We start from the raw sequence: 56423 nt of genomic DNA, 5'->3' as shown, positions 1-56423 counted from the left end.
ATTCCAGCTGTGGCGAGCAGACCCAGACAAGCGGAAAGGACGGCATCTCGATATTCTCGATGCTGTATTCCAGGACAGGGCCCATCAGCACCGCGAGATCGAGCCGGTGTGACATCAGTTCGTTGCGAAGGGTCGTCGTTGCATCGACGACGATATCGGTATCGACAAGCGGAAAGTTTGCCTTCAGCGCCGTGAGGAAATCCGGCAGCCAGGTGTGCACGATCGTTTCGGCGACCCCAAGCCGTAGCACCCTCGTCGTCTCTGAAGTCTCTGAAAGAGAGCTGGCCATCAGCTGCAGCCGCTCCGCTACGCGCAGAACCCGTTGGGCAGGCGGCAGCAGCCGTTGTCCCTCGGCGGTCAGCCTGACCGTGCTGCTCTGCCGCTCGAACAGCTTGGCGCCAAGCGCTTCCTCCAGCCCGGCAATCCGGGTGGACACCGCCGGCTGCGTGGTGTTCAGGCGTTCCGCCGCCCTGCGAAAGCTTCCGAACGTCGCCACCAGGAGAAAGGTTTCGAGCTGCTTGATGTTGAAAGGTATCACGACTGGGAATCACTCATTTGCGGCTTTCGGGAACGGCCATCAATGCCGCACAATGATCTGGCTGCCGATCTTCACGCGGTCATAAAGATCGATGACGTCGTCATTGGTCATGCGAATGCAACCGGAGGAGTTGGCCTGTCCGACGGTCCATGGCTGGTTGGTGCCGTGGACGCGATAAAGCGTGTTGCCGATATACAATGCGCGCGCGCCCAGTGGATTGTCCGGTCCTCCCTCGACATGCACAGGCAGGAAGCGGCCTTTTGATGCTTCTCTGGATCGCATTTCGGCCGGCGGCCGCCAATCTGGCCAGCTCTTCTTGCTCGATATCGTGTCGAGGCCGGACCACTCCAATCCCTCCTTTCCAACCCCCACCGCGTATCGCAGCGCCCTGCCGTTGCCCAGGATGTAGTAAAGCCGCCGCTCCGTGGTGCTGATCACGATCGATCCCTTCGGTTGAGCCTCACTGAAATGCACGATCTGCCTCGGGATTGCTGACCACTCGCGCTGGATTTCTCCATGGGAAGTCTGGTCGGGAGCGGAAGGGGAGACCAGCACATTTCTTGCCGGATCGTAAGTCCAGCTTCGTGGGTCATAACCGCTATTCGATTGGGCCTGCGCCGGCGCCACGGCGGCAATCGACGCGGCAGCTACCAGAACTGAAGCACGAAACCTCCGGATAAGGCGCGGCGCGATCAGGACTTTGCGTCCCGAAACGTTGACGGGAACAGGCAAGTTCGCAAGCAGGATCATGATTGCCGCCAAGACCGGTCTCTCCTGTATCCAGGCGTTCAGCTGGCGATCACCTGATTCCAGCGCGCACCATATCGCTTTGCAGGCGGTTCGCAACATTTGGCACCAAATGCTCGTGCGCAATCCAATTGGACTTCCAATTTTGCGATGTGCACGATAGAGTGAATTGGCGGGCAAACCATGAAACAAGCGACGCGGGCCATCGCTCGTGCGTCCCTTTGCGATAGGACCAATGTTGACGGGACGCGACACCTGCCATGCGGATCGGTTCTTGGGAGCCAAGGCTGCTTTTGCCGCCTGCGGTCTTGCGATGATCCTGGCATTCGGCCTTGCCTCGTCGCCGGCCGACGCCGCCGAGCCGCGCTGGCCTGCCGGCCCGTACAAATACATCACCGTCGATCAGTCGGTGGCCGACGCGCTGGTCGAGCTCGGCCGCAACATGCGAGTGCCCATGCGTGTCAGCAAGCTCGTAAAGGGACGTTTAAGCGCCGGCATGCCGGTGGGAACCGCCCGCGAGTTCCTGCAAGAGATCTGCGATCGATACGGGCTGGTCTGGCATTTCGATGGCATCGTCATGAACGTCGCGACCGAAGCTGAGGTCCGGACGGAAATGATCGCGCTTGATGCCAACACGGCTGCCGGTGCGGAAGATCGGCTTTCGCGGCTGGGGGTCATCGACCCGAAGTTTCCGATAAAGGTGTCCACGCAGGACGATGTTGTCTCGGTATCGGGGCCGCCGTCCTATGTTGAACTTGTCAGGAAAACACTGGGAGTTCCTGCAGCGCCGAGCACCAAGCAGGATGTTGGCAAAGTTGTTCCGGTCCGCGTTTTCCGCGGCAGGCAGGCGGAGGCGCAGAATGTTCCCTCCGGCAAACCGAACTAAGTAAGCAGGAGGGCAGGTTCATGCAAATCGCGCCGATTGGAGCCCTGGAAGCCACACTGGCAAACTTGACCACCAGCATAGCTTCGCAGCAGCAGATCACCGCCGGAACGGCAGCGCAGCCGGGTAACCGAATGGTGGGTGCCAATCAGGAAAAGGCCGCGAAGCTTGGCATGCCTGAACGCGGTGATGTCGCCATGCGGGCAGGCCAGCAGGTGGCGCAGGCGTCTTCGGGAGCCAATCCGGCAATGGCCGGCCAATCCTCCAATCTGGAAAAGACCGAGCCGGTCGCCGAACACAAGCTTTTCGACTATCTGGCCGAGGTGGAGAAGGCTGGCGGCGGGGCGCTCACCGATCCGTCTGCATTGTTCGGTTCTGCGGTCCAGTCGCTGGAAGGGACCATGCAGCAGGTCCAGAAGGCGCTTGGCCAGGCAAATGCCCCCCAGGCAAATGCCCCCGAGGCAAATGCCCCTGCGAATGCTGAAACGGCCACCATGCAGGATGGCGCCGGCAAGGCCGCCCCGTCAGGCAAGGAAGGCGAAAACGCCACCGCGAAAAATGCCGAGCAACTGCTCGAACGATCCATTTCGGTGATGTGGGCAGCCGCCAATCTCGAAGTGGTCACCAGCAGCGTGACGGCCGTTACGTCGTCCACCAGCACGCTGATCAAGCAACAGTAAGCCTACGGAGTGTTCGTGCACACGATATCCTTGCCGCGGCGGTCAACACTATTGAATCGATGCGGCGTCCGGTGCCGCGTCGCGCTCGTCGTGGCGAGCATGCTTGTGCTCCAGGCGTGCTCGGTTGAGCTGTATTCCAACCTCAACCAGCGGCAGGCCAACGAGATCGTGGCCACGCTGATGCGTCACGGCATCCCGGCTCAACGCGAGGCGGGCAAGGACGGCAAAATGACGGTTTCCGTACAGAGGGACCGTTTCGCCGAAGCCATGGCGATTCTCGACGAAAGCGGGTTGCCCAAACAGGAATTCCAGACGCTCGGCGACGTGTTCAAGCGAGACGGGTTTGTATCCTCGCCGGTCGAAGAGCGGGCGACGATGATTTATGGCCTGAGCCAGGAGCTGTCGCAGACGATTTCGGACATCGACGGCGTGCTTTCCGCGCGCGTTCATCTCGTCCTGCCCGAAAACGATCCGCTGAGACAGCGGCTGGTGCCATCGTCGGCCTCGGTTTTCATCCGGCATCGCGCATCCGTCCCGATGAATGAGCTGATCCCGCAGGTCAAGATGCTGGTGGCCAAAGGCATCGCCGGGCTGACTTATGACAATGTATCCGTCACCCTCATTCCGGTGACCGCGGCAGTTCCCGAGAACGCAAACGGCGAGCCAGGTTTCACGACGTTCCTCGGCCTCTGGTTGCATCCCGACAGCGTCGTCGCCGCGATGTGGCTGTTTTACGGCATGACGGCGGCACTACTCGCCCTGGCTGCCCGCTTGGCTTACGTCCAGTGGTATCGACGACCCGGCGTTTATGCGCTCGACGCTTCGACAATGCCGGTGAAGAAGACATGATCCAGACCGGCTCGACGCAAACCGCCAGCCGGGAATGGCAGACATTCATGGCCAATCCCGCATTCTATGCGGATGCGGCTCGGCTGGCGCAATGCTTTGACGGCACGATCGGCGAGGCTGCCTGCGAGCGAATGTTGCGGTCGCAGCGCCTGCAGGAGCGATTGTCGGAGCTTCTGCTCGACCGTTACGGCCTCAGCGGCGCCGTTTCCAACGAACCAGCCGATGAGATAGACCGGGCGATTGCCTTGTCGTCGGCAGAGGAGTTGGAGGAACTTGCGCTTCGCGCCGGCGCGATCTACTGGGCCGGCAGTCTGGCCGCCGTCATCGATGGACGCCAAGCCGCCGCGCTACAGGCAGCGCTCGGCGCGGAAATCTGCGCTTTCGCAGTCGCCAACCGCGATCTGGCCGGTCCGATGCAGCCATTGGAGCCCCTTGAAGACATTCATCGTCGTGTCCATGCCGACGGCCTGCGTTGCCTTGGCGGCTGGTGTCAGGCGACGCCGGGCGAAATCAGCATGCGGGTCCGCCTCAAGCTGATGCCGCATGAACTTGTTGACCAGCCGACAGCCGAACCATTTGCCGAAGCTGGTCCGGCGATTGTTCGACGGGCGATGGGTTAGGCGAGATGGTCGATCCGGGCAAAGCGACCACTGCGGTGCCGAGGCGCCCCGTCGCCCGCATCCTGCGCGCTGCCGAGGCTCGCGCCTGGCAGGATGGGCACGCCTTTCTCGACGAGGCCAGGCGTGATGCGCAGCAGTTGCGTGACGCCGCTCGGCGAGCCTATGCGGCCGAATATGCGCAGGGTTATGAAGATGGTAAGGCGCAAGGCGACGCGGATGCCGCGCGTCTGGTCAGCGAGACCGCGGTCAAGGTAGATCGCTATCTCGGTGGGCTGGAGGCCGAAATCATCAATCTAGCTCTCGATGTGGTCAGGCGCGTGCTGGGAGAATTCGACGCGAGCATGCTGGTCGCCAAGGCGGCCGCGCAGGCCATAACTGAAGTTCGCCGTGCCAAATATCTGAAGGTCCGACTTCATCCTGCTTCCGTTAACAGGGTTCGCGACGAACTGAACACGGTCCTGCGCGAGAGTGACTTGGGCATGACGGTCGAGATCGACGCGGACGATACGCTGGCGACGGGCGCTTGCATCCTCTCGACCGACATTGCCGTCGTCGACGCCAGCATCGAGGCACAGCTCGACGCCATTGCCGCTGCGATTTCATCAAAGGCCGAGGCGGCGGCATGACAAGTCCCGCCAGCAAGCTCGAGAGCCGCCTCGCATCGATCGTTCCGAACCTGCGTTCCGGCCTGCGTGACGATGCCAGCCGACCCAGGAAAGGGCGTGTGCGGCGGGTCACCGGCACGGTCATTCACGCGACGGTGGAGGAGGTTCGGATCGGCGAGATCTGCGAACTCCTCGATCCCAGGACCGGCACGGCGACCAAGGCGGAAGTCGTTGGGCTCATGGACGACATGGCGGTCCTTGTTCCGCTTGGCGACCTCACCGGCCTTTCAAGCCTCACGGAGGTCATTGCGACCGGAAAGACCCAATCGGTGCCCGTCGGGCCCGGCCTGCTTGGTCGGGTGATCAGCGCGTTCGGCGAGCCATTGGATGGCAAGCCGCTTTCGCCGGACGGCATTAACGGCAGCTATCCGGTCAACGCCTATCCGCCATCGCCGCTGGAGCGCAGTTTGATTTCCGAGCCTATCCAGCTCGGAATCCGTGCCCTCGATGGGCTTCTCACCTGCGCGCGTGGGCAGCGCGTCGGCATCTTCGGCGAGCCTGGCGTCGGCAAGTCGATCCTGCTTTCGGATATCGTCAGCGGCACCGACGCAAACGTTGCCGTGGTTGCGCTTGTCGGCGAACGCGGACGTGAAGTGCGCGAATTCATCGAGCATCAGCTCGGGCCGGAAGGGCTGGCGCGAGCGATCATCGTCGTCGCGACGTCCGATCGGCCGGCGATCGAGCGCGTCAAGGCCGCTTATGTGGCGACCAGCATCGCCGAATATTTTCGCGACCAGGGCAAGCATGTGCTGCTGGCAATGGACAACATCACGCGCTTTGCCCGTGCGCAGCGCGAGATTGGCCTCGCTTCAGGCGAGCCGCCGACGCGTCGCGGTTTTCCGTCTTCGCTTTTTGCAGTTCTGCCCCGATTGCTCGAGCGCTCAGGGCCTGGCCGCGTCGGCTCCATTACAAGCCTCTACAGCGTTCTTCTGGAGGGCGATGGCACGCTGGATCCGGTTGCCGAAGAAATCCAGGCGCTTCTCGACGGCCATGTTTTTCTGTCGAACGAGCTTGCGCAGCGCAATCATTTCCCGGCCATCGACGTGCTGCGCAGCCGCAGTCGCCTCATGGACACGGTGGTGCCGGCTGAGCATCGGTCGGACGCCGGCCGCTTACGGGAGCTGCTCGCCCGCTACGCCGACGTCGAATTGCTGCTGCGCGTCGGCGAATATGAAAAGGGCAGCGATGCAGTGGCGGACGAGGCGGTGGCGAAGATCGACGCCATCAACGCCTTCCTGCGACAGCCGTCCGCCACCCACGAGACCATCGAGAGGACGCGCGAACGCATGCGGGGGATCGTCAATGAAGGATCGTGACATAATCGCACGATTGCGCGACCTCAGGCGCCACGGTGAACAGCGCGCAAACGAAGCGGTCATAAGGAGATACGCCGCTGCGCAGCGGGCCGCCGGAGCGGTTCAGGAGGCGGCAGCCGCGGTCAGCAAACACCTGCAGCACACAGCCGACGCTGAGGATGCAGCATTCGGTTCGCTTGTTGGACAACCGGTGAAGGCCGCCAGCCTTCATCGGCTTCAGGGACAGTTCGAGCGCGCCGCCAGGCAAACCGAACAGCTTCGGGAAAACCAGAAGCTGGCCGGCGTCACCGAGCAGCGAAGCAAAGCCGAGTTATCGGCAGCCCGCAGCGATCATCGCGCCAGCATGAAGGCGGTGACGAAGCTGGACGGGCTGTTGCAGCAGCTGACCAAACGCACTGCGCGTCGCAGCCTGGCGCTTGCCGAGCTTTCCGAGGAAGACGAGCGCAGTCCACTGCGCCTGCCCACAGAACGATAGCCCAATCCGTGATCCTGAATATGGAAGTGTGATGCCTCAGGCCTTGGCGTCGGCAAAAAAGAAAGCACGCGCAGAACCGGTCAGACGCACACGCTCGAGCGTTGGCGAGCCGCTGACATTGGACTCTGTTGCGGCTGTGGAGGTTGAAGCATTGAACGCCTTCTACCGCCGCCGTGCTCCCGCGCAGATCACGATTGCCGGGAAAACCATGGCGCTCGCCGCCGTCTGGCCGGCGCCGAACCTTGTGGACCAGCCGTTGTGCACGATTGCGTTCATTCTCGGGGACATGGTGGGCAAATTGCGCTTGCCGCTATCTGTTGTCGAACGAGGTCTTGCCAGGGCTGACGAGCTAATCGATCCGAAACGACTGGCACCCGCTCACGCCGCACTGCTGCTGGAGTCCGTATTCGAAGAAGATCTCGAATGGATCGAGAGCAAGCTGGGCGAGACGATCGCCATCACGTCGATCGAACGAGAAGACAGCGTTCTGGACCAAACCGCGCTGGCTCTCGTCCTGACCGGCAAGGACGAAACCATAGGTTGCGCCTTGCACACCGCCAGCGTCGATCTGGCGGTGCGGGCCGGGCGCTTTCTCGACCAGATCGGCAAAGCGAGGCCACCGGTCCCTGCCGAATTCCCGTTGCCGGTCTGCCTCTGGCGCCACGCGCTTACCATCAGCGTTGGTGAGCTTCAAAGTCTGCAATCTGGCGACGTGGTGCTTTTCGATGGCGAAGAGGAAGAGGCGGCATTGGTCATTGCCGAGCGGCTTTATGCCCCGGCGGTGCTGACTGCCGTTGGACCGCAACTGCTTGCCGTCCCGACTGCAATCGCCGGATCGAAATGGGAGTGGACCATGAACCAAAACACGCCGCCGCATGCCGACCAGGCATTGGAAGAGGCAACTCTGGACGAGTTGCCGGTTGCGCTTGCCTTCGAGCTCGGCCGCACGGCGATGCCTCTCGGCGAGGTAAGGCAGCTTGCGCCAGGCGCGATCGTTCCGCTCGCCAATGTGACGAAGGAGACCGTCGACATCATCGCCAATGGCAAACGCGTCGGCCGTGGCGAGATCGTGCGGATTGGGGAGAGCCTGGGCGTGCGGATCGCCCGCATGTTCGACAATGCTTGACAATTCGCCCAACCTGCTTGGGATCCTGATTGCCGTCGGCTTTGTCGGTCTGCTGCCGCTGGCAGTCGTCACCATGACCGGATTCCTGAAGATCTCGGTCGTGCTGTTCCTCATCCGCAACGCGCTCGGCGTCCAGCAGATGCCGCCCAATCTGGTGCTCTACGGCATAGCGCTGGTGCTCACGGTCTATGTCACGACACCGTTGCTGAGCGAGATGTCGGGACGGCTTCAGGAAGGGCAGGTTCAGTTCCAGACGACCGACGACCTCGCCAGGGCGGCGCAACTGGTCAGGGAACCCTTGCAGCAGCACCTGATCAAGTTCACCCAGCCGGAAGAGCGGCAGTTCTTTCTCGACGGCACGAACCGCCTATGGCCGGAACAGGCACGACAAAATCTGAAGGACGACGATCTTTCGATACTTGTTCCTGCCTTTGTCGCGTCAGAGCTGACGCGGGCGTTTGAAATCGGCTTTCTGCTTTATCTTCCCTTCCTCATCATCGACATCGTCGTTGCCAACATCCTGATGACGCTCGGCATGATCATGGTCTCGCCGGTCCTCATTTCGGTCCCGCTGAAACTGTTCCTTTTCGTCGCCATAGATGGCTGGTCGCGGCTGATGCACGGCCTGATCCTGAGTTACGTCTGACGCCGCTGGGAGGTTTGCATGAGCCAAGACTTCATCCTGGCGAAAGTCCAAGGCGCGCTCCTGACGGTGCTGTTCGCATCAGGCCCAGCGATCGTCGCGGCGCTGGCCGTCGGCATCCTGGTCGGGCTGGCCCAGGCACTGACGCAAATTCAGGATCAGTCCCTACCGCAGACGATCAAGCTTGTCGTGATCCTGCTGGTTATCATCGTCTTCGGCCCGCTGCTTGGCCAGCAGATCGCCGAGCAGGCCTCAACGGCGCTGGACGAATTCCCCGTCGTAACGCGTTGAGGGGGCAGATGCCGGTCGAACCCTTCTTCGCGTCGATCAAGGAGCTTCAGTTCTATCTTTTGGCGGGAGCTTTCGCGCTCGCCCGCATGACCGGATTCATGCTGCTGATGCCACTCTTTTCGCGTGTGCCGTTGTCGGGCCTACTGCGCAACGGCGTTGCCCTGGCGCTGGCGGTTCCGGTCTTTCCGATGATCGTCGACAGGCTGACAAACACCGACATCGCGACGACGATGATCGTCGCCTACATGCTCAAGGAGGTCGTCGTCGGGGTAACGCTCGGGCTGGCGATGGGCATTCCGTTCTGGGCGGCCGAGGCCGCCGGCGACATCCTGGACCTGCAGCGCGGCTCGACGATGGGGACGCTGATTGACCCGATGATGACGCATGAGACGAGCGCCACCGGCACCTTGCTCGCCGTCATCATGGTGACGGTCTACCTGGCTGCCGGCGGCCTCGAGTTATCCTTGACCAGCCTCTACGACAGCTATGGCCTGTGGCCGATCGACCAGCTTCTGCCGGTGTTCAGCAAGGATGCGGCCGCAATCTTCCTCGATCTGCTGAACCGCATTCTGATGATGGCGTTGACCCTGGTTTTCCCGCTCATCGTCAGCATGCTGTTGTCCGACCTTGTGCTCGCCTTCCTGGCGCGCGCCTCGCCGCACCTCAACGTTTTTGCGCTTTCGCTGATCGTGAAGACGCTGGTGTTTAGCCTGGTCTTTGTCCTCTATTCTGCTTTCCTGCTCTACTACATGAACCGAGACCTTGGCTTCCTGAACGAGGCAGGCCGACAGATAGAAGCGATCGGCTGCCGCAGCTGTCAATGACAAGGGGAAGGTTGGGACAACAGCAAGGTCTGCGCAAGCGTCGGTCGTAAGATGAAGCAATCGTTGGCCGGCCAATAAATACAATTTATCGTTGAGGAAAGATTCTGACGATTTGACAAGCAGCCGAGCTGCCAACGATCTTACGCCCTCCCGACTTGTCTCTGAAACGCGCATACCCCCTCGGAAGCCATGGCTCGCCTGACCACTTCACCGATCTTCGAGGACCTGCGGCTGGTCGATGCGGATAGGCTGCGCAGGCTTGTCAGAATGGGCGTCTATGAGGGGCATACAGGGGGCCTGGCGAACGGCAAGCTCCAGGCCAATATTGTGATTGTGCCGCGCAGCTTTGCCAGCGACTTCCACCAGTTCTGCATCCGCAACCCGAAACCCTGTCCATTGGTCGGCGTCAATCGCGCCGGCAGCCCATTGATCCCGGCGCTGGGCGATATCGACATCCGCACCGATGCCCCCCAATACAACATCTATCATTTCGGCGAGCTGACCCGTCGGAGGACGGACATCATCGACCTGTGGCAGGATGATTTTGCCGCTTTCGCGCTCGGCAGTTCGCTGACCGTCGAAGCTGCACTTGCCGAAAAGAAACTGAGCCGCATCGGCTGCGGCAAGGCCTCACCCAAGTTCCGAACCAGGATCCAGACGGACCGTGTCGGACCGTTTGGTGGCGAGATGGTCGTCTCGATGCGTCCGATAAGCCGTTGCGACGTCGACAGGGTTCGCGCCCTCACCGCACGCTTCCCGCATGCCCACGGCTCTCCCATCCATGTCGGAGATCCCATGGTCATCGGAATAGCCGACTTGATGGCTCCCGATTGGGGCGATGCGGTGAAAATCATGGACGGGGAGGTCCCCGTATTCTGGGCCAGCAGCATCACCGCGCAGGATGCGCTTGCTCGTGCCGAACTGGCGACCTCGATCACGGTATCGCCGGGGCACATGCTAATCACCGATGTTGATGCACGCGCCGATGCAGGCGCTTTCAAGGTGTATTAGTTCCTCGACACAGTGATTTGACAGATCGGCGATCGGCAGCGTCGATAATTCCCGTCAGTGGCGAATGGCAAACCTCTAGGATTAGCCGAAACATCCCTCCACTTCGTCATCCTAGGGTCTGCGCCGCGTCGCTTCCCTCCTTGCTTCGCCCTAGTCGTGAATTTCCTGGCGATGGCCGAAACGCTCATTCCTGTATCCGAGCATGTGTTCGGCCATGGCGCCGCCTCTGATGCCCGCTTTTCCAGCTGGCGAACCCTGAGGTTGGTGGCGGCGGCGATCCGGCGCGCTTCCTGCATGTCGCCGCTTATCCGTTCGCCAGCTTGCGCGGCCGCCCGCCCTTGCGACCGTTTTCACGAGATGCAGCGCCCTTGGCGCGCGAGCGGGCTCTGCCACCGGCAGCGCCGAGTTGGGCGGCCATCCACTGTCTGGACCCGAAAACGCCTTGCAGCATCGCCGGCACATACACGTCTACATCGAGTTTCGGCCAATGCAGGCCGAGACCGGCGGGGCTGATCTCGATTTCCGCAAGATCGCCCGGCGATGCGTCGGCAAGACCTTCGGCCAAGCGTACGGGAAATGCCACCTGCACGCCAGTATTCAGGTTGACGACGATGCGCGCCGCCCGGCGATCGTAGCGGGCGGAAACAGCATGTCCGGCCTCACGCAAGGAGGCCATGCGCTTTTCGGCCCGTTCAAATTCGTCCTCAGTAACGGCCATGAATTGTTCTCCATTCCTCGCAAAGGACGATTAGCACGTTTGCCAGCTCGTCCTTGATGCGGCCCAGATCGGGCCGGTTGAACCCAAAACTCTCCCGCAGTTCCGGTGGCCCGTCAGGGCAATGCAGGATGAACACCGCTTCGCCGACCGCACCCTTGACATGGACGTGCGCGGGTCGATGATCGTTCGGATAGATGACCACACGCAGGCCATTGAAGCGGAACACAGTCGGCATTTTCCGCACATTACCAAAACCTAAGCGCTTAGGAAAGTGGCTCCGAGCAGGAATCGCATCAAAAAGACAAAGGCAGCGTGTCAGCTAACGTGAGCAGAACCGGATGATTGCAAGCATCATGCTTTCGCCGAGGCACATGCTGATCACCGATGTGGATGCACGCGCCGACGCGGGCGCGTTCAAGGTCTATTAGCAGCTCATCTGGCTTCGGGCCGGCAAAACGTGTTAAGCTTTTGCTAACTCTCCTAAGTCGAAAACCAAGACGTGATGGCTCCTTTTACCCTTGATAGATGTTAGGGCTGCTATCCAGCGAGACAAAGGAGAAAAGACCGCGATGGCCACGGTTCTGAACGCCAAGGGCGTTCCACTTCCCTACAGCGGCTCCTCCGTAAAGTGGTATTCGGCGACCAATTCCGGCCCGACACTTTATGGCAGCACATACAACGACTCGATGTATGGGGACGCTAACGTCACCGTCACAATGCGTGGCGGCAAGGGCGACGACATCTATTATCTGTATGCCGCGAAAAACAAGGCGGTCGAGCTGTCCGGCGAAGGGGTGGACACCATCTCGACCTGGATGAGCTACAAGCTCCCAGCCAATTTCGAGAATCTGACGGTCACGGGCGACAAACGCTATGCTTTCGGAAACGAGCTGAACAACATCGTTACCGGTGGCTCCGGCCAACAGACGCTCGACGGCTTACAGGGCGATGACGTGCTCAAGGGCGGATCCGGGGCGGACATTTTCGTCGTCAACCCCGGCAATGGCAGTGATCTGATCCTGGACCTTGGCGCGACGGATACGGTTCGCGTCGGCAGCTACGGCTTCACCTCCTTCGAGGAGGTGCGTGCCGACATGGTCCAGTCGGGAGCCAACGTCCGCCTCAATCTGTCCGACGGCGAGTTTCTCGTCTTCGCCAACAAGACCATCGGCGAGTTCACCGCAAGCCAGTTCAAGCTGGCCGTTGACAGGTCGGCTCTGGAACTCACCTTCTCGGACGAATTCGACACGCTGGACCTGTGGAACGGCTCGAGCGGCACCTGGGACTCGAACTACTGGTGGGGGGCCGCGAACGGCAGCACGCTCACGAGCAACAACGATCTTCAATGGTACATCGATACCGACTACGCCCCGACACGTTCCGTCAATCCGTTCAGCATTGACGACGGCGTTCTCACCATTACCGCCGCCCGGGCTCCTGAGGCGATCCGTCCCTACATAAATAACTACCAATACACGTCAGGATTGCTGACGACCTACGAATCCTTCGCGCAGACCTACGGCTATTTTGAAATTCGGGCCGATATGCCCGAAACACAAGGTGCATGGCCGGCCTTCTGGCTTCTCCCGGAGGACGGCTCCTGGCCACCGGAACTGGACGTCATAGAGATGTTCGGTCAGGATCCGAACAAGCTCATCTTGACAGGCCACTCGAACGCGACGGGAACTCATACAACAGTAGGCTCGACGGCCTACGCCTCGGATACCAAAGGGTTCCACACATATGGCGTGCTTTGGACAGAAGACGAACTCGTCTGGTATTTCGACGACGTCGAAGTCGCTCGTGCCGCAACGCCTGCCGACATGCATGACCCGATGTATATGCTGGTGAATATGGGGATTGGTGGCCAAGCGGGAGCGCCCGCCGACGGGCTTGCGACGCCTGCGGAAATGCAAATCGACTACATCCATGCCTATGCGTTGCAAGATTGGATTATCTAACATTTGACAGATGGGCTCGGCTCCGACACGTTCGTCATCAGGCCTGATTTCGGGCGCGGTTATTGCCGCGTGAGACCGAACTGGAACTGATGTGAAGGCGATGTCGCATCCCATTCCACCTGAACCGCCGCGGACGACACTTGCGGCGGTTTTGGCCGCGTTTCGGCGAGCGTTGGCGGGAATTGCATTGATGAGCGGCGTCGTCAATGTTCTGGCGCTGACCGGCTCGTTTTTCATGCTGCAGGTCTACGATCGCGTCATACCTGGCCGCAGCGTGCCGACGCTCGTCGGGCTCGCCGTGTTTGCCGGCACGCTTTTCGTCTTTCAGGGCGTTCTTGAACTCATCCGGTCGCGTTTGCTGGTGCGCATCGGAATGGCGCTGGACGCGCGCTTGAGCGGACAGGTCTATGCCGCCCTCATGCGTTTGCCGCTGCGCACCAAGCTCGCAGGCGACGGCCTTCAATCCTTGCGCGATCTTGACCAGGTGCGATCGTTCATGTCGAGCGCCGGTCCGACCGCGCTTTTTGACCTGCCGTGGATGCCGCTCTACCTCGCAATCTGCTTCCTGTTCCATTTCTGGATCGGCATGACGGCGCTGGCCGGCGTGGTCATTCTCTTCAGCCTGGCATTGCTTGCCGAAATTCGCACGAGAGAGCCCGCCAGAAAGGCAAACAGTCAAGCGGCAGCGCGCAATACACTTGCCGAAGCGACGCGCCGCAATGTCGAGGTTCTGCAGGCCATGGGCTTTGGCTCGCGCATTGCCGAGCGCTGGTCCAGCGTCAACGCCGATTATCTAAACACCAACGCAACGGCCAGCGACCTTGCCGGGACGCTCGCAACGATCGCGAAGATCCTGCGCATGATGCTGCAGTCGGGCATATTGGCGATCGGCGCGTATCTGGTCATTCATCAGGAGGCGACCGGCGGCATCATGATCGCCAGTTCGATCATGATGAGCCGGGCGCTCGCACCGATCGAACTGGCTATCGCCCACTGGAAGGGCTTCGTCACCGCCCGCCAGGCCTGGACCCGGCTGACCCAGCTTTTGGCCCTGCTTCCCGAAACTGCGATAAGTGTCTCGCTGCCTGCGCCGAGATCTGCTCTTTCGGTCGAAAGTATCAGTGTCACACCGCCGGGGGAGCACCGTGTGGTCGTGCAGGACGCCACCTTTGCACTGGAAAAGGGCGTCGGCCTCGGGATCGTCGGACCAAGCGCTTCGGGAAAATCATCGCTGGTTCGGGCAATTGCCGGCATATGGCTCCCAATCCGCGGAACCGTCAGGCTGGATGGCGCAACGCTCGACCAGTGGTCGCCGGAAGAGCTGGGCAGCCATGTCGGCTATCTGCCGCAGGATGTCCAACTGTTCGACGGCACCATTGCCGAGAATATCGCGCGCTTCGAACCGCAAGCGCCGTCGGACAAGATACTGGCGGCTGCGCGCGCGGCCGGCGTTCATGATCTCATCATCCACCTGCCGGAAGGCTACGAGACGCGCATCGGCGAGGCCGGGTCGGCGCTTTCGGCCGGCCAGAGACAGCGGGTGGCGCTTGCCCGGGCGCTCTATGGCGATCCGTTCCTCGTCATCCTCGACGAGCCTAACTCCAACCTCGATGCGGAAGGCGAGGCCGCGTTGACGGTGGCGATTCAAACTGTTCGCGCTCGAGGCGGTATTGCCATCGTGGTCGCACATCGGCCAAGCGCGCTTGCCAGCCTGGATCAGGTTCTTGTGATGGCGAACGGCCGTATCCAGGCCTTTGGTCCGAGGAATGAGATCTTGAGCAAGATCACCCGCCCAGCAGGCGTTCCCCTGAAGGTCGTTTCAGGGCTTGAGGAGTCGGCATCCTGATGGCGCAACGCACGATATTCGCAGCCGATCGCATTATTCGACGCTATCTGCTTGGCGGTGTCGCGACCTGCATCCTGCTGGTTGGCGGGGCGGGGAGTTTGGCCGCCGTCACCGAACTTTCCGGAGCCGTCATCGCTTCGGGAAAATTGGTCGTCGATTCCAGCGTCAAGAAAGTGCAGCATCCAACCGGCGGCGTGGTCGGTCAAATCCTCGTTCGAGAAGGCGATGCGGTAAAGGCGGGCCAGGTTTTGATCCGCCTCGATGAGACCATCACCCGGGCCAATCTGGCGATCGTCACCAAGAGCCTGGACGAATTCGAGGCGCGCCTGGCTCGCCTTGAGGCCGAACGCGACGGCAAAGCAAGCATCAGCTTTCCAGCTTCACTTGTATCACGCCAGGATGCCCGCGAGATTGGTCGGGCGATGGCCGGCGAGCAATCTCTGTTCGAATTTCGCCGACAGGCGCGCTCCGGTCAGAAGGCTCAGTTGGCAGAGCGCATTGCGCAGCTTGCCGAAGAAGTTTCCGGCTTGACCGAGCAAAGAGATGCCAAGAGCCAGGAAATCAAGTTGATCGGCTTTGAGCTCGAAGGCATGCGTAGCCTGTGGCAACGCAAGCTGGTTTCAATCGATCGCATAACTACGCTTGAACGCGATGCCGTGCGGCTTAAGGGCGAGCACGGGCAACTGACTGCGGCAATTGCGCAATCAAAGGGTCGTACCTCCGAAATCCGTTTGCAGATCATCCAGATCGACCAGGATTTGCGCAGCGAAGTGGCGAGCGAACTGCGTGACGTCCAGGCAAAGATCTCCGAATCCGTCGAGCGCAAGGTTTCGGCCGAAGATCAGCTCAAACGCATCGATATACGCAGTCCGCAGAACGGTGTCGTTCATCAGCTTGGCGTGCACACGGTCGGTGGCGTCATTTCTCCGGGCGAGCTCATCATGCTGATTGTCCCGGTGACTGACGACCTGACCGTCGAGGCGCGTGTGGCTCCGCAAGACATCGATCAATTGACGCCAGGACAAGGCGCGACCCTGCGGCTGTCGGCATTCAACCAGCAAACGACGCCGGAACTGAATGGTGCCGTCAGCAAGATTTCCGCCGATCTCAATGTCGATGAGAAAACCGGCACCGGCTTTTACACGGTGCATGTTGTTTTGCCGCGCACAGAGCTTAGCCGGCTCAAGGGCGTGGCCCTGGCGCCAGGCATGCCTGTCGAGGTGTTCTTTTCGACCGGCAACCGCACCATGCTGTCCTATCTCGTGAAACCTTTGGCGGATCAGATCCAGCGAGCTTTCAGGGAGGAGTAGGCTCTCTCGGCGAGCCGACGAGCTGAATTCCGGAACAAGGACGCGATTTTGCCGTTTCGCCTGAAACTGGAAGCGGTCCACATGTCCAAGTTGACGAATGAAGAGATCGAGGGGCGGCTCAATGCCCAGCGCGAGACTCTGGCGCTGGTCGTCGCGCTGCTTGCCGGCCTCGACGCCGCTGCCGAGCGAATATGGGCCGAGCTGGAGGCCCGTTTTCAATTCCAGAACAATCAGGAAGACCCCGGCGCCCTGCCAGGCAGCGCGTTCGCCATTGAGAGCGCGATGATGCGGGAGTTCAAGCTGATCTTCGAGGAAGCGCGGGCACGCAAGGCGGAATGGAACACTGACAAGCCGTCCACAAGAGGCGCCAGCTGAAAATCGCGAGCCCGATGAGTGCGACGCTGCACCAGGTTCGCTTCGCTGCGGAGTGGCCGGGGCCACGACGCCACTCCATGACGCCGGCTGGTTGCGAAAGGATGCCTGGAACAAATGGCTCCAGCAGCAATTTCTATTCGGGCCCCGGAAACATTCTGACTCCGGAAACATTTTTGGCATGCCGGTGTTAACTCACTGGGCGGGGCGCGAGGCGCTTACTTCTCTTTGAGGCAATGATGACCTTCGATAAGACATTGCAGATCGCCCACATCCGGCTGAATGGGACTGCGGCTAACCGTGACCGGCAGCTTGCCCGGTTGAAGTCCAGACGGCCTGGCGAACAGGCCTGAGCTGTGGCGAGTAACGGCACGACCCTTCCGACGGTTCTTATCACCGGCAGCAGCGGCTTCCTGGGGCAGGCGATCGCGCGAGGCTTGATTAACCGCTATCGCGTCATCGGCCTCGACGTCGCAAAACCGAAGCATGCCCCCGCCGGCATGGAGACGATCGAGATCGATCTCACCTCCGATGAGGGCGTGAGCAGGGCTGTGCAGGCGGCACGGGAGCGCAACGGCGGTCGCATCGCTTCGGTCGTCCATCTTGCCGCCTATTATGACACGACCGGCGAGGACAACCCGAAATATGACGCCGTCACCGTGCAGGGCACGCGCCGGCTCCTGAAGGCGCTGACCGCGGTCGAGACCGAACAGTTCGTGTTCTCCAGCACGCTTCTCGTCCATGCGCCAAGCCCGGGGAAGGGCGCGAAAATCAATGAGGACTCGCCGCTTGACCCGGCTTGGGCCTACCCAAAATCGAAAGCCGAAACCGAGGCGCTGATTTCGAGAGAGCGCGGCCAGATTAAGACGGTGATCCTGCGGCTCGCCGGCGTCTATGACGAAGACTGCCGGGCGGCCTTCATTGCCCAGCAGATCGCCCGGATCTTCGAGCGCTTGCCGACCGCCTATTTGTTCGCCGGCGATATCACCGCCGGCCAGCCCTATCTGCACAAGGACGATCTCGTCGATGCGGTGGTGCGCACCGTCGACCGGCGCGCCGAACTTCCGGCCGAGACCGTGCTTCTGATCGGCGAAGAAGACACACCGTCATACGAGGAGATGCAGAAGCGTATCGGCCGGCTTATCCATGGCGAGGACTGGCGCACCTTGGCGCTGCCGAAGCAGCTGACGAAGCTGGGCGCCTGGGTGCAGACGGAGGTGCTCGATCAGGACACCGACATCAAACCGTGGATGATCGAGAACTCGGACGATCATTACGAGATCGACGTCTCGCGGGCCAAAACTCTGCTGGGCTGGGCGCCCAGACACAATCTGCTGGACACATTGCCGGAGATGATCCGCCGGCTGAAGCAGGACCCCACGGACTGGTATGCGGCCAACAAGCTCGATCCGCCGGTTGTCGCGGCTTCGGACCCCGAAATCGAACAGGCCGAAAGGCGCCTCAAGGGACCGCTCGAACGAAGCAAGGAAGACGTCGAAGCCGCGATAAAACGGCATCTGTCCAAGACGCTCTGGGCGCCGATGACCAACGCTGCGCTTGGACTGTGGCTGGTCACCTCGCCAATGACAGTTGGCCTGTTCGATCCCGTCACAGCCGCGATACCTCCCGCTCTGGGGCACGCTGTCGCGGAGCCGCAAGTGCGCAACGCAGGCCTCGGCGTCAGCGAGATCGTTTCCGGCCTGCTGGTGACGGTCTTTGCGTTGATGGGCATGTCCCGACGCTGGCGTTGGGTGCAGTGGATCACTGCGTCGCTCGGAGTTTGGGTGATGCTGGCGCCGTTGCTGTTTTGGACGACCAGCGCCGCCGCCTATGCCATCGACACGCTCGTCGGCATGCTGATCGTCGCCTTTGCAGTGATGATCCCGCCGACCCCTGGCATCAGCCGCCGCGCGCTGGCGGCCGACGACGACATTCCGCTGGGCTGGACCTATTCGCCATCGACCTTCACGCAGCGGATTCCGATCGTGGCGCTGGCCTTCGTCGGCCTGTTCGTCTCGCGCTATCTCGCCGCCTTCCAGATGGGCCACGCGGATGGGCTGTGGGACCCGTTCTTCGGCCCCGGCGGCGCGCCGGTGCGCAACGGCAGCGAGGCGGTGGTGACGTCATGGGTCTCGAAGGGTTTCCCGATCGCCGATGCCGGGCTCGGCGCGCTTGCCTATTGCCTCGATATCCTCGCCGGCGCGATCGGCGACCGCCGGCGCTGGCGCACCATGCCGTGGATGGTGCTCCTCTTCGGGTTGCTGATCATTCCGCTCGGCGTGGTCAGCGTGTCCTTCATCATCATCCAGCCACCGCTGATTGGTGCGCTCTGCACGCTCTGCATCCTCCAGGCCGCCGTCACTGTGGTGCTGATCCCTTACTCGGTCGATGAGGTGCTGGCGACGATCCAGTATCTCTGGGGCGCCACGAGGGCAGGCGAGCCGTTCTGGCGTACCTTCTGGATGGGCGGACCGGCGCTGTCGGAGAACCAGACGCCTGGGGCTGACCTCGACCGCCCGATTTTCGAGGTGCTGAACGAATTTGTCACCGGCGGCGTCAACTTCCCGTGGACGCTGGTAGCAAGCACGCTGCTCGGCGCCTTGCTGATGACGACGCCATTGATCTTCGGCACGCAGCCACCGCTTTACTTCAGCGATCACGTCCTCGGCTGTCTCATTATCATGGTCGCAGTCACGGCCATGGCCGAAGTGGTGCGGCCGGTGCGCTTCCTCAATGTCGTGCTTGGTGCCTGGATCGCAGTATCCCCCTTCGTGCTTGCCGGCGGTGAACCCCAGGCGATCGTGGCGGACGTTGCGATCGGTCTGGCGCTGATCGTGCTCAGCCTGCCGCGCGGCACGCGCAGCGACCAGCATTATGGCGGTTGGGATCGAGCGATTGTCTGAGCAACTAGGCTTCAGCGCCTGGCGATCCGGGCCGTGACATCAGAGCGTCACGACGGTGCAGAATCTTTAATGGCGGAGGGACAGAGGGGCGCGCGAAGGATCACTACAGATCAGCATTTATCCTGAGCCGCTGCATTCTTCGGCTGATGTCACGGAAGGGCGATTCGCCACTGACGGGAATTATCGGCGTTCGCTGCCGATGCCGATCTGTCAAAATCACTGTGTCGAGGAATTAGATTTGTTCGCCGAGCAGGATCCTCGCGTCCTTGGCGGCGACGATGAACGCCTGGCGTGCGACCCTTGGCGGCTTTTCGCCGCGGATAACAGCAAGGCAGGCTGCCATTGCAGCCAGTCGCGTCTTGGAGGTTGGCGTCGGCCAGTCCCTCAGCAGCACTTCAGCCGCGTCGGAGACAGACAAAACGACCCTGTCGCGATCGATCCGACCGGGTTGAACGACAATCGGCTTTCTGAAACGTCTCGTGCGCACGGTACTCTCCAAAGCGAGGAGTATGTTAGCCGCGTCTGATCTTGTTCGCCACCTCAAATATTAATCGTTGCCGGACTTGCCGCTGTCCTGTCCATGGTAGGTTGATGGCATCTCCCCCACCCGCGCAGTTTGGCGTAATGCAGGTGACCGCCACGAAGGTGATCTGCCAGCCACAAAGGCTGTGAACGACCATGATCTATTTCACGGCCGACACACATTTCAGCGATCCTCGCATCCTGCGCATCGATCGCCGCCCATTCGGCTCGCTGGCCGAACACGATCGAGCGCTGATTTCGCTCTGGAACGAAACCGTCAGCCCGGCTGACGAGATCTGGCATCTCGGCGACTTTGCGAAGGGATCGGCCGAACTCGTTGCATCGCTCCTGTCGTCTCTTCATGGCGAGAAGCATCTGATTATCGGCAACAACGATGGCGCGGCGACCATAGAGGCTGCGGGTTGGGCCAGCACACAACATTATAAGGAACTGACGATAGACGGCAGGTTGCTGATCCTTTGCCACTATCCTTTTCGCACCTGGAATCAGATCGGCAAGAAATCAATCGATCTGCATGGCCATTCCCACGGCCGGCTGAGTCCGCTCACCCGCCAGTACGACGCCGGCGTCGACAGCTGGGATTTTCGCCCGGTCACCCTTTCCGCCATCCTTGCAAGCCGAGGGCGGCGGACGGTCAGCCGGGAAATTCAGCGCAAGTGATCCAAAACACGGATCACTCCGGCTGTTGCTGACATGTCGGTGAGTTTCGCCACTTGGTGCCCCTTCGAACCTGACGTCTATCCTCGTTGATCGTGCGCTCCGAAAAGTGCGCAGAAGACGGCGAGCCTGCCAAGCCGGCCTGAACGTTTCTGCCATCTGGTGCGTTCTCCCGGGGCAGAGCGCGTAGGGACCGCAACACCGGCACCCAATGCCATAACGAGGAAGCACCGGAAGGAGAGAGATGACCGAGCACAGAGGCACTCAGCCGAGCGAGCCAAAAGGCACCGTGATCGCATTCTCCGCGCCGGGCTGCGAGCCTCTCTACGCTCACGAGCGGGAAGCCATGGCTGCCGTCGCCCGCACGATTGCCACCCTCAAGGGGTTTGCCTTCCGGCAGGGTCTAGGCAGCAGCAGCGGCAATGGCGGGGGCTTGTACTTCGTGCCGGACGAGAGCTTGCTTGCTCCCGATGCGGCGCGGCTGGGTATCAAAGGGCCGCAAGACCTCTTCGGCGGCGTGGTGCCTTGGCGTTTCGCAACCACCAAGGCGATAACCCATGAACTGGTCGACGACTTGGCCAAGCGACCGAAGGAATGGTCAACCGGCTTCGGCAGAACTGTCAGCGCAGCAGTATTGCCTGGCTACACCGTGTTTTCGCGGCACGATGCGCTGCGAGCAGCGCAACGCCTGCTGAGGCTCGGGCTGGCCCGACTTAAGCCACCGCTTTCCTCGCGAGGCCAGGACCAGCACGTCGTTCGCACAGTCGCTGACGTCGAGAGACTGCTCGAGCGATACCGCTCGGCCGACCTGGGCGAGTGCGGTCTGGTGCTCGAAGCCGACCTTCGTGACGTCGTCACATTGAGTGTTGGCAGAACCGAGATCGACGAAGTCATGGTCGCCTACTACGGCACTCAAAGGACGACGACCGATAATGCGGGACAATCCGTTTATGGCGGGTCGGATCTCATTGTAGTGCGCGGCGGATGGCAAGCTCTCGAAGACCTTCAGCTTCCTCGCGCACTAGCTTTGGCAATTGTGCAGGCGAGGGCCTATGACGCGGCGATGGCTGAGTATCCTGGATTTTTCGCCTCGCGGCGCAACTACGACATCGGGCAGGGTGTCGATTCGTCGGGTACCTGGCGTTCCGGTGTGCTCGAGGCCAGCTGGCGCATTGGTGGCAGCAGTACTGCCGAGCTTGCGGCAATAAAAATTATGAAGCAGGACCCGGCCATCCAACTCGTGCGTGCGTCCGCAGTTAAGAAGTTCGGCAATACCAGCCGGCTACCGGTGGACGCGGACGTTCACTTTCAAGGAGAAGACCCCGATGAGGGTCCGATTACGCGCTATACCGTCGTCACGCATGCGACCCGGGAGCCGGCAACGAAAGCGGCCGATTAACATCGTAGGCTAATACGATCGTCTTGTACGGTGGACTTGCCTTGCGCGTCGATGGTCGCTGCACAACCCTGTGCCATTTTGCGCCGGTTTATAAGTGTCAAATTAAAAATCGCAAAACGCTTAGGACCAGGGAACATCCGTGGGCGGCTTGAGTTGTTCGGCATAACCCGAAAGCCAATCCCAAGGAGGAAAAAGTGATCGAGGTTATTTCTGCTCCTGAGAATGTCGCCGCATTTCGCGTTGCCGGTACCGTGACCGCGGAGGACTACGACAAAATCATCCCGGCCATCGAAGAGAAACTGAGAGAACATGAAGAGATCGGCATCCTGGCCGACCTAACTGATCTGGAAGATATGACGGGCGACGCCCTGCGCCGCGATCTGCAGTACGGCTTGAGCAAACTTGGCGAATTCCACCGCTTCCAGCGTGCCGCAGTCGTGTCCGACAAACAGTGGATCAAGGCAGCTACGCAGATGACGGGAGCGCTTTTCCCGCAGATCGAGGCGCGGGTGTTCCCGGCGGACGAAAAGACCCAGGCTCTGGAGTGGGTAGCACGCGTTCAATAGCGGTATCTAGGGGAGCGGCCATGCCAACCATCTACAACAAACGGCAGGATTCGGATGGTCTGTGGGAAGTCTATGACGAGGAGAGCGAGGAAGCCGTCATAGTTGACGGTTTGCCGCTTTCCGGTCTGGATGAAATTGAAGCCAACGAAGCCATCAGAAAACTCAAGCGGGGTGAGGTGACCTCCGACAACATTCCGCCGACGGCTCAGTCTGGCTGGCCTCCGACCAAAGACCGGATGTGATGGTGTTCAAGCTGTATTGACCCATCGTCGCTTTCGAACCGAGAGCGGACCGTTTCAGTTCCAAGATCCAGGGCCTCATGTTCAGAACCGCGCTGGCAGCAACGGCAACTGCGCTGAGCCCTGTTGCCTTTCAATCGGGCCCTGCCAAGACGCGCTCGCATCCCTGGAGGATCGCGGCAATCCGTGATGCCCTATCGCCGTAGAATTCCGATCAAGCCCTGGATCAGCGCGAGCGAGGTTGCAGGGGCTACATTTCCAGTGCATTCTTGCTGTCGTCCATGACCAAACAGTATCTTAACCACCAGTTGGAATGCCCTTATTGTCTGACAATAAGGCTGAGGATTCCGGCCGACGCCCGCCCTGAGGACCGGATCGTTTGCGATGACTGTGGCGAATTCCTGGGTACATGGGACGATCTGCTTACCGATTTTGAAAAGCAGGGCGGACAGGATGGAGCGTTCCGTCTCGACAAGGGCCGTATCAAGCGGATCGATTGAGCCGATTGCGCGGCGCGCTCTGATTGGGGCACGGACCCGAAAGGCCAGCGGCGCTGCTCCTCGACCCCTAAAGCGCGCCGCGTTTGACCGGCCTCATGCGACGCGCTTTAGGCTATGGTTTTATGCATGTCGTTATCGCAAAACCGCTGCACACTTTTGCGCGACATGCATTAGGTGTCGGAAAATTTCCAGCGGCTCGAATCATCAGGGAACTTGTTGCCGGCCGGCGGGGTTATCGGACGCCTTCCTCGTTAGGGAGGCTAGCTCCAACCCCAGCGGGAGACGACCATGCCAACTGCGAAGAAAGCCGCGAAAGCGACAACCAAGGGTCTTGAGGACCTGTTCCTCGACGGGCTCAAGGATCTTTACTACGCCGAAAAGAAAATACTGAGGGCCCTGCCGAAAATGGCGAAAGGTGCCGAGTCGGAAAAAGTGACTGCTGCCTTCGAAAAGCATCGTATGGAAACGGAAGCTCACGTCGATCGCCTCGAGGAGGTGTTCGAGAAATTTGGCAAGGCAGCACGCGGCAAGACCTGTCCGGCGATCGACGGCATCATTGAAGAAGGCTCGGAGATCCTCGAAGAATATGACGGTGCTCCTGCGCTCGATGCCGGACTGGTCGCAGCGGCGCAAGCCGTCGAGCATTACGAGATCGCCCGCTACGGCACTCTTGTCGCCTGGGCAGAACAGATGGGAAAGGACGATGTCGCCGCTCTTCTCAAAGCGACGCTCAAGGAAGAGGTCGCGACAGACGAAGCGCTGACGGGTCTAGGCGAGGGTGGTGTCAACGAACGTGCCCTTCAAGCGGCCGCGTAGGTCCATATGCCGACTTGTGGAGCCAGGCAAGGATCGCCGGGAGCTCTGCCCCGAAGATGCAGGGTATCGCGCCTTGTGTCCGAAATTGCTTGAACCGGCCTAACCGACTGGCAGTTGCAGGAAATTGACCTGCAACTGCCAATTCAAGGCGCAACGGGCCGCTGGGCAGGAATTGGAATCCCCGAAGACGCCAAGGAGTTCAAAGACACTGCGCACGTGTCAGGCGAAGAGAGCAGGATCATAGATCCCGTCTTGTGGATGGCTTTCCTGGGAACGGTTATCTTCATGCAGGCGCCGCCGGTCCCGACAGCCTGCTTGTGACGGCACGCGGTATCTCCCACGGGGGCAGCACGGCGTTTTTCACGGTGCTGGGCATGACCGTGGGGCGGGGCTTGTTCAATTGCCTCTCCTCGCAATCGGCGTCCTGAGGCACCAAAGATAGGGCTGTGGCAGCAGCGTATCGCCGGCTGTTTCATCATTGGCCTGGGCATTCGCATGGCCGCGGGTGGCGGAGCGACCCGTTAAGATAGCTACCCCACGCGGCTATCGTGCTCCTCCCTGCCTCACAGTCGCTAACCAAAGGCGGGCCGCTGCCCGCCTTCCCATGGTTCAGTTCTGTGCCGACTCGCCGCCGAGCTTTTTGACATTGCTGCAGAATTCAGGGTGGGTATTGGCGGCGTTGGCGTTTGCCATCTCCTCATTGCAGACTTTTGTCATTGCCGTGCGGTCCTCGTCCGTCAGCGCTTTCCACGCCTTCGTGAACTCGTCGTCAGACCGCAAGGTCTTCATGCTGGAGTCCGTGTAGAACGGCTCCATCTTTGCGGGGTCATCCAAGGCAGAAGTGCCTGTGTCGGTACCTGCCGCAAGAGAAACGCCGCTTACCATAGAAAGCGCCATCGCGCCTAAACAGATCATCTTGTAGTTCATGGCAAGACCCTTTCCATCATTTTAAGGTCGCTGATGAAAACGACCTGCTGGCAAACGGCGTGTTTCATAAAAGGTTCCTTTCTCACCTTCTGGCAGGGCGCTTGATCGGCGCTTTCTACAATCGGGATGTCCATCGTGTGTTCATCTAACTCTGGCCGCCGCCATTATCGCGACATGGTCTGGCGACAGCGTTAGAGGAGGTCAAGCACGAGCTGAATTCCGGAAATGACGCGATTTGCCGTTACACCTTGAAGCGGCGGCTCGCTGAACAAGAGCTATGCCTCGGTGCCGGGTGGATGGAACATCTGCCGACCCACGCCGTTGATATGCTCGTCAGGCGAAAGGGCTGCATATGTCAAAACTTCACGCGGTGACTCCAGAGCATTTGCAGCGGCTCAAGCTCGAGGCGTCTGCTTACTTTGGTCCGAAAGTGCTCCACGAAGCATTATTGCGTCTTTGCCAGGCTTGCGGAAGCGATAGCCTGGACCGGTTCGAGAAGACCATGGTCGATCAGATCGAGGCAATGCAAGATGAGAGGGCCGATTTCGAGACAATGAAGGAATTTGCCATCGAACAGCTTTACGCCTGCGTTCGCGAGGTCAGTTGTTCGCCGAAAATGAAACAGCCGCTGGAGGGAGCAGAAACCCGAAGGACGCCTGGTCGCTCCGAAGAGCCGAAAACCCTGGAAGACCAGTTGCAGGCCGGGCTTGAGGATTCTTTTCCCGCGAGCGACCCTCCTGCCGTCGTGTCCACAGCGATATCCGGCGGGGCGAAAAAGTTGGTTGGGACTGACGAAGTCCTGAAAAAGCAGCGAGAAGAGGCGGCTAAGAACAACGAGCGGTCATAGACGGCCCGCCCGCTGGACTTGCCGCGGAGCCGGCCATCGGGCGAACCGATGGCGAATTGAGTGGGCGGATCCCTGGCCATGCTCCAAGCCGCAACTGGAGTTCAGCCGCCCAAGCAGGGCGTGTGCGTTGCCCAATCGAGATTTTCCAGCGACTTATTTCGATGTCCGGAACGATCCAAACCTTCATGCATTTAGCTAGGTCTGCGTTCATCAACTCTTTCTTGCTGGGAGCTGGACCATTGTCCTCCAGGGGGTACGCCTTGGCCAACCGGGAAACGGATGAAGTTTCCATCGTTGACCTGATACCTGCCCTGCGAGCCTTTGCCCGCACCTTCTGCCGTGTTCCCGACGATGCCGACGACCTGGTCCAGGAGACATTGACCAAAGGGCTCGCCAACATCGACAAGTTCGAGCCCGGAACGCGTATGAAGTCATGGCTCTTCACCATCATGCGCAATACCTATTATACGCGCATCAAGGCCGCCGACAGGGAAAAGCCAGGCCTGCTTGACTGCGCCTCCGCAATTCCGATTACGGAAGCGACGCAGGAGTGGTCCGTTCAGAGCAAGGAAGTCTCTAACGCGGTCCAGAGGTTGCCGGAACATCAGCGCGAGGTCCTGATGCTGATCGGGGTTCTTGGCGTCAGCTATGAAGAAACTGCCGAAATATGCGGTTGCGCGGTGGGAACGGTAAAAAGCCGCCTTAACCGAGCGCGTGCCGGCGTGCTGGAATTCCTCGGCGAAAGTTCGTTGCAGACATTGGTGGAAAGACGCAATCACTTGCAAGAAGCACAGGGAAATTTCGCAGTCGACAGGCGTCGATAGCTAGAGCAACTCCAGGAAAAGTGTGTAGCGGCTTTCCCCGGAAAAGCGCATAGCGCTTTCCCTAGGGGATTGCGTAAAAACAAATATTTAGAGCGGTTCGGCGGTTTTGCCAAAAGCTGAACCGCTCTAGTCCTGTTTCTTTGCTTTGCACCGACGCTTCTCGACAAGCGCATTCTGCAGTTGAACCGCAAGGTTGGCCAGCCGGTCGGGGACCTTTTCCTGCTCGATAGCAGTCAGCAGAGATGCAATCTTCCGGTCTATTGCCAGCCGGAGTTTCGGGCTGATGCTATCGTCGCTCGAGCGAGACATAGTGTTCTCTTAACGAATCAGTCCCTTCACCAGTGTGGTGACGGCAATCAGAGTTTGCAAGGATTCGCGCGCCGTCCTCACAGTCAGCGCCATCCCTTGCACAGCCCGTCCCTTGCACAGCATTGTGTATCGAAGCTGCTGGTCTCGTCGGGGAAGCCTATGCTTTCCCCTCGGGTCCTCCCGGCACTATTGCCGGGTGCGCTCGACAATTCGACACTCGCGACCTCGACTGGCCACTGGTCATGATTGGCGTCTGCGGTTGCAGCAGTCAGTCTTAAGAGAGCCGATCTGCGGCGTGATACTGATCGGAGTTGATCCGATTGCCATCGAGCCGGCGTTTCTCGGTGTGCTGCTTCCTAGCCTCTGTTGGACAAAGCCGCGTTTCCTCGACCCTGTCCTTGGACAAATCGGTCATCGCGCCGGCGCCGGAGCCTTTACCCTGACGGCAGAGGTGATGTCTATTTTGCCGCCGGATGCCATCTAGTCCTCCTTCGGATTGTGGGCCCTCACAGGTGCCTTTTCTCTCTGACGCCCGAACAATCATTGGGCCGTAATGTTCCGTCGGATGCAGTAAGAAGAAAGGCATTTCCGTCCCACAGCCGGAACGGCCTCTCGCCGTCAACCACGACCTGCATGCCGTCGGCTTCGGCGAGGCGGTGAACATCGGCACGATCCAGCGCCGGCGATCCGCGATAGGAGTAATTCAGAAGTGCTGCCATGCCTGAAGGCTTCAGAACACGCGCAATTTCCTTGACGTACCGCTCCGCCAGCCCAGCCAGCACCAGGTAGGGGAAACTGTCGACAGCCAGCACGCAATCGAAGCTTGCGTTGCTGAAATCGGCAAGATCGAGACCAGAGGTCGGCCGCAGGTCCACATTGCGCAGCCCGGCACATCGCCGACGAGCGACCGAAATCATCTCTAAGGATATGTCGATGCCGACGATCCGGTGCGCTGCATCCGAGAGCGCGCTTTCGAAACGCCCGATGCCACAACCAATGTCCAGTATGTCCTGGTCGCGGCCGGTGAAGCCTTGCCCCTCCAACCATGCGACGATCTCGTTCGTGGCGGCGGTGAGTTTCTCCTCGTCTCCCAACGAAGACAGCTGAACGCTCGCCGCCGGGGAAATCGTCGCCGCGGCATCAAAGCCGGCGGCCAGCCGCCTGACGACCGCGGCGTCAGTTTCCGATTCATCGCGTTCGTGGCGGACGGCCGCACCTGTTTCGCGCAGCGTGGCGAAGATGTCAGGCCGGTGACGAAGCAGATCGGCGATCCCCTCCAGTCTGTCGCGTTTTCGAAGGTCGGCTGAACTCATATCCAGCGCCACATCGGCCAATTCTGCGGCATCGACCCCCGTCTCGAAGCGCAGCGCCAGTCTGGCAATGATGGCTTCGACGCAGGCGCCGTCGGCCACGCACTCCTCGAGCACCTTTCTTGCTGCCGACGCCGCCTGCGGCGATGGCTTTCGTCCGATCGTGCTCATCGAGCCATGCTCCGCGTCCAGACCTTTCGCATTGTCCATTGGTCGACGGCGCCCCAGCCATACTTGTAGTTCTCCTGGCCGCGCAGAAAATCGAACTCCCGCGCCCCTTCACGAGCCGCCTCGGCAATCGCGTGACCGATCAGGATTGCGCCGGGACTTTCCTCGGCATAGGCCGGATCAAAACCGCCAAGGTAGGCGTAGGCGCGGTGGCGATGATGAAATCCGTAATAGGCGCCGACAACAGCATCATCGATAGCAACAAGCCAGCATCGGACAAGACCCTGCGCGGCAAGCATGGGAAGCGCCTGCCGATGGAATTCTTCTGCAGCCGGATCGGCCAGAACGCCGTCGCCACGCCCGGCCCAACGCGCGCCGTGAAGGCGGACCAGGTGATCGAAAAACGCTTTGAGATCGGCCTGCGCCGGTATGATGGAGACGCAGCCGCGCCGGCGTGCGGCGTTGTGTGCGCGGCGCAACTGGCGTCTTCGCCGCGCCGGAACGCAGACCGCAAGCGCATCGTCGCCAGCGATCGGGAGCACGGGACAAGCGGCGTGGTCGACGGGTTGACCTGCCTCCAGCGCAGGGTGCGCGATAGTGAGACCGGCAGCACCGGCCGGCAGGTCCGGTAAAATCCATTGCGACCAATTGATCGCAACAACCCGGTCGGCGATGACGGCGGCGACAGCCGCTTCGATGCCGGGAAAACACAGGACATCCAGATAGTCGCTCAACGAAATCCCAACCGGAAGCAGTCGCGACCCGGAAGTTGCCTGTTCCAGGTAAAGCGGTGCCAATCCCACCAGATCGTCGCCTCGCCAGACAGCGATCGTCGCCAGCTCTCCGGGCGCGAATGCGCGCCACCACGGCACCAGCCAGGCAGGGCTTTGGAACGGCGTCGCTGTCCGGCTGTGCGCCCACAACTCCCACCAGCGCGGCGCCAGGGCCTCAAGGTCGGCCGGATCGTCGATGATCTCGGAGCGGAGCATGAAAACCGCTCACTGCACCGCCGCGAGGCGCCTGCGGCCGGCACCAAGTCCTGCCAGCGCTTGGTAGGCGTCCATGTAAGACGAAATCATTTGGTCGAGCGAAAAGCGCCGCCGCGCCTCGGCCCGGCATATCTCGGCATCCAGGCCGGATGCTGCGACGATGGCCTCCGCCATCTCATCGATGTCATTGACCAGAAAGCCCGTCCTGCCGTGTTCGACCACATCCGGCAGCGCGCCGTTTGGAAAGGCGACAACCGGCGTGCCGCAGGCGAGAGCCTCCATCGCGACAAGCGAGCTGGTTTCCGCGGCGAGGCTGGGAATGACGAGGCAGCGGGCGGCGTTGAGAAAGCGCCGTTTGGCCGTGAAGCCGAGCGGACCGAGGAAGCGGCGCCGCTTGTCGAGGCGCGGCTGGACTTCGTCACGGAAGTAAAGCGTGTGGGTTTGGTAGGGATAGACCTTGCCGCCGATGACCAGCGGCACGCCAGCCTGTTTGGCCGCGTCCAGTGCCAGGTGGATGCCTTTTTCCGGACAGATGCGGCTGAGCACCAGCGCGAAGTTGCGCTTGGACTGCCGACCGCTCAGCGCGTCGAAATCGACGCCGTTTGGAATGGCTGCAACCAGCCTGGCACCCGGCGGCGCGGTCCTCTGTTGAGCCATCGAGACGGCGTGAAGCCATAGATCGTCGCGGATCGGGCGCAAATCGTCGGCCGGATACCAGTCGAGCGGCAGGTGCAGGCTTACAAGTGTAGCGCCATCGTCAGGCAGATAGGCATTAAAATCGATGCCGTGCAGATGAACCACGTCGATTGGCCAACGGGCGCGTGCAACGTCTATCGCGACGCGGTGGGAGCGCTGTGCCCGTTTTTTCGCCGCATCGTCGAGCACCCCCGGTTCGGCAGGTGTCTCGATGAGGACGCCCGCCGCTTCGGAGCCCTGGCAACCGATCACGATGGAAGCGTGTCCGGCGCGCACGAGTGCCTGGTCGAGCATCGACAGCACCTGCTCGGCACCGCCAACCGCATCCGGGCCGACTGGCGCGAGAGGGTAGGCGACGTTCAGGACGGTGAGGGTCATGGTCGGTCGAGCCCAAGCTCCTCATGCGCAGCGGCCGCGGCGTGAAGCCAAACCGCCGGCTCGAAGCCGAGCGGCAGCGCCTCGTAATAAAGCCTGCCGTTGTTCGGCAGCGCCAGGAAATCATATGCAGGCGCCACCCGGAAACGTTCGACGCGCGCCGTGAACGGCGCCAGCGTCCGTTGCTGAGTCCGGTGGCAGGCCAGCATGCACTGCTTCCGTTCGAAAGCCGCTTCCGTAAGGTGCAATTCGATGCACTCGCTGTCGGAATGGCTATTGAAATCCTGAAGGACCGCACCATCAGGTCCGGCGGAATAGAACGCCATTTCGACGATGGCCGGCGCCTGGCGTCCGTCGCGGCGCAGCAAATGGCAGGCCGCATGGACGGCAAAGGCGGTCGCGTCATGGTCGGGGTGACCACCTTCATAAGGATGCGTACAGACGAAGCTGATATCGCGATCGGCAAGAAGGCCGGTCAACTCCCGTGCGAGCGAGCCAAGATTTCCGGCGGCTTGCTTGTCGGGATGGCCGAGGCTGAGCAGGGCCGTCGACGGCAATCCCGCTGCTGCCAGCGCCGTCTCCAACTCCCTATGGCGGGCCTCGGCATAGTCCTGCCACGTCTCGAAGCCGTATGCTCGCGCGTCTTCAAGGTCTCGCGGCGCGCCATCGGTGACATGAACGATGCGAGATCCACGCAAGCCGGCAAGATGCCCGCCGATGCCGATGGTCTCGTCGTCCGGATGCGCGACAACGATCATGATCTCAGCACCGTCAGAGCAGTGCGGAGCAGCACCTAGCAATAAGGCCGCGAATTCGGCAAGCTGTCCGGACCTGTCAGGTGCGTGTTGCATGGCACATTCATGCTGCCGAAGCACGCACCGCTCTGACCGGCGAGGCAGCCATGGCTGGAGCGTAGCGGCGGGTCATCGTCGCGCAAAACTCCGCAAATTCCTCCGGCACCAGCGGCGGACTGGTGTGATGCGGCATCACTCCACGGTGCTCCGGAGTAAAGCAGAAGGTGATGGTCACGTCGAAATCGGCAAGTGCTTCCATCTGCCGGTCGTACCAATCCAGCGCATTCGGCCTGAAACTGTCGGCCCAGGAAAGCCCGGTCCGCAGATTGGTGACGCCCAGCCGTTTCATCCAGGCGACGGCGTCGTCCAGCCGGGGATCTTCAAAGTGGAACCATTGCACCAGTCCCATCTCGGGTGCGTAACGCAGGAATTCCTCGAGCGCGGGTTTGGGCGTGCCGTCTTCGCGTAGCAGGCCCATGTAGAAGTGGCGATAGTAGGAGGAGCCTTCGGCCTCGCGGTGACGCGTCGTTGCACCCCATTCGCGCGGAAGATCGTAGAGACTGTACCATTGCACGCGCGAGGCATTCCCGAGCAGCAGTTCGGCGCTCCTGCGCAAACCCCAGATCTGCACCTCCTCCGCCCCGAAGCTCGACACACCAACTTCGCTGACCCATACGGGAAGATCAGTGACGGTCGAAATCTCGCCGATCTTCTGGGGCCATTCCTGAATCTGCCAGAGATTCCAGTCGAGTGGGAAGCCATGCACACCGACGGCATCGACATGATCGAGCACCCCGTATTGCTTCATGAGCGCCATGAAATCGGCATCGATCGGCGAAATGCCCCCCAGGATCTTGGTCACGGCGGGGTTTGCCGATGCGATCGCATCGGAGGCCAGTATTGCCATGTCGGCGAAGCGGCTCCAGTCGGGGTCGAGTTCGGGATCCCAATGGGATTTGTTGTTCGGCTCGTTCCAGATCATCGCGGCTTCAATCATGAAGTGGTCCTTTCGACGGGTAGACGGCGCCGCCGCCGGCCGGCTCACCGGCGGCGCGGCAGAAATAAACCTCTTGCTCCGGGTGCAGCACGATCTCGAAGCCGGCGCTGCGCAGCATCGCTTCGGTGCAGGCGCGATTGGGAATCCACCAGTTGGTCGGGTCGTCGGCATAGCGATGCTCGACGAAATGCAGCTTCGGAAACTCCGGCCGGTCGAACAGATCGTGGGTCCAGAAAGGATAATTCTCGTCGAGTGCAGGCAGTTCGATGCTGCCGCGCTGCATGGACTGGAAGATCATCAGGTCGCCGGCAACGTGCTGCCGGATCAGATCGAGAGCGAGCAGGGGGTGGCGCAGGTGATAAAGCACGCCCATGAACAGGACGATGTCGAATTTCTCCCGCAGGGCGCCGACGTCGTAGACCGACAGCTGCTGGAATTCGATGTCGCAGTCCGCGATTTCGGCGGCGAAGCGCGCCTGCGCGAGATAGGCTTCATCGAAATCGATGCCGAGGACGCGGCCGGCGCCGCGTCGCTTCATCTCGATCGAGTAGAAGCCGGCGTTGCAGCCTATGTCGAGCACGGCCTTGCCGGACAGATCGGCAGGAATGGCGTCGGCGAACTTGCGCCATTTGATCAGCGGGTAGTTGCCGAGGAAATGGTCGGGGGCGGTTTCGACGCCCGCCAACTCCATGTTGTGGAACCACGGGCCAAGGGCATCGATGCGGCGGCGGATTTCGGCGTTCGAACGCAGCATGGCTAGCCTCCTTCGCCTGGATGGCTTGGTATCTGCGCCTGCCCCGGCAGCGCGAATATGAGGTTTTTCGGGTCCTCCAACGTAGTGTCGTTGTTCTCAAGCAGCCGAAGCGCGGTGCGGTAGCCGTTGAACGTGCCGACGTCGACATAGGCGGTGCCTGCCTTGACGCCGCAAGCCTCACCGCCGGCCGCCAAATAGGCGTTGATCAGGGTGCCGACGTATTCGTCGCTTTGATCCCGCTCGCGCCAAAGCGCGGCAAGCTGGTGAAGTATGCGGCCCGGCATCTTGAACGCCCCCCAAATCCAGTTCGATGCGGCGCCTTGTTGCTTGACCTGGATCTCCTTCACCCGGTCGTCCTGGTCGAGAACGACGGCATCGAACAGTTCCGGGTGATCCACCGGGAACAGCAAAAACGACAGCCGGTCGTCCGGCAGGCGGCAAAAGCCATCTTCCGGAAACCAGATCGTGTCGGGCAGGCCGATCAGAACCGTCTCGTCCGGCGCGACCAGCGGCGCGGCGCGGAAGATCGCGTCGCAAAGACCGACGGGGTTGGGCTGCACGACAAACAATGCGGCGGCGTCGCCGTAGCCGGCGGCGTAGTATTCGAGAATGTCCGATTTTCCCGATCCGATGACGAAGCAGATTTTGTCGACGCCGTTGCGCACCATGCGACGCACCAGATACTCGCTCACCGCGCAAGGACGCTCGGTCTGGCCGTCGATGCGGCTGCCGACCGGCAGCAGCTCCTTTGAGAAGCCGAGCGGTTGAATGCGGCTGCCGCGGCCAGCGGCGGGCACGATGCCCAACATCAGATTGCTTCCTTCAACGGCTCGCCCGCCGTCAAGCCCTGCCCCGCCGTCAAGCCCTGCAATGAATCGGACAGGAGGCGGTCCAGTTCCCTGGCGCGCTGCGCAGAGGTGTGTTCGTCCAACACCCGCTCGCGCGCCCGGCGCCGGATTGCGTCGACTTCGCTGTCGGGCAAGCCGACTGCCGCGACCACATCGTCGGTGGTGTCCGCCAGGATGATCTCGCTGCCGGGTTGGAGAAAACTGCTCAGCCCGGGCCAGGTGTCGCTCACGATCGCCGCGCCGCAGGCTGCCGCCTCGAACAGCCTGCCCGAAGGACACCAGCCCCTCCTGGCCATCGCCTCGCGGGTCACGTTCAGCGTCAGGCGCGATGAGCAGAAGAAGGCCGGATGATCCGCAGGCGGAAGGTGCCTGACAAAAAAGATGTTTTCGCCCCACGGAAATTCATGCGGATATTGGGCGCCGCCGATGACGAAGCGGTGGTCCGGCAGGCGCGCTGCCGTGCGGACCAGCAGCTTTTCGACGCCGGCCTGGCGATCGGCCGCATAAGTTCCGAGATAGGATAAATCCCCGGCGAATTCAGCCCGGGGCTCGGCCGGCCGGTGTCGCTCGGGATCGACATGGCCGTAGAGAGGCAAGACACGGCGGGCGCCCAGCAGCGTTTTCAGCGCATCGATTGCGGTTCCCCCCGTATAACTGAGGACGAGGTCGAAATCGCGCAGCCCCTCGGGCCCGTAATACGCCGGTCGTAGACCTTGTTCGATCCGGGCTAGTGTGACTGGCGTGTCGAGATCGTAGAAAACCTTCAGCCCGCGACAGGCCTGCTGCGCCAGGCGCGATGCTTCCACGGCGTCCGGGCAATAGGACGTGACGATCACGACGTCCGATTGCCCGATCGCCTGTTCTGCGACATGGCGAATGTGCTCCCACTCCGGATAGAGAACGACATTGCCGCCATCGAGATGATCAAGATCGCGTGCGCCGGCATAGTATGGGGTGTTGCGTTCGAAAAAGCTGACGGACCAGCCCAGCCGGCCGAGCGCACGGATTAGCCCGCGCCACAGCGTCGCGTGTCCGTTTCCCCACGAGGAGGTGACGGTGAGACCGAAAATGACCATACGCATCCGGCAGTCCTCGTCAGGCGGCTTCGTTTAGGCGGATCAGCTTGGAGCCCCAGTCACCGGACACGACCGTGGTGATCGAAGCGGGGTCGATGTCGAAGCGAAAACAGTCTCCCAGCGGCAAGCCGAGCACCTTGCAGACGGCGGCCTTGATCACGTCGGCATGGCTGACCAGTGCCACGGACTGGTTTTGGTAGCGTTTGCGAAGCTGCTGCATAAGCGAGATGACACGTTGCTGGACGTCCAGCATTGTCTCGCCGCCGGGCGTCCTCGCCTGCTGGCGTTGACTGTTCCACACCCGCCAGCCGGCGTCCTGTTTCAACTCTTCGAAGGTCTTGCCCGACCACGCGCCGAAGTCGATCTCATCGAGCTCTTGGCAGATTGTAATCTTCTCGGGATTGCAGGCGATTGCGATCGGTTTTGCGGTTTCCATGGTTCGTTCGCGCGGGCTGCAACAGATGGCCGCTAGCGGCCGCGGCGCCATGTGGCTGGCCAGGCGCAAGGCTTGTGCCCTGCCGGTTTCGCCAAGGCAAACTCCAGCCATGCGTCCGGCAAGATAGTCGCCGACATTGTCGTGCGCCGCATGGCGGATCAAGAGGAACGTCGTCGTCATTCCGCGGCATCAAGCATCGGCTCGTCCCTCCCGGCGATGAAAGACAGCGTGCGCTGGCGTGCCTCGGCATCGGTGAACTGCTCGGGTGGCGACTTCATGAAATAGCTGCAAGGGCCGGTGAGCGCTCCCGCGATGCCGCGGTCAAGCGCCAGTTTGGCGCAGCGGACAGCGTCGATAACAACCCCGGCCGAGTTGGGCGAATCCCATACTTCCAGTTTGAGCTCTGCATTCAGCGGCACGCCGCCGAACGTCGTGCCTTCGACGCGGATGTAGGCCCATTTTCGATCGGTAAGCCAAGGAACATGGTCGCTGGGGCCGACATGGATGTTGCCGGCCTCCAGGGGAACGTCGAACTGGCTGGCTACGGATTGCGTTTTGGAAATTTTCTTCGATTCCAGCCGCTCGCGCTCCAGCATGTTGAGAAAATCGGTGTTACCGCCGAAATTCAGCTGATAGGTGCGGTCGATGCGGACGCCGCGCTCGCGGAACAGATTGGCGAGCAACCGGTGCACGATCGTCGCGCCGACCTGGCTTTTGATATCGTCGCCGACCAGCGGCAGACCGCGCTGTTCAAAGCGCCGGCGCCATTCAGGCCGCGATGCGATAAAGACCGGTATGCAGTTGACGAAGGCGCAACCGGCCTCGAGCGCGCACTCGGCGTAAAAACGCGTAGCTTCTTCCGAGCCGACCGGCAGATATGAGACCAGGACGTCCGCGCCGCTTTCCCGAAGCAGCGCGCTGACATTCGCGACCGGCTCTTCTGCCTCCTCGATCGCATCGCGCAGATATTTACCGATGCCGTCAAGTGTCGGTCCGCGCTCGACGCGAACGCCGGTTGCTGCAACATCGGCAAAGCGGAAGGTATTGTTGGGCGCATTGTATATCGCTTCCGCCACATCACGCCCAACTTTGCCCTTGGCGACGTCGAAAGCACAGACCACCTCGATGTCATCGACGTGATAGCCGCCGAGGTTGGCATGCATCAGGCCCGGTATCGGCTCATTGCCCTTGGCGTCCCGATAATATGAGAGGCCCTGGACAAGGGAAGACGCGCAATTGCCGACGCCGGCTATTCCAATCCGTACCTTTTTTGATCCCACGAAACTGCCGCCATCGCTGTTGAAGGTAAGTTCCTCGCGCCGAACTGTCAGCTGCCGGGAATGTTCCTTGCGACCTGGAAAAATCACGAACTTCCATTCGGATCAAAGCTGCGCCCTGTGTTTTGCGTTGCCTGGGCTGACCGACCTCAGCGCCGCAGGCCTCAGTCGAGGCTTCGCAGCATATCCGCTTCTTTTTCCAGGATGGTGGCCACTTCCTCGCGCTCGAGGTGCGTCATCATCAGGCTCACGCAGCATTCGAGGTAGGTGATCGAGGCACGTCTCAGAAAGGCAGCCGTTTCCCTTTCGGCCATTTGCTCGATATCCTTGGCGGATCGTTTTCGATGCACGGGTCCGTTCTCCATACCGATATCCTCGCCCAACGGCGAGGTCGACTGGATGTTCCCATGATGAGAAAAAGTGAAAGCGCCTGTTGGCACGGTCACCGTCTCACCATGACCATGCCCGCGGGCAGCTCTCCCTGACCTCAGGCCTGCAGGTTTTGCAGTCGGCCTGAAGCGGACTTGACGCTTGTCGCAATTGGGGGAATTCGATCCTTGTTACGGCTGGCTTCGAGCTCCGTAAAATAGCTGATCGTCTGCATCAGGCCTTGCTTGAGCGGCACCTTTGGCGCCCAATCGAGAAGGGTTTTTGCTCGGGAAATATCCGGTTGCCGCCGGCGAGGGTCGTCTTGCGGCAGTGGCAGGAATTTGAAGTCCGAATTGCTGTAGGTCATATCTCTCACCAATCCTGCCAGTTGAAGAACGGTGAACTCCCCGGGATTGCCCAAATTGACCGGTTGGCGCGGATTGGGATCGACATCCATAAGACGAACCAGGCCGTCAACCAGATCGGAGACGTAGCAGAACGACCTGGTCTGCAGCCCGTCGCCGAATATCGTCAGTGGTCTCTTCTCCAGCGCCTGCATCACCAGGTTCGAGACGATCCGGCCGTCGGCAGGATCCATCCTCGGACCATAGGTGTTGAAGATGCGCGCGACCCGGATGTCGGCCATTTCGGTTCTCAAATAGTCGAAGCACAAGGTTTCGGCGGTTCGCTTGCCCTCATCATAACAGGCACGGGGACCGGTGCAGTTCACGTGGCCGACATAGTCCTCCCTTTGCGGGTGCTGTTCGGGATCGCCATACACTTCGCTTGTCGATGCCTGCAGGAAGCGCGCATTGTTTCGGGCGGCGAGCTCAAGCAGATTGAGGGTTCCGATCACGCAGGTTCGCGTGGTGTGAACCGGATCGGCTTGGTAGCGCGGCGGTGATGCGGCGCACGCCAGGTTGAAAATGCGGTCCACCGGCTCAGCAAGGTCCAATGGTCGGCAAATATCCTGCTCGATCAGCCGGAAACGAGGACGGTCCATCATCGAGACGATGTTCTCCATCCGACCGGTAAGAAAATTGTCGACACAGATCACACGGCACCCGGCCTGCAGCAGTGTTTCGCAAAGATGCGAACCCAGGAAACCCGCGCCGCCGGCGACAAGCGCCGATTTGGTCCGTTGCGTCCTTCTTGATTGCCGCATCTCTATTTTCTCCTGTCTGCCAGTCATGCTGCACTTTCGACGCCCAGATCGAGAGCTGGACGTGCCGATCTTGGCCGCGCCAGCAGCGAAACGAATTCGCGGGCTCTCGCGGCGCTCGTATGTGCCGCCAGGATCGTTGCATGCGCTCGCCTGGCCATAGCCAGCCTGACGCGGTCGGATTGGCTGGACAGGATATCGATCACGTCTTCGGCTTGGCCGGCCGTGTTGATCGTGGCTGTCGGAAAGAAGCTATCCAGACCGGTCCAGCGATCGCTGATGATCGCAGTGCCACAGGCAGCCGCCTCGAAGAGGCGTACGCTGGGAGACCACCCAGCCGCTATCATGGAGCTGCGTGTGACGTTCAACGTATAGCGCTGGCGGCTGTAGAACGAGGCGTGGTCCGCCGGCGGCAAGTGCTCGATGCGATCGACGTTGCTTGGCCAGACGGTCTCGGACGGGAATTGCGAGCCGGCCACGACGAAGCGACGGTCCGGCATGCGTCTTGCCGGTTCGAGCAGGAGAGCATCCAGCGTCGCCTGCCGGTCCGAGCTGTAGGTGCCGAGATAGCCAAGGTCCCAGCAGATCGGATCGGCCGTTCGGCGATGCCGCTCCGGGTCGACGGAGCAGTAGAGCGGCTCGGCGCGCCGTGCACCGAAGTCCGCCGCCAATCGGGCGAGCGTTGGCCCGCCGGTGAATGAGAAATAGACGTCGAAATACGGAATTTGCCGTCGGCACATGTAGTCGCAATCATCAGCGGCGAGCTTTGTCAGCGTGACCGGCGTGTCGATGTCGTAGAAGCAGAACTGGCCCGTGCATAGGGACGCGACGACGTCGATGACGGCTCGCCCCTCCGGAACGAACGACCCGACCACCACGACATCGGCCTGCTGCAGACAGCAGGCATAGGTCCGACGAAGATCGTTCGTCGTTTCGTAGTAACGCAACGTGCAGAAATCCGGGTCGCGCAGATCGCGATGGTTCGCATACCACGGCACGTCGCGCTCCAGGAAGGTGACGCGATGGCCGAGCTCGTGCAGGCCCTTCAGCAACCCCCTAAAGGTCGTGGCATGGCCGTTTCCCCATGAAGAGGACAAAGACAGGCCAAGAAAGACGATATCGAGCCGCTTGGTCATTCGGCTGCCTCCACGGTGGGGCGCTCGAAATGACGCCTGAAGACAGCGTCGGCCACAGCTGCCCTTAACGCATAGGTATGCTCGGCGAGGACACGCCGAAGCGCAGATGCGCCGATCGCCCTTGCCCGCTGGGGGGTGAGGGTGCGCATGATTTCGGCGACATCATTGCCATCGCGCGCCACCAGGATCTCTTCCCCGGGGGCCAGGAACAATTCGACGCCGAGCCAGGCGTCGGTGATGAGGCATGCGCCGGCACCCGCAGCCTCGAAGACGCGCGTGGCAGGCGAAAAGCCGTTGGCGGCCATGCTGTCGCGGCTGATGTTCAGCACCGCTTTGGGGGTGACATTGAACGCATTGTGGTCCCGCGTCCCGACGTGGCCGAGCCATGCGACATTTGCCGGAAGCTGCTTGTCACCCCAACCCGATCCGCCAAGCAGGAAACGCTGATCGCCCGATCGGCTGGCCGGATCGAGGAAGAAGGCTTCGACGCGTGCTTCACGGTCCGGCAGGCGGTTGCCGAGAAAGGCAAGGTCGCAGGCGAAACGCTTATCCTTCGCGACCGGATGGTGCGTTTCGGGGTCGAGCGCATTGTAGATCGGCACGCATTCGGCGGCCCCCAGCGCACGATAGGCCCAGACGACCGGATCGCCGCCGCCATAGGTGAGAACAAGGTCGATCTCCCGCAAAGCGCGGTGCAGGGGGTGATCCGGCTCGTCGCGCAATTGGCCCAGAGTGGCCGGTGCGTCGACATCCCAGAACACTGTCAGCGCATCCGTCCGGGCGTGGTCGAGCACGGCACGCAACAGCGCCTCGTCCTCGAAGCCTACTCCGCTCGCCTTGACGACGATGTCGGCTTCGCCTGCGCTTGCTGCCACCTGCATCAATGCATGCGGGGTCGCCTCGTAGATGACGACGTTGCACCAGTCTGGTGCCTCGATATCGCGGTTCTTCTGCCTGTCGTAGACGTCCGGTTCATAGAAAGTGATCTCGTAGCCGAGCTGAGAAAGAGCCTTGAGCAATCCGCGGTAATAGGTCGCCGCGCCGTTCCAATAGGACGACAGCAGGCTCGATCCATAAAATGCAATCTTCATGCGACTGTCTCCTCTATGGCGATGCGATCCATGGCCTGGCTGTTGCCGCACTCGGCGAGCACGTCGAACAGCTCGTCCGCCCGGTGCCGGCAAGTATGTCGCGTCCGGATGGTTTCGAGGCCGGATTTCACCAGAGAGGCGGCCAGGTCAGCATCGTCCAGCATGTCGCGAAGATGACGGCACATCTCGGACCCGTCGCGCGCGAAAAGAAAGTCGATGCCTGGCCTGAAGAGTTGCTCGACATCGGCCCAAGGCGCTGAAACGAGCGGGATACCACAGGCGAGCGCCTCGAACATGCGGATCGTCGGGATGCCGGGTAGACTCTCCCGATACGGGCGCCGCGGGATGTGGACGGTAACGCGGTGTGCCGCGAATGCCTTGGGCACGTCGGCATTGGCAATCCAGCCTTCGTAACCCAGGCCGGCGGCGGCAAGATCGGCGAGCGCTTCGCGTGGATAGCGCACGCCATGAACAGTGCCACGCAGGCCAAGTTCTTCCACTGGATCGATCAGGAATTCCTTGATTTCGGCACTGCGCTCGTCATCGCCCCAGTTGCCGATCCAGATCAGGTCGGCTGTCGGGTCGATCTCCGGGTGCGGCTTGAACAGGCGCTCATCCGCCGCCTCGTGCCAGGTGAAAGCACGTTTGCCCCAGCCGGCGCGAAGATAGCTTTCCCGCAACGCCTCGCCGAAGGCGAGCACGCCGTCATAATGCTCCAGCCGCAGAGCCGAGATCGCCTGCGTCGCCGAGACGGCGCGATGGTGGGTGTCATGGAACAGAAGCGTAAAGCCCCCTCCATTCGCCCTGGTTCTGCCGATGCGCTCGACAACGTCCGGGTCGGTCCATTCGTGGACGATCACCACATCGGCGCCGGCAACCCAGCCTTCATGGTCGAAGGAGGCGTCGTAGGTCACCGACATCAGCTCCGGAAAATCCTTTCTGAAGCGCTCGACCGCGAAGGGCCCTTTCTCTGCCAGCAGGTTCGAACGGCTCCAGCCGTCTGCTGGCTCCAGCGCGATCGCCTGGTGTCCGCGTGCAACAAGCTCCCGCATGATGCCGCGCAGGAAATGTGCGTTGCCGTGGTTCCAGTCGGAAACGACCGAATGGGTGTAGAACAGGAACCGCATTGTCAGCGTTCCGCAACGGCCAGGGCGGCCCGATCGTAGATGTCGTGCATGCCCGCCGCTTGCCTTGCTAGTGAAAATTTGCGCGCTCGGCGTGCGGCGGCTTCGCCGAGCCGGCGCCTATGTTGGACGTCTTCAGAGAGACAATCGACACATCTGGCGAGATCGCGTGGATCATGGACGTCGTAGAACATGGCCGCGCCATTCCACAATTCGCGATAGGTCGGGATGTCGGCAAGCACCAAAGGTGTTGCGGACGTCGCTGCCTCCAGGGCGGCAAGGCCAAAGGGTTCATAGACGGACGGCGATACGAAGATGCCGGCCCGCGCCATCAACCGACGCACCTCATCGTGGCAGACAGAACCCAGAGCAACGACATTGGTGAAATTCGCGCGTTGCCCATCGGCGCCCTCGATCGGCCCGGCAGCAAAGACCGGCCATTTCGTCAGCGCTGCTGCCTCGTCCAGCGTAGCTGCGTTCTTTCCTTCGTCCCACCAGCGCGCGGCGGCGAGAACCACTGGTTCGCGTCTCTCTGCCTTTGGACCCGGCCGTGTGCCGTTGCTGACAACGCTCAGGCGGGCGATCGGCCCGTAGCAGGCCTCGAGCATGTCGGCATGGCTGCGGCTGGGCGCGATTACCGCATTGGCCCAATCGAAACCGCGTCTGTTGCGGTCTTTCTGCCAGGCCCATTCGCCGTCCACAGCCTGTCCCCTGACGGCGTGGAGCCAGGTCACAACGCATGAGTGCGAGACCGTCACGATCGGGCAGGGCAGATCAAGTCCCACGGCCTGCGTCGGCGCATTGAGATGGACGAGGTCGATCGCGTAATCGCAAACAAGCGCGCGCAGTTCCTGCGGCAACATTTCCAAATCGCCCTCATTGCGGGTCATCCAGTCCGGCGGTGTCTTGAGCCACGCCAAATCAGCGAGAGCCTGTGCCTCCTCCGCCTGCTCCTCGGACGGTTCCGGGCCTAGCCCGGCGAGCACGATGCTGTCGCCGCCATGAGCCAGCTCCCGCGCCAGATCAAGCGCGTAGCGCCAGACGCCGCCGACGGCATCGACGGTCATCAAGATTCGCCGCGGGCGGCGGATCAGTGACTGCAACATGTCGCCTCCAACTCGGCCAGCGGTCGCGGGCGCTTCTCCTGGATGTCGCTGAACGTCCGGAACGAGGCCAGGTAATGCTCGTGGGCGCGCTCCCAGGCGAGATCGTCGGGCTCGCCCCAAAGCTCGCGATAGCTGGGCGAACTGGGGTAGGGATAGAGCGGCACCGGCTCGTTGGCCCACACGCCGCGGTCAATGAGGTGCTTGCGCCAATGATCGACCAGAGCGGGATCGTCCTCGACGACGCCGATCAGATTGGCCTGGACGAACGGAACGTGACGTCGTGCATTGACCAGCAAAGCGGCCAATTCCTCGGTGCCCAGCCGGCAACGCTTTGCCAGCATGGCCCGGCCTTCCACCGTCAGGCTTTCAAGGCCGGCTTCGATCGAAACGCAGCCGGCGGCACCCAGCAGTTCCAGGAGCTCCGGCTTCCAAAGATCGATGCGGGTCTGCACGCCGAACTTGACGTCGCGATCGACCAGTGCCTCCAGCAGCGCCTTCTGCGGCAGGAAGATCTCGTCGATAAAATAGATGTAGCCGACGCCTTGCCCGATCAGCCGATCGATTTCCGCGATGATCGCATCGTGGTTCCTGCGACGGTAGGCGTCGCGGAAATCGATCTTGGCGCAGAAGCTGCAATTGTAGGGGCAGCCGCGAGACGCCTCGACCTCCGCTCCGAAACCCACCTGATCGTCTTCGAACCGGTGGTGATGGTGCGAATGGGCGGCAATCCAATCGGACGGCCAGCTGAGGGGCGGATGATCGACAAAGGAACTGGCGTGAACGCCGCCATTGCCGACAAGTTTTCCCTGTTCGAGATGGGCGGTGTGGGGCACGGCGCTCCAATCGTCACGGCGGGCGAGTTCGGCGATGACCTCTTCGCATTCGCCGCGCACCACGACATCGACGCCCAGCTTGCGCAGCGTCGGCGCCGGCGTCGCCGAGCCGTGCGGTCCGACAGCCACTGTGCGGCCGCCGTGCCCGGCGAGGCGGTTGAGGAAGTCGGCGGGCACACGCAGCTCGGGCGGCGCGCAGCGCCAGAACAAATAGGTCGGCGCCGTGCTGACGACCGTCATGGCTGGTGCGAAAGCGGCGGCGCGATCGGCAAGTGCTGCGTTGTCCAGCTTCTGGATTTGCCCGTCCAGCATCAGCACCTGATGGCCGTCGGCCTCCAGCAAGGCTTTCGAGTAGCCCAGTTCCAGCGGCAGATGTGGCTGGCGGCAGCCGAAATAGATGCTGTCCTCGTAGGTCCAGAATGGATTGACCAGGGCGACTTTCATGCCACGTACCTCGCGGGTTCAGGCTCGAGGCGATGACGTTGGAGCCACTCGGCGAGATCGCGGACGCCGTCGCGCCAGGAGACATGCGCTTTCCAGCCGAGCGTCGCTTCTATCTTTCGGGTGTCGGCGACAAAGAAAGGTTGGTCGCCGGTGCGTTCCCGGTCGTAGCGGATCGAGAGCGTCCGCCCGGTGAGTTCGCCGATCTCCTCGATCAGCATGCGCAGGCTGACGGCGTTGCCCGGTCCGCCACCGAGATTGAATGCTTGGCCCCGGATGTCGTCGATCCTGGCAAGTACCCCGCGATAGGCCGCAACGGCGTCGGAGACATGAAGGATATCGCGCACCTGCTTGCCGTTGCCGTAGATCGTGATCGGCCGGCCGGAAAGCGCGCTGAGCAGAAAATGGGCAACCCAGCCCTGGTCCTCCGTGCCGAACTGGCGCGGCCCGTAGATGCAGCTCATGCGCAGGACCGCGGTCGGCATATCGTACGACTTGGCATAATCGAGCACATATTGGTCGGCCGCGCCTTTGGAGCAGCCATAGGGCGTGCAGAAATCCAGGCCGCAGGTCTCGTCTATGCCGTTGGCGCGGATGCCGGCATCGCAGGGCACGCACCGATCGTCCTCTTCGCGCACTGTGACGTCGGGCAGGCCGCCATAGACCTTGTTCGTGCTGGCGAAGATCACCGGAATGCGTCGACCGCTGCGACGAGCCGCTTCCAGGACGTTGAAGGTTCCACGAAGATTGATGTCGAAATCTTCGCTTGGCTGGACGAGGCTCGTGGTGACAGCGGTCTGCGCGGCGAGATGGAATATCGCCTTGGCATGCGCCAAAAGCGGCGCCAGCACGTCTCTATCCCGGACATCAACGGTTTCCACGGCAAGTTGATTGCCGTGCTTCTGCGCCAGCCAGGCCAGGTTCTGATCGACGCCCGGGCGGCTGAGATTGTCGATGACCAGAACCGGCACCCCATCCGACAACAGGCTGTCGGCAAGGTTCGAGCCGATGAAGCCGCTGCCGCCGACGATGGCAACCGGCGCTTCACGAAAACCGTCCGGCCTCATGATACCAGTCCTCGCTCTTCGAGTTCCCGTTTCATGTCGGCGCCGCGGTCGATGGCGACCGTGTTGCGCACCCATGCGACGAACTCGTCGAGTGAATCCTCCAGCCGGCGCTGCGGCTCGAAACCGAGCAGTTCGCGCGCCTTCGAGATATCAGCGAAGCAATTGCGGATATCGCCGGCGCGCGCCTTGCCGAGGATATCAGGCCGATGGTCCGGCACGCCCATGGCGTCGGCGAGCAGCCGGGCGACCTCGCTGATCGCATAGGCCCGGCCGCTGCCGATGTTGATGACGTGGCCGCGCGCCTGGCGTTGTTCTAGCGCCAGGCGGAAGGCGCGGGCGACGTCGCGCACATGCACGAAGTCGCGTTTCTGCTCGCCATCTTCGAAAATCATCGGCCGCTGGCCGTTGGCGAGGCGGGAAGCGAAATTCGCCAAAACGCCGGTGTACGGGTTTGACAGCGCCTGTCCGGCGCCGAAGACGTTGAACAGGCGCAGCGCCACCGCGTCGACGCCATAGGCATCGCCGAAGATCAGCACGGCGCGCTCCTGGGCATATTTCGTCAGCGCATAGATCGAGGCGAGGTCGACCGGCTTTTCCTCGTCAGTCGGCAGGGGCGACAGGCTTTCATCCGCCGCCGACAGCGGATTCCATTGGCCGCTCTTGACGTCGTTAGCCTGCCGCCGTGCATTGTCGACGCGCCGGCCGCCTGGCGTGGCATAGAGACCCTCGCCGTAGACGCTCATCGACGAAGCGACGACGATCCGCTCGACCGGATGTTTGATCAGTGCCTCGAGCAGGGTGGCGGTGCCGAGGTCGTTCGCGCCGACATAGCGGGCGATCTCGTACATGGACTGGCCGACACCGACCTCGGCGGCGAGATGGATAGTGGCGTCGACGCCCCGGAGCGCCTCAGCGACGGCGTCGCGATCGCGAACGTCGCCTTTGATCAGGTCGGCTCCTGCCGGCAGGCTGATCGCCTCGCTGCCGTGCACCTGTTCCAGCAGCGCATCGAGAATGCAGACGGCATAACCATGTTCAACGAGTTCCTGGACGACGTGGCGGCCGATGAAACCGCACCCTCCTGTAACCAGTATGCGTTTCACGACAACTCCTTACGCAAATGGCCTTGGCGCCCCGAACTGTTTGGCAAAAGGTTTGTTCCCTCTGCTTCAACAAAGATGGTTTTGGGGAGGCCGCAAACCGAGGTGAACACGTAGCGGACGAGCCTTGGGCCCTGCGCTGGAACATTGCAGCTTCTTTGGGGTTAGGGCGCTCATCCGGCCGTGGGCGGCCTGTGGGCGCAAGGAGTGGCTGGGCAGCTGGCTGTGATCGAAACGGTATCGCGTAGCAAGCCAGACCTGATCATGAGCCTCACACGTCGCCTGCAAGGCCTGGATCAAAGGGAGATTTCAATGTCTGAATCGAAAACAACCACTAATCATGACGAGATCCGCCAATGGGCCGAAGATCGTGGTGGACAACCTGCGGTTGTACGAACCAAGGGCGAGGGCGGCATCTTGCGGATCGATTTTGGCGAGCCCGAGGAGAAGCTCGAGCCCATTGAATGGGATGAGTTCTTCCGGATTTTCGACGAGAACGATCTGGCCTTCCTCTACCAGGACGAAACCGGCGGCGGCAAAACCAGCCGGTTCAACAAGTTCGTCGACCGCAACCAGAATGGATGAGGAGGCGGCTCAGTCAGCGGTGTCGGGGAGCTCTTAAGGCACGCCTCGCGTTCCGGCAGAGAACTTCACTCTAGCTCGCTGTTTTGATTAGATACTCCGGACTTGGAAAGTATCAGAGGTTAAACGCGCGGCGGTTGTCGAACGGTCGCAGCCTCAGTGCAACAGGCTGGTTCCGCCCGATCTGGCAATGTTTCGCATGATGGCGTTCAGCCAATCTTCGGTCGATACGCCGGCCCGCCTCCTGTCGATCTCGCCGATGGCGCGCTCCAGCGTTCGTTCGACCAGCCGATCGGAAGCACCAACGTCGCCCAGAAGCAGACGTGCCGCGAGCCTGAGCTTCGGCAGAAGTGAGAAGACGTTGTCCGATAAGGTCACGGGAGAGCTACCCGCCAAGGCGGATTTTTCCGGAGGGAACAAGGCATCAAAGACGGCGTAGCTATCCGACGACTTCCGAAGATTGCTGGCGTGGCGGAGACGTTCAGGAATGACGATGTCCTCGTCACCGCTGAAAAAGACGAAGGGAACGCCGCGGCGCATCAGTTCGTCTGCGATCGGAAACACCCGCCGGCCGTTGAGATTGACGTCGAGGATCGCGGCCTCAGCCACCTCGGTATGCATAGAGGCGTGTTCGACTGTCGCCGCAGGGCCGAGGACGACCGCGCCCATATTGCCGAAATATCTTGCAAGATCGCCGGCCAATATCCAATCGTCTTCGACGATCAGTATGCGCATCCCTCGGAGATCGCGCACCTCATCGCCCTTTCTTCGAGCGGGATTTCCATTTGTCCGCTCGGGCCTGTTCAGAACGTTCCTGCAAGGCTGCCTGCAATCGTTTCGCCAAAACCAGCATGCGGGGCGGAATGGATTCGTTTCCCGGCAAACTCAGCAGATCCTCGAAGCGCAACAACGCTCGTTTTGTCAGCCTCAGGTCAGGTGTGCGTTTTGACATTGGAGTTCCACAATAATTTCGGACCTTAACGCCTTCTGCACGGACTTGTTCCGGCCCTCTTGCACGTTATATGCTGGGCGTTGGGTTCAGCCCAGTCGTGGGTTTTGGGTCGATTTGGCGGCCTTGTCGTCTAGGCTGTTCAACCGAGGGCTTGCGGTGACATCCCAGATGAAGAGATTTCCCATTGTGGGCGTCGGCGCGTCAGCCGGCGGCATTCCCGCAATGGAGGGTCTGTTCAAAGGCATCACCGGCCGGCCCGGCATGGCGTTCGTCATCGTCACCCATCTCAGTCCCGGGCGCGAAAGCCTGCTTCACGAGGTCGTCGGACGTTACACGCAACTGCCGGTTGTAGTCGTCGAGGACGGTACCACTGTCCTGTCCGACCACGTCTATGTGATGCCGCAAAACGTCGTTCTCACGATTGAGAGGGGAGTGCTGCACCTGCGGCAATCCAACGTGCTCAGCCGCGAGCGTAAGCCGATCGATATCTTTTTTAGCGCGTTGGCCGAGGATCAGGGCGAATATGCGGTTGGCGTCATTTTGTCGGGCGGCGACTCTGACGGCACGCTCGGCGCGAAGGCGATCAAGGAGCGTGGCGGACTGACGGTCGCCCAGGCTCCCAACGGCTACGGTCCGCGCAATCCGGACATGCCGAAAAGTGCGATCTCCAGCGGGCTGGTCGACATTGCGGCGCCCGCCGAGGACATCGGTGCGAAGCTCGAGGGTTTCGCCCGCAGCTTCGATATGCTGAACGGGGTAGCCGGAGACGGCGAGCACGAGACGGCAGAACTGGGTCGGCTCCGCGACGAGATCTACGGCATTCTGCAGGGCCAATCCGGCCACGATTTCTCCGGCTACAAGACCAAGACATTCCTGCGGCGCATAAAGCGGCGCATGCAGATCGCGCAGCTTCATTCGATTGCAGCCTATGTCGAGTGGCTGAAGAAAGACCCTCGCGAGGTGATGGACCTCTTTCGCGATCTTTTGATCAACGTCACTGATTTCTTCCGTGATCCCGATGCGTTCAAGCTGCTCGAGGACAAGATCGTACCACAGCTGTTCGAGGGCAAGACCGCCAGCGACGCCGTCAGGATCTGGGTGCCTGGCTGCGCCACCGGCGAGGAGGTGTTCTCCATCGGCATGCTGTTGCGCGAACACATGGAGACGCTTTCGGTTGTGCCACGCGTCCAGATATTTGCGACTGACATCGATGATCCCGCACTTGCGGTGGCGCGCGCGGCGCGTTACCCCGCGGCATTGCTGCAGGGCGTCTCGCCCGAGCGCAAGCAGCGTTTTTTCAGCAGCGACGGCGAGAGCTACGTGCTTGCCAACGAGGTCCGGGAGCTGTGCGTCTTTTCCCCTCACAGCGTCGTCCGCGACCCGCCGTTTTCACGCATGGACATGGTTTCATGCCGCAACCTGCTGATCTATTTCGGCTCCAACATCCAGAACCGGGTCATTCCGATCTTCCATTACGCGCTGAAGCCGGGCGGTTATCTTTTCCTCGGCACATCCGAAAGCGTCAGCCAGCACGACGATCTCTTCGCCACCATCGACAAGAAGCAGCGCATTTTTCAAGCGCGCGAACATGCCTCGCCACACATTAGACTGCCGATGCTGATCGGCGACGGCCGTTCGGGCGCCTTGCTGCCCGAAGGCACGGGGCCGAAGAAGGCAACCGCCAGCTACCCGCTTCGGCAGGCGGTCGAGGCACAGGTGCTGGAGCGTTTCGCGCCGCCTCATGTTGTGGTGAATGGCGATGGTGACGTCGTCTACTATTCGGCCCGGACCGGCAGATATCTCGAAGCGCCGCAAGGCATTCCGAGCCGGCAGGTGCTGACTTTGGCCCGCTCCGGGCTAAGGCTCGACCTGCGCGCGGCGTTGCGGGAAGCCGCCACGACGCGCCGCACCATCGTGCGGGAAAATGTCGTCGTCGACGAGGACGACGAACAGGCCCAGTCGATCAAACTCACTGTCGAGCCTCTGGCGGAACGCGGTAAGGGCGAACAACTTTACCTTGTCCTGTTCGAACCATCGGGGCCGGTGCAGGCGCGGTCGGATGTGCATCGCGAAAACCGTGATGGCGAAGGCGCTGCCGATCTCGAGCGGGAACTGCGCGAAACCCGGGAGCGACTGCAGTCGACGATCGAGGAGTACGAAACGGCGCTGGAAGAGCTGAAATCGTCGAACGAGGAACTCGTCTCCGTCAACGAGGAGGCGCAGTCGACCAATGAGGAGCTTGAGGCCTCGAAGGAGGAGATGCAGTCGCTCAATGAGGAGCTCAACACGATCAATTCGGAGCTGACCGGCAAGATAGAAGAGCTTGACCGCGCCAACAGCGATTTGCGCAATCTTTTCGAAAGCACGCAGATCGCAACCATTTTCCTCGACCGCAATCTGGTGGTGCGGACCTTTACTCCGGCGGCCTCGTCTTTCTTCAGCCTGCGTCCCTCCGACGTCGGCCGGCCGCTGACCGAGCTTTCGAGCCGGCTCGACTATCCCGAGCTGAAACAGCATATCGATGCCGTCTTCGAAACCGGAGAGACCCTGAACCATCATCTGGCGCGCGACGACCGGGGCCGGTTTTATATGGTTCGCATCAATCCGTATCGCGACAAGGACAACAGGATCCAGGGCGTCGTGGTCACGCTGGTCGACGTCACCACCTTGGCCGAGGCGGAACAGCAAAACCGGGTGCTCATTTCGGAGCTGAACCACCGCGTCAAGAACATGCTGGCGGTGGTCGCCAGCATCGCCAATCGCACCCGTGAAAGTTCGGAATCGAAGGAGGAGTTCGCCGAAGCGTTGATCGGTCGCCTACACGCCATGTCGCGGGCTTACGGTCTGCTGTCGAAGGAACGCTGGAAAGAAGCTTCGATCAACGAACTGCTGCATCAGGAGCTCGAACCTTTCAATATTGACCGGTTCGGACTTGACGGCACTGAAGTGAAGCTTAGCCCGCAACAGGGCCTTTCCCTTAGCATGGCCATTCATGAACTGGCGACCAACGCCGCCAAATATGGCGCGCTGTCGAAGCCCGAGGGCAGGGTCGTTCTGAAATGGTCTGGCGAGGACAATGTTTTCACGCTCGCCTGGCGCGAGAGGCACGGGCCGCCGGTGAGAAAACCCGAAGTTAGCGGCTTCGGACTTTCCCTGCTGCAGGGTGAGATCGGCTACCGGCTTGGCGGAAACGTCGAGACCACCTTCAATCGTGACGGTCTTGCGGTCCAGATCACATTCCCGATGATGCGCAAGGAGACGCCGTGACCGACCCGCTGCGCATTCTGGTGGTCGAGGATGAATGGCTCATCGCCGAGGACATCGCTGCTTGCCTGCGCGCTTCGGGACATCAGGTGATCGGCCCGGCCCCTTCGGTGGCGGCGGCCCTTCGCCTCATCGGCGAAAATCCTGTCGACGTGGCGCTGCTGGATGTTCAACTGTATGGCGAAACGAGCCTGGCGATCGCAGAAGAATTGCAAGCCCGGCACATTCCGTTCGCGTGTCTGTCCGGATTTGGGCCGCGCGATGTTCCATCCGCGTTCGCCAACTCTAGATTTGTTCACAAGCCGGCAGATCAGGCGGCCATTCTGAGTGCCTTGGCTGAATTGGTCCCGGCGTCCTAGCTTGTTTTCGGCAGCCGCTGCCATCGCCCTTCAGTCCAGCGGCTTTTCGGTCGGCCGTGGTGTGGTGCCTTGCTGGCGCGGCCGGCCGGCATTGCGGTTGGCCACCGGATTGTCCAGCGGAGCGGTCGACGGCTTCGATGTTCCCGCGGTTTTCGGCGTCGGTGGCCTGGCTTCGGCATCCGTATCGTCAGCGTCCCGCCTTGGACGTCGCAAGCCGTCGGCATTTGCCTGCCGGATTGCCGGCTTCGAAGTGGTGTTCTTGTTGGCCATGGTGTCTCCTTCCTGCTGCGACGGATAGAACGGATGGCTTCGTTCACCGTTCACAGCGCGTACGTGTCAACCGCCGGCACGGTGCGAAGTTCCACGACCTGCCGCTAGACGGGAACCATTTTCGATACTGGCTGTTCGGTTCGCAGGAAGGAGCCGGACATGGAGCGACGTAACGCTATACTTTCGCTGGTGATAGCAGCGATCATTATCGTCGGCTTTCTCATCGGCTTTTTGTATGCCGATATGGGCTGGCGCACCTCGCCACTCGAAAGAGCCCCTGAGCAAAACCAAGGTGGGAACGCCCCGGCTGACACCTCGCCTGCCGCGGGCATCGAAAAGAACCCCAAAGAGAATACCGAGATGCCGGATCAGCAATAACCGCGAACCTTCGGGCAGGAATGGAACCGGGCAGAGATACAAACCGGAGGAGCGCATTGGCGACAAGCTGGATGGCCTTGCCCAACGCCGGGAACCAACCGCTGTATCGGTTTGCTGGTGATGTCGGACTTACGGTGGCTGTCGGTTGCTGGCTGCCAAGGCAGCGGCCTCTTCGTCCGCCGTTGAAATCTCTCCTGACGTAAGCGATTTCTAGCATTTGCGTATCGGAAGCACGGCGTGCTCAGTCTCCGGAGACGATAGCCGGCCGATCCGATTTCTTCCTGCCAACGCATCTTGATTGGCCCTTGCTGCGAGCCACTCCGCCCGCTCCCGCGGCAAGCCGATAAGGCAAATACCAGCGAAGTGCGCAGGCACATCCACGGTCGTATCGAACACGGCCCATGTGTTGGTCGGCTCCTGAACGGGCAAAAACCTCATAATAGCACCTGCTAATATATAGCACGAACTTACGGACGGAGCATTGTTCACGCATCAACCAAACGAAGGAGAATTTTTCGTTTTGCCACGCTGCGGCGCGCTGAGCCTCGCGAATTGATCCTCTGCATCGCGGCTGCGACGCGGCCGAAATAGGTGGCAGATCTCGACGAGCGAGCGGACAGTCGACCTCGGCGTATCCCTCAAGGAACTGTCAACTGGCCTTGGGAGCGCTGCTCGGAACCAGGAATCCACCTTTTAGCAACTCCAGGGCGTCGAGTGCCTCCTCATCCAGCAAATTTGTCAGAGCCACACCGTCTGCGAAGACAACCCTATTGTCGTCTATGTCATAGACCTCCCAAAGCCCTTCCTTGATCCGTCGAATGGCGTGCCGATGCTCCACAAGCAGACGCTAATTGAGTCGCGGAAATGATGGCTAGAGAAAATCCGGGGGAGACCGACATTAGCAGTGGAAAACCTCAGGCGCCCTGACGCGTGATGCGTGTGCGCAAGTCAAGGGTATGCCGGCCGCGCGTGGCCCTAGGGGACGGTGTCGACCACGGGCAAATAGCTAGGTTGAGAAACCGTTTGACGATCATTGCGGACACTCGGCCTCTGATGTAATTTAGGATTTGATCAAGTGAGGAATATACCGCTGTCGCGACGGCTTTTCTCTCTTTTCTGTCTCGGCAGATAGCATGCTCTCTAACGGATCTCGGCACTGCAAGCTGTGTTCTTGTGGTCGCCAGATAACAGCGGTTAAGGGATTTGCCATGCTCCGACGTTGCGGATTCGTTGCGGCATTGATGCTCGCATGCGTCACGACTTTCGACGCTTCTGCAGTCGAACGAAGGGTCGCCTTTGTAATCGGCAACTCCGATTACCAGGAAATCTCGGCCCTCAAGAACCCGGCCAAAGATGTGGTGGACGTATCCAACACGTTTCGAGCGGCTGGTTTTGATGTTTTCGTCGCGAGCAACCTTACAAAGCTGCAATTTGAAGACCAGTTCCGCAACTATCTTGCCGCCGTGGACGGCGCGGATGTAGCTGTCGTCTACTATTCCGGTCACGGCTTTCAGATCGGCGGCGAAAATTTCCTGATCCCTGTCGATGCCTCGCTGAAAGATGCGGCCGACGTCGAGGTCCAGGCAATCAAGCTGAACGATGTGCTGCAGCAGATGCGTTCGAAATCGAAGATCCAGGTGATCATCCTCGATGCCTGCCGCAACAACCCATTCCCTCGCAAGGACTATTGGCTCAGGGACCAGCTTCTTACCGCCAGCGGCACCGGCCTTGCGCAAATAAGAAGCTCACTGAACACGCTGATTGCGTTCGCTACCGAACCCGGCGCGGTTGCCTATGACGGCGCCGGCGACCTCAGCCCATTTTCGTTGGCGTTTTCTCGTCGCGCGCTCGCCCCGAACCAGGAGATCCGCACGGTCATGTCGGCCGTCCGCCGGGATGTGGTTGAGGCTACCAAGGGCTTGCAGGTTCCCTGGGAGAACTCTTCGCTGATCGACGAAGTCGTTCTGATGCGTCGCAGCAGCCGCCCATCGCTGCCGCCGGTGTTGGAGAAGGTCGTGCTGTCCGGGGCCGGCCCCGTCGATCTCAACCTCCCGCAACCGGTCGAGGTCGACGGCGGGACAATAACCGTCAGCATCGATCGGCCGCCCGCCTTGGGACGCCTGATGCTGGACGGCAAGGTCGTCGAGGCGGGAGAACTGATCCAGGGCAAGGATCTGCCGCGTTTGCAGTTGGATATCCCCAAGGGAACTGGCGAGCCAGAAGAGATGGATATGCTGGTCTACGCCGCACGCGATAATTGGGGCGGCGAAGCCAAGGGCATGCTGGTGTTCCGGGTCAAGAGCGGCGAAGGAGCCCAGGGCGAACAGGTGATGGCCGCGCTCGAGGCCGAGCAGAAGCAGCAGGTGCTGCAGCGCGGCATTCATGTCACCGGTGCGGCCGAGGCGATCGAGAACCGGGAGGTCGACGTTCCGGTCGGCGTGGGCGCCGTTGCGCTGAACCTGGATGTCCCGACAGACGATGCGGCGGTCAGCCTGAAAGTCACAAACTATCCGGCAACGGGAACACTCTCTCTGCCGGATCGAGCCCTGTCGCCCGAATCGAGCTTGACGGTCGGTGAAGTAGAGGGACTGCGCTATGAACCCCAGATCGGAGCCAGTGCACCGGTCGAGATCGCCTTCGAAATTCGGGCGGACAGCGGAGCATCCAAACCCGCCAAAATGAAACTGTCGCCGAGCGTCGATCCGTGCGACTTGGCTGCCGGCGAACCTCTCGACCTTCAAGGCGTCGTCCCCGGCCTGCTGCCAAATGAAATCGGCGCCGACGCGGTGAAGCTGTGCGAGGCTGCGGTGAAGGCGTATCCCGATGTCGCCCGCTTCCGTTATGAACTGGGACGCGCGCTGCTTGCAGCCGGCAAGGTCGACCAGGCCAGGAAAGCCATCCAGCAGGCCGCCGACAGGGGGCATGTGCGCGCGGTGTTCGAGCTCGGCTACCTCTACGCGACGGGAACGGGCCTGGCTGTCGACCGCAAGCAGGCCAACACCTTCTACGCCGCTGCAGCCGACAAGGGCGATCCCTACGGGATGACGTCGTGGGGCCGTGCCCTGTTCCATGGCTACGGCGTCGAGCGCGACACCGGCAAGGGGCTGGATCTGCTGCTCAAGGCGGCGGCGATGGGGCACACCTATGCCATGAATGATCTCGGCGCGATCTTCACCGAAGGCCGCAACGGCGTGCCCGCCGATCAGGCCCGTGCCGTTGCCTTCCTGAAGGCTGGCGTCCAGCGCCAGGACATGTATTCGATGAACCTGCTCGGCCGCAATTACCTCAGCGGCCGGGGCGTCGAAAGGGATCCGAAGGCTGCGCTGGAGCTTTTCCAGAAGGCCATCGACCTCGGCCAGCCCTATGCGCCGGGCAGTCTTGCGCGCATGTACCGTGATGGCGTTGGCGTCGAGCAGAACCTTGATGAAGCGCAACGCCTGTTTGAGCTGGCAACCTCCCGCGGTGACCAGTCCGGCGCCTATGATCGCGCGGCTCTCGAGATGCAAAAGGGCGACAAGGCCGACCAGGCCGTCGCTGTGCGTTTCCTGGCATTCACAGTTGCGCTCGATCTTCGCAATGAGCTGCCTGACGCCCGGGCGACGTTGGCTAAATTCGGGTCCAAGGCGAAAGCGGCGGCGTTGAAGCAACTGCGTGGGGAACTCAAGTCGAAGATTCCGTTGAGCGGTTCTGTCGACAAGCAACTGGTCAAAGTGGCCAGGGCGGTCTGGGAACAAGCCAATCCGCGTCGGGATTTGTTCTGATCAACAAGGAGGCAATGGTGGGCAGAAATCTGAAGCAGGCAACAATCGGGGTAACTCTGTCCATCGCCTTGGCGGGGGTCATGGGCTGCACATCCTGGCCACCCCTTCAACCGACGCCGCTGGTGGCGACGCCCACGCCGGCGCCGAAGGTCGTTCGCAGAGCCGCCGCGCCGAAGGTCGTCAACCCCGCTCCCAAACCGGTGGCCGCCAGGAAAGCGATCAAACCGGTCTCGGACGAGCCGGCTGCTCCCGTAATCATTCCTTCTTCGGGAGGTGGCGGGGGTGGCGGAGGTGGGAGTGGGG

Annotated in this window: 60 protein-coding genes (1 of these 60 running past the window's edge); 31 read left to right on the top strand and 29 right to left on the bottom strand. The window is 61.2% G+C overall.

All coding sequences use genetic code 11. From position 1 onward, the window contains the following. Window positions 1–538, bottom strand: the 5' portion of a protein-coding gene (locus tag NMG80_RS01620; RefSeq protein ID WP_254016517.1) for a LysR family transcriptional regulator. It extends 422 nt beyond the left edge of the window; only the first 538 of its 960 coding nucleotides appear in the window; the start codon lies at window positions 536–538; its stop codon lies off the left edge, out of view. Window positions 539–577: 39 nt separating this feature from the next. Continuing rightward, window positions 578–1300: a L,D-transpeptidase gene (locus tag NMG80_RS37160; RefSeq protein ID WP_436798524.1), complete on the bottom strand. Its 723-nt coding sequence runs from the start codon at window positions 1298–1300 to the stop codon at window positions 578–580. Between the two features lie 259 nt (window positions 1301–1559). Between NMG80_RS37160 and NMG80_RS01610 the strand changes: the two genes are divergently transcribed. The 12 genes from NMG80_RS01610 (at window position 1560) to NMG80_RS01555 (ending at window position 10668) form a co-directional block, all read left to right on the top strand. Next, window positions 1560–2171, top strand: coding sequence for a type III secretion protein (locus tag NMG80_RS01610; protein WP_436798523.1), 612 nt, complete (start codon window positions 1560–1562; stop codon window positions 2169–2171). Between the two features lie 20 nt (window positions 2172–2191). Then, window positions 2192–2848, top strand: a complete 657-nt coding sequence (locus NMG80_RS01605; RefSeq protein WP_254016515.1) for a hypothetical protein — start codon at window positions 2192–2194, stop codon at window positions 2846–2848. 9 nt (window positions 2849–2857) lie between these two features. After that, window positions 2858–3697 (top strand): type III secretion system inner membrane ring lipoprotein SctJ, encoded by an 840-nt coding sequence (gene sctJ / locus NMG80_RS01600; RefSeq protein ID WP_367185900.1) that lies wholly within the window; start codon window positions 2858–2860, stop codon window positions 3695–3697. Then, complete coding sequence (locus NMG80_RS01595; protein WP_254016514.1) at window positions 3694–4317, top strand: SctK family type III secretion system sorting platform protein; 624 nt, start codon at window positions 3694–3696, stop codon at window positions 4315–4317. The genes sctJ and NMG80_RS01595 overlap by 4 nt, the downstream gene beginning before the upstream one ends. 5 nt (window positions 4318–4322) lie before the next feature. After that, window positions 4323–4943, top strand: coding sequence for a type III secretion system stator protein SctL (sctL, locus tag NMG80_RS01590; RefSeq protein ID WP_254016513.1), 621 nt, complete (start codon window positions 4323–4325; stop codon window positions 4941–4943). After that, window positions 4940–6298 carry a FliI/YscN family ATPase gene (locus NMG80_RS01585; RefSeq protein WP_254016512.1) on the top strand — a complete coding sequence of 453 codons (1359 nt, stop codon included), beginning with the start codon at window positions 4940–4942 and terminating at the stop codon, window positions 6296–6298. The genes sctL and NMG80_RS01585 overlap by 4 nt, the downstream gene beginning before the upstream one ends. A gap of 13 nt (window positions 6299–6311) precedes the next feature. Further along, on the top strand, window positions 6312–6773 hold the full coding sequence (locus NMG80_RS01580; RefSeq protein ID WP_254016511.1) for a hypothetical protein: 462 nt from the start codon (window positions 6312–6314) through the stop codon (window positions 6771–6773). A 151-nt stretch (window positions 6774–6924) separates the two neighbouring features. Then, on the top strand, window positions 6925–7899 hold the full coding sequence (sctQ, locus tag NMG80_RS01575) for a type III secretion system cytoplasmic ring protein SctQ (RefSeq protein ID WP_254016510.1): 975 nt from the start codon (window positions 6925–6927) through the stop codon (window positions 7897–7899). Further along, complete coding sequence (gene sctR, locus NMG80_RS01570; RefSeq protein ID WP_254016509.1) at window positions 7892–8545, top strand: type III secretion system export apparatus subunit SctR; 654 nt, start codon at window positions 7892–7894, stop codon at window positions 8543–8545. The genes sctQ and sctR overlap by 8 nt, the downstream gene beginning before the upstream one ends. Window positions 8546–8563: 18 nt before the next feature. Continuing rightward, window positions 8564–8833: an EscS/YscS/HrcS family type III secretion system export apparatus protein gene (locus NMG80_RS01565; protein WP_254016508.1), complete on the top strand. Its 270-nt coding sequence runs from the start codon at window positions 8564–8566 to the stop codon at window positions 8831–8833. 8 nt (window positions 8834–8841) lie between these two features. After that, window positions 8842–9657, top strand: coding sequence for a type III secretion system export apparatus subunit SctT (gene sctT, locus NMG80_RS01560; RefSeq protein WP_254016507.1), 816 nt, complete (start codon window positions 8842–8844; stop codon window positions 9655–9657). 189 nt (window positions 9658–9846) lie between these two features. Continuing rightward, a complete protein-coding gene (locus NMG80_RS01555) occupies window positions 9847–10668 on the top strand; it encodes a D-glutamate cyclase family protein (RefSeq protein WP_254016506.1) in 822 nt (273 codons plus the stop codon). Between the two features lie 304 nt (window positions 10669–10972). Here NMG80_RS01555 and NMG80_RS01550 read toward each other — a convergent pair whose 3' ends face one another. Both NMG80_RS01550 and NMG80_RS01545 read right to left on the bottom strand, forming a co-directional pair. Further along, the gene (locus tag NMG80_RS01550) at window positions 10973–11386 is read right to left on the bottom strand and encodes a DUF2442 domain-containing protein (protein ID WP_254016505.1); all 414 of its coding nucleotides are present in this window, start codon (window positions 11384–11386) and stop codon (window positions 10973–10975) included. Continuing rightward, window positions 11373–11621 (bottom strand): DUF4160 domain-containing protein, encoded by a 249-nt coding sequence (locus tag NMG80_RS01545; protein ID WP_254016504.1) that lies wholly within the window; start codon window positions 11619–11621, stop codon window positions 11373–11375. The genes NMG80_RS01550 and NMG80_RS01545 overlap by 14 nt, the downstream gene beginning before the upstream one ends. A 334-nt stretch (window positions 11622–11955) precedes the next feature. On the opposite strand from NMG80_RS01545, the gene eglC reads away from it, so the two are divergent. From eglC to NMG80_RS01520, 5 genes are all read left to right on the top strand, one after another. Continuing rightward, window positions 11956–13347 carry an endo-1,3-1,4-beta-glycanase EglC gene (gene eglC, locus NMG80_RS01540; protein WP_254016503.1) on the top strand — a complete coding sequence of 464 codons (1392 nt, stop codon included), beginning with the start codon at window positions 11956–11958 and terminating at the stop codon, window positions 13345–13347. A 100-nt stretch (window positions 13348–13447) separates the two neighbouring features. Continuing rightward, on the top strand, window positions 13448–15193 hold the full coding sequence (locus tag NMG80_RS01535) for a type I secretion system permease/ATPase (RefSeq protein ID WP_254016550.1): 1746 nt from the start codon (window positions 13448–13450) through the stop codon (window positions 15191–15193). Continuing rightward, the gene (locus NMG80_RS01530) at window positions 15193–16503 is read left to right on the top strand and encodes an HlyD family type I secretion periplasmic adaptor subunit (protein ID WP_254016502.1); all 1311 of its coding nucleotides are present in this window, start codon (window positions 15193–15195) and stop codon (window positions 16501–16503) included. The genes NMG80_RS01535 and NMG80_RS01530 overlap by 1 nt, the downstream gene beginning before the upstream one ends. 81 nt (window positions 16504–16584) lie before the next feature. Next, window positions 16585–16878 carry a hypothetical protein gene (locus NMG80_RS01525; RefSeq protein WP_254016501.1) on the top strand — a complete coding sequence of 98 codons (294 nt, stop codon included), beginning with the start codon at window positions 16585–16587 and terminating at the stop codon, window positions 16876–16878. 353 nt (window positions 16879–17231) lie between these two features. Beyond that, the gene (locus NMG80_RS01520; protein WP_254016500.1) at window positions 17232–19778 is read left to right on the top strand and encodes an NAD-dependent epimerase/dehydratase family protein; all 2547 of its coding nucleotides are present in this window, start codon (window positions 17232–17234) and stop codon (window positions 19776–19778) included. A 232-nt stretch (window positions 19779–20010) separates the two neighbouring features. Here the strand turns inward: NMG80_RS01520 and NMG80_RS01515 are convergent, their stop codons facing one another. Then, window positions 20011–20265, bottom strand: coding sequence for a DUF982 domain-containing protein (locus NMG80_RS01515; RefSeq protein WP_254016499.1), 255 nt, complete (start codon window positions 20263–20265; stop codon window positions 20011–20013). A gap of 191 nt (window positions 20266–20456) precedes the next feature. Between NMG80_RS01515 and NMG80_RS01510 the strand changes: the two genes are divergently transcribed. The 6 genes from NMG80_RS01510 to NMG80_RS01485 all read left to right on the top strand — a co-directional run bounded on the left by NMG80_RS01510 (window position 20457) and on the right by NMG80_RS01485 (window position 24498). Next, window positions 20457–20981: a metallophosphoesterase family protein gene (locus NMG80_RS01510; protein ID WP_254016498.1), complete on the top strand. Its 525-nt coding sequence runs from the start codon at window positions 20457–20459 to the stop codon at window positions 20979–20981. A 241-nt stretch (window positions 20982–21222) separates the two neighbouring features. Then, the gene (locus NMG80_RS01505) at window positions 21223–22377 is read left to right on the top strand and encodes a DUF3182 family protein (protein WP_254016497.1); all 1155 of its coding nucleotides are present in this window, start codon (window positions 21223–21225) and stop codon (window positions 22375–22377) included. A gap of 194 nt (window positions 22378–22571) precedes the next feature. Next, window positions 22572–22943: a SpoIIAA family protein gene (locus NMG80_RS01500; RefSeq protein ID WP_254016496.1), complete on the top strand. Its 372-nt coding sequence runs from the start codon at window positions 22572–22574 to the stop codon at window positions 22941–22943. 20 nt (window positions 22944–22963) lie between these two features. After that, complete coding sequence (locus NMG80_RS01495; protein WP_254016495.1) at window positions 22964–23185, top strand: hypothetical protein; 222 nt, start codon at window positions 22964–22966, stop codon at window positions 23183–23185. A gap of 278 nt (window positions 23186–23463) precedes the next feature. Continuing rightward, on the top strand, window positions 23464–23682 hold the full coding sequence (locus tag NMG80_RS01490; RefSeq protein ID WP_254016494.1) for a hypothetical protein: 219 nt from the start codon (window positions 23464–23466) through the stop codon (window positions 23680–23682). A 288-nt stretch (window positions 23683–23970) separates the two neighbouring features. Then, window positions 23971–24498 (top strand): YciE/YciF ferroxidase family protein, encoded by a 528-nt coding sequence (locus NMG80_RS01485; protein ID WP_254016493.1) that lies wholly within the window; start codon window positions 23971–23973, stop codon window positions 24496–24498. Window positions 24499–25107: 609 nt separating this feature from the next. Here NMG80_RS01485 and NMG80_RS01480 read toward each other — a convergent pair. Further along, window positions 25108–25425 (bottom strand): hypothetical protein, encoded by a 318-nt coding sequence (locus tag NMG80_RS01480; RefSeq protein ID WP_254016492.1) that lies wholly within the window; start codon window positions 25423–25425, stop codon window positions 25108–25110. Window positions 25426–25777: 352 nt separating this feature from the next. Between NMG80_RS01480 and NMG80_RS01475 the strand changes: the two genes are divergently transcribed. The 3 genes from NMG80_RS01475 to NMG80_RS01465 all read left to right on the top strand — a co-directional run bounded on the left by NMG80_RS01475 (window position 25778) and on the right by NMG80_RS01465 (window position 27889). Beyond that, window positions 25778–26272 carry a hypothetical protein gene (locus NMG80_RS01475; RefSeq protein ID WP_254016491.1) on the top strand — a complete coding sequence of 165 codons (495 nt, stop codon included), beginning with the start codon at window positions 25778–25780 and terminating at the stop codon, window positions 26270–26272. 260 nt (window positions 26273–26532) lie between these two features. Continuing rightward, a complete protein-coding gene (locus tag NMG80_RS01470; RefSeq protein ID WP_254016490.1) occupies window positions 26533–27096 on the top strand; it encodes a sigma-70 family RNA polymerase sigma factor in 564 nt (187 codons plus the stop codon). A gap of 568 nt (window positions 27097–27664) precedes the next feature. Continuing rightward, window positions 27665–27889 (top strand): hypothetical protein, encoded by a 225-nt coding sequence (locus tag NMG80_RS01465; protein ID WP_254016489.1) that lies wholly within the window; start codon window positions 27665–27667, stop codon window positions 27887–27889. A 22-nt stretch (window positions 27890–27911) separates the two neighbouring features. Here NMG80_RS01465 and NMG80_RS01460 read toward each other — a convergent pair whose 3' ends face one another. From NMG80_RS01460 to NMG80_RS01370, 19 genes are all read right to left on the bottom strand, one after another. Further along, entirely contained in the window at window positions 27912–28730 is an 819-nt protein-coding gene (locus NMG80_RS01460) for a class I SAM-dependent methyltransferase (protein WP_254016549.1), read from the bottom strand. Between the two features lie 152 nt (window positions 28731–28882). Then, a complete protein-coding gene (locus tag NMG80_RS01455) occupies window positions 28883–29872 on the bottom strand; it encodes a GNAT family N-acetyltransferase (RefSeq protein ID WP_254016488.1) in 990 nt (329 codons plus the stop codon). Window positions 29873–29881: 9 nt separating this feature from the next. Further along, a complete protein-coding gene (locus NMG80_RS01450) occupies window positions 29882–30946 on the bottom strand; it encodes a glycosyltransferase (RefSeq protein WP_254016487.1) in 1065 nt (354 codons plus the stop codon). Next, complete coding sequence (locus tag NMG80_RS01445; RefSeq protein WP_254016486.1) at window positions 30943–31701, bottom strand: PIG-L deacetylase family protein; 759 nt, start codon at window positions 31699–31701, stop codon at window positions 30943–30945. The genes NMG80_RS01450 and NMG80_RS01445 overlap by 4 nt, the downstream gene beginning before the upstream one ends. Before the next feature lie 100 nt (window positions 31702–31801). Then, entirely contained in the window at window positions 31802–32734 is a 933-nt protein-coding gene (locus NMG80_RS01440) for a glycoside hydrolase 5 family protein (RefSeq protein WP_254016485.1), read from the bottom strand. Continuing rightward, complete coding sequence (locus tag NMG80_RS01435) at window positions 32727–33488, bottom strand: TIGR04290 family methyltransferase (protein WP_254016484.1); 762 nt, start codon at window positions 33486–33488, stop codon at window positions 32727–32729. Before NMG80_RS01435 ends, NMG80_RS01440 begins: the two co-directional genes overlap by 8 nt. 2 nt (window positions 33489–33490) lie before the next feature. Further along, entirely contained in the window at window positions 33491–34297 is an 807-nt protein-coding gene (locus tag NMG80_RS01430) for a sugar phosphate nucleotidyltransferase (protein WP_254016483.1), read from the bottom strand. Continuing rightward, window positions 34297–35418 carry a CgeB family protein gene (locus tag NMG80_RS01425; RefSeq protein ID WP_254016482.1) on the bottom strand — a complete coding sequence of 374 codons (1122 nt, stop codon included), beginning with the start codon at window positions 35416–35418 and terminating at the stop codon, window positions 34297–34299. Before NMG80_RS01425 ends, NMG80_RS01430 begins: the two co-directional genes overlap by 1 nt. 13 nt (window positions 35419–35431) lie before the next feature. After that, window positions 35432–36028: a histidine phosphatase family protein gene (locus tag NMG80_RS01420; RefSeq protein ID WP_254016481.1), complete on the bottom strand. Its 597-nt coding sequence runs from the start codon at window positions 36026–36028 to the stop codon at window positions 35432–35434. Beyond that, window positions 36025–37128 (bottom strand): inositol-3-phosphate synthase, encoded by a 1104-nt coding sequence (locus tag NMG80_RS01415; RefSeq protein WP_254016480.1) that lies wholly within the window; start codon window positions 37126–37128, stop codon window positions 36025–36027. The genes NMG80_RS01420 and NMG80_RS01415 overlap by 4 nt, the downstream gene beginning before the upstream one ends. 161 nt (window positions 37129–37289) lie before the next feature. Next, a complete protein-coding gene (locus NMG80_RS01410) occupies window positions 37290–37508 on the bottom strand; it encodes a hypothetical protein (protein WP_254016479.1) in 219 nt (72 codons plus the stop codon). A 104-nt stretch (window positions 37509–37612) separates the two neighbouring features. Further along, window positions 37613–38659, bottom strand: a complete 1047-nt coding sequence (locus NMG80_RS01405; protein ID WP_254016478.1) for a UDP-glucuronic acid decarboxylase family protein — start codon at window positions 38657–38659, stop codon at window positions 37613–37615. Between the two features lie 23 nt (window positions 38660–38682). Continuing rightward, a complete protein-coding gene (locus tag NMG80_RS01400) occupies window positions 38683–39792 on the bottom strand; it encodes a CgeB family protein (protein WP_254016477.1) in 1110 nt (369 codons plus the stop codon). Beyond that, window positions 39789–40883, bottom strand: coding sequence for a CgeB family protein (locus tag NMG80_RS01395; RefSeq protein ID WP_254016476.1), 1095 nt, complete (start codon window positions 40881–40883; stop codon window positions 39789–39791). The genes NMG80_RS01400 and NMG80_RS01395 overlap by 4 nt, the downstream gene beginning before the upstream one ends. Further along, complete coding sequence (locus NMG80_RS01390) at window positions 40880–42010, bottom strand: CgeB family protein (protein WP_254016475.1); 1131 nt, start codon at window positions 42008–42010, stop codon at window positions 40880–40882. The genes NMG80_RS01395 and NMG80_RS01390 overlap by 4 nt, the downstream gene beginning before the upstream one ends. A 2-nt stretch (window positions 42011–42012) precedes the next feature. Continuing rightward, window positions 42013–43074 (bottom strand): glycosyltransferase family 4 protein, encoded by a 1062-nt coding sequence (locus NMG80_RS01385; protein WP_254016474.1) that lies wholly within the window; start codon window positions 43072–43074, stop codon window positions 42013–42015. A gap of 23 nt (window positions 43075–43097) precedes the next feature. Next, the gene (locus NMG80_RS01380; RefSeq protein ID WP_254016473.1) at window positions 43098–44390 is read right to left on the bottom strand and encodes a TIGR04295 family B12-binding domain-containing radical SAM protein; all 1293 of its coding nucleotides are present in this window, start codon (window positions 44388–44390) and stop codon (window positions 43098–43100) included. Then, a complete protein-coding gene (locus tag NMG80_RS01375; RefSeq protein ID WP_254016472.1) occupies window positions 44387–45454 on the bottom strand; it encodes an NAD-dependent epimerase/dehydratase family protein in 1068 nt (355 codons plus the stop codon). The genes NMG80_RS01380 and NMG80_RS01375 overlap by 4 nt, the downstream gene beginning before the upstream one ends. Continuing rightward, window positions 45451–46557: an NAD-dependent epimerase/dehydratase family protein gene (locus tag NMG80_RS01370; RefSeq protein ID WP_254016471.1), complete on the bottom strand. Its 1107-nt coding sequence runs from the start codon at window positions 46555–46557 to the stop codon at window positions 45451–45453. The genes NMG80_RS01375 and NMG80_RS01370 overlap by 4 nt, the downstream gene beginning before the upstream one ends. Window positions 46558–46866: 309 nt before the next feature. On the opposite strand from NMG80_RS01370, the gene NMG80_RS01365 reads away from it, so the two are divergent. Continuing rightward, window positions 46867–47139: a hypothetical protein gene (locus tag NMG80_RS01365; protein WP_254016548.1), complete on the top strand. Its 273-nt coding sequence runs from the start codon at window positions 46867–46869 to the stop codon at window positions 47137–47139. 153 nt (window positions 47140–47292) lie between these two features. Here NMG80_RS01365 and NMG80_RS01360 read toward each other — a convergent pair whose 3' ends face one another. Both NMG80_RS01360 and NMG80_RS01355 read right to left on the bottom strand, forming a co-directional pair. Continuing rightward, the gene (locus tag NMG80_RS01360; RefSeq protein ID WP_254016470.1) at window positions 47293–47871 is read right to left on the bottom strand and encodes a response regulator; all 579 of its coding nucleotides are present in this window, start codon (window positions 47869–47871) and stop codon (window positions 47293–47295) included. Between the two features lie 19 nt (window positions 47872–47890). Then, window positions 47891–48088: a hypothetical protein gene (locus NMG80_RS01355; protein WP_254016469.1), complete on the bottom strand. Its 198-nt coding sequence runs from the start codon at window positions 48086–48088 to the stop codon at window positions 47891–47893. 168 nt (window positions 48089–48256) lie between these two features. Between NMG80_RS01355 and NMG80_RS01350 the strand changes: the two genes are divergently transcribed. Both NMG80_RS01350 and NMG80_RS01345 read left to right on the top strand, forming a co-directional pair. Next, entirely contained in the window at window positions 48257–51355 is a 3099-nt protein-coding gene (locus NMG80_RS01350) for a CheR family methyltransferase (protein WP_254016468.1), read from the top strand. Continuing rightward, window positions 51352–51711 (top strand): response regulator, encoded by a 360-nt coding sequence (locus NMG80_RS01345; protein ID WP_254016467.1) that lies wholly within the window; start codon window positions 51352–51354, stop codon window positions 51709–51711. The genes NMG80_RS01350 and NMG80_RS01345 overlap by 4 nt, the downstream gene beginning before the upstream one ends. Before the next feature lie 30 nt (window positions 51712–51741). On the opposite strand, the gene NMG80_RS01340 is transcribed toward NMG80_RS01345, so the two are convergent. Then, a complete protein-coding gene (locus tag NMG80_RS01340) occupies window positions 51742–51981 on the bottom strand; it encodes a hypothetical protein (protein ID WP_254016466.1) in 240 nt (79 codons plus the stop codon). Between the two features lie 159 nt (window positions 51982–52140). Here NMG80_RS01340 and NMG80_RS01335 point away from each other — a divergent pair, with 159 nt between their 5' ends. Continuing rightward, on the top strand, window positions 52141–52359 hold the full coding sequence (locus NMG80_RS01335) for a hypothetical protein (RefSeq protein ID WP_254016465.1): 219 nt from the start codon (window positions 52141–52143) through the stop codon (window positions 52357–52359). 1241 nt (window positions 52360–53600) lie between these two features. Continuing rightward, window positions 53601–56120, top strand: a complete 2520-nt coding sequence (locus NMG80_RS01330; RefSeq protein WP_436798522.1) for a caspase family protein — start codon at window positions 53601–53603, stop codon at window positions 56118–56120. 106 nt (window positions 56121–56226) lie between these two features. Here the strand turns inward: NMG80_RS01330 and NMG80_RS01325 are convergent, their stop codons facing one another. Beyond that, window positions 56227–56379 (bottom strand): hypothetical protein, encoded by a 153-nt coding sequence (locus NMG80_RS01325; protein WP_254016463.1) that lies wholly within the window; start codon window positions 56377–56379, stop codon window positions 56227–56229. Between the last annotated feature and the right edge of the window lie 44 nt (window positions 56380–56423).

Source organism: Mesorhizobium escarrei (genome assembly GCF_935825525.1).
Classification (GTDB): Bacteria; Pseudomonadota; Alphaproteobacteria; order Rhizobiales; family Rhizobiaceae; genus Mesorhizobium; species Mesorhizobium escarrei.
This window is presented reverse-complemented; position numbering and strand designations above follow the sequence as displayed.

Coding starts and splice junctions, on each gene's coding strand:
- NMG80_RS01605 (WP_254016515.1), top strand. CDS start 2,192: ATGCAAATCGCGCCGATTGGAGCCCTGGAAGCCACACTGGCAAACTTG.
- NMG80_RS01595 (WP_254016514.1), top strand. CDS start 3,694: ATGATCCAGACCGGCTCGACGCAAACCGCCAGCCGGGAATGGCAGACA.
- sctL (WP_254016513.1), top strand. CDS start 4,323: ATGGTCGATCCGGGCAAAGCGACCACTGCGGTGCCGAGGCGCCCCGTC.
- NMG80_RS01585 (WP_254016512.1), top strand. CDS start 4,940: ATGACAAGTCCCGCCAGCAAGCTCGAGAGCCGCCTCGCATCGATCGTT.
- sctR (WP_254016509.1), top strand. CDS start 7,892: ATGCTTGACAATTCGCCCAACCTGCTTGGGATCCTGATTGCCGTCGGC.
- NMG80_RS01565 (WP_254016508.1), top strand. CDS start 8,564: ATGAGCCAAGACTTCATCCTGGCGAAAGTCCAAGGCGCGCTCCTGACG.
- sctT (WP_254016507.1), top strand. CDS start 8,842: ATGCCGGTCGAACCCTTCTTCGCGTCGATCAAGGAGCTTCAGTTCTAT.
- NMG80_RS01555 (WP_254016506.1), top strand. CDS start 9,847: ATGGCTCGCCTGACCACTTCACCGATCTTCGAGGACCTGCGGCTGGTC.
- NMG80_RS01550 (WP_254016505.1), bottom strand. CDS start 11,386: ATGGCCGTTACTGAGGACGAATTTGAACGGGCCGAAAAGCGCATGGCC.
- NMG80_RS01545 (WP_254016504.1), bottom strand. CDS start 11,621: ATGCCGACTGTGTTCCGCTTCAATGGCCTGCGTGTGGTCATCTATCCG.
- eglC (WP_254016503.1), top strand. CDS start 11,956: ATGGCCACGGTTCTGAACGCCAAGGGCGTTCCACTTCCCTACAGCGGC.
- NMG80_RS01535 (WP_254016550.1), top strand. CDS start 13,448: ATGTCGCATCCCATTCCACCTGAACCGCCGCGGACGACACTTGCGGCG.
- NMG80_RS01530 (WP_254016502.1), top strand. CDS start 15,193: ATGGCGCAACGCACGATATTCGCAGCCGATCGCATTATTCGACGCTAT.
- NMG80_RS01525 (WP_254016501.1), top strand. CDS start 16,585: ATGTCCAAGTTGACGAATGAAGAGATCGAGGGGCGGCTCAATGCCCAG.
- NMG80_RS01510 (WP_254016498.1), top strand. CDS start 20,457: ATGATCTATTTCACGGCCGACACACATTTCAGCGATCCTCGCATCCTG.
- NMG80_RS01505 (WP_254016497.1), top strand. CDS start 21,223: ATGACCGAGCACAGAGGCACTCAGCCGAGCGAGCCAAAAGGCACCGTG.
- NMG80_RS01495 (WP_254016495.1), top strand. CDS start 22,964: ATGCCAACCATCTACAACAAACGGCAGGATTCGGATGGTCTGTGGGAA.
- NMG80_RS01490 (WP_254016494.1), top strand. CDS start 23,464: ATGACCAAACAGTATCTTAACCACCAGTTGGAATGCCCTTATTGTCTG.
- NMG80_RS01485 (WP_254016493.1), top strand. CDS start 23,971: ATGCCAACTGCGAAGAAAGCCGCGAAAGCGACAACCAAGGGTCTTGAG.
- NMG80_RS01480 (WP_254016492.1), bottom strand. CDS start 25,425: ATGAACTACAAGATGATCTGTTTAGGCGCGATGGCGCTTTCTATGGTA.
- NMG80_RS01475 (WP_254016491.1), top strand. CDS start 25,778: ATGTCAAAACTTCACGCGGTGACTCCAGAGCATTTGCAGCGGCTCAAG.
- NMG80_RS01455 (WP_254016488.1), bottom strand. CDS start 29,872: ATGCTCCGCTCCGAGATCATCGACGATCCGGCCGACCTTGAGGCCCTG.
- NMG80_RS01450 (WP_254016487.1), bottom strand. CDS start 30,946: ATGACCCTCACCGTCCTGAACGTCGCCTACCCTCTCGCGCCAGTCGGC.
- NMG80_RS01445 (WP_254016486.1), bottom strand. CDS start 31,701: ATGATCGTTGTCGCGCATCCGGACGACGAGACCATCGGCATCGGCGGG.
- NMG80_RS01440 (WP_254016485.1), bottom strand. CDS start 32,734: ATGATTGAAGCCGCGATGATCTGGAACGAGCCGAACAACAAATCCCAT.
- NMG80_RS01435 (WP_254016484.1), bottom strand. CDS start 33,488: ATGCTGCGTTCGAACGCCGAAATCCGCCGCCGCATCGATGCCCTTGGC.
- NMG80_RS01430 (WP_254016483.1), bottom strand. CDS start 34,297: ATGTTGGGCATCGTGCCCGCCGCTGGCCGCGGCAGCCGCATTCAACCG.
- NMG80_RS01425 (WP_254016482.1), bottom strand. CDS start 35,418: ATGCGTATGGTCATTTTCGGTCTCACCGTCACCTCCTCGTGGGGAAAC.
- NMG80_RS01420 (WP_254016481.1), bottom strand. CDS start 36,028: ATGACGACGACGTTCCTCTTGATCCGCCATGCGGCGCACGACAATGTC.
- NMG80_RS01405 (WP_254016478.1), bottom strand. CDS start 38,659: ATGCGGCAATCAAGAAGGACGCAACGGACCAAATCGGCGCTTGTCGCC.
- NMG80_RS01400 (WP_254016477.1), bottom strand. CDS start 39,792: ATGACCAAGCGGCTCGATATCGTCTTTCTTGGCCTGTCTTTGTCCTCT.
- NMG80_RS01395 (WP_254016476.1), bottom strand. CDS start 40,883: ATGAAGATTGCATTTTATGGATCGAGCCTGCTGTCGTCCTATTGGAAC.
- NMG80_RS01390 (WP_254016475.1), bottom strand. CDS start 42,010: ATGCGGTTCCTGTTCTACACCCATTCGGTCGTTTCCGACTGGAACCAC.
- NMG80_RS01385 (WP_254016474.1), bottom strand. CDS start 43,074: ATGACCGTCGATGCCGTCGGCGGCGTCTGGCGCTACGCGCTTGATCTG.
- NMG80_RS01380 (WP_254016473.1), bottom strand. CDS start 44,390: ATGAAAGTCGCCCTGGTCAATCCATTCTGGACCTACGAGGACAGCATC.
- NMG80_RS01375 (WP_254016472.1), bottom strand. CDS start 45,454: ATGAGGCCGGACGGTTTTCGTGAAGCGCCGGTTGCCATCGTCGGCGGC.
- NMG80_RS01365 (WP_254016548.1), top strand. CDS start 46,867: ATGTCTGAATCGAAAACAACCACTAATCATGACGAGATCCGCCAATGG.
- NMG80_RS01360 (WP_254016470.1), bottom strand. CDS start 47,871: ATGCGCATACTGATCGTCGAAGACGATTGGATATTGGCCGGCGATCTT.
- NMG80_RS01355 (WP_254016469.1), bottom strand. CDS start 48,088: ATGTCAAAACGCACACCTGACCTGAGGCTGACAAAACGAGCGTTGTTG.
- NMG80_RS01350 (WP_254016468.1), top strand. CDS start 48,257: ATGAAGAGATTTCCCATTGTGGGCGTCGGCGCGTCAGCCGGCGGCATT.
- NMG80_RS01340 (WP_254016466.1), bottom strand. CDS start 51,981: ATGGCCAACAAGAACACCACTTCGAAGCCGGCAATCCGGCAGGCAAAT.
- NMG80_RS01335 (WP_254016465.1), top strand. CDS start 52,141: ATGGAGCGACGTAACGCTATACTTTCGCTGGTGATAGCAGCGATCATT.
- NMG80_RS01330 (WP_436798522.1), top strand. CDS start 53,601: ATGCTCGCATGCGTCACGACTTTCGACGCTTCTGCAGTCGAACGAAGG.
- NMG80_RS01325 (WP_254016463.1), bottom strand. CDS start 56,379: ATGATTACGGGAGCAGCCGGCTCGTCCGAGACCGGTTTGATCGCTTTC.